The organism is Methylobacterium indicum (genome assembly GCF_001043895.1).
GTDB classification, from domain to species: Bacteria; Pseudomonadota; Alphaproteobacteria; order Rhizobiales; family Beijerinckiaceae; genus Methylobacterium; species Methylobacterium indicum.
Genome location: NZ_JTHF01000056.1, coordinates 1 through 49,691 on the forward strand (window position 1 = coordinate 1; position 49,691 = coordinate 49,691).

The 49,691-nt window shown below is 70.2% G+C and carries 38 protein-coding genes, 3 tRNA genes and 2 pseudogenes; 22 read left to right on the forward strand and 21 right to left on the reverse strand.

Annotated elements, in window-relative coordinates; genetic code table 11:
- Nucleotides 1-308: 308 nt before the first annotated feature.
- The 3 genes from QR78_RS07110 to QR78_RS07120 all read left to right on the forward strand — a co-directional run bounded on the left by QR78_RS07110 (nucleotide 309) and on the right by QR78_RS07120 (nucleotide 6,107).
- Nucleotides 309-1,283, forward strand: a complete 975-nt coding sequence (locus QR78_RS07110; RefSeq protein WP_048426805.1) for an HpcH/HpaI aldolase/citrate lyase family protein — start codon at nucleotides 309-311, stop codon at nucleotides 1,281-1,283.
- Between the two features lie 437 nt (nucleotides 1,284-1,720).
- The gene (locus QR78_RS07115; RefSeq protein ID WP_048426806.1) at nucleotides 1,721-2,923 is read left to right on the forward strand and encodes an efflux RND transporter periplasmic adaptor subunit; all 1,203 of its coding nucleotides are present in this window, start codon (nucleotides 1,721-1,723) and stop codon (nucleotides 2,921-2,923) included.
- Nucleotide 2,924: 1 nt separating this feature from the next.
- Nucleotides 2,925-6,107, forward strand: a complete 3,183-nt coding sequence (locus tag QR78_RS07120) for a multidrug efflux RND transporter permease subunit (protein ID WP_048426807.1) — start codon at nucleotides 2,925-2,927, stop codon at nucleotides 6,105-6,107.
- Between the two features lie 334 nt (nucleotides 6,108-6,441).
- On the opposite strand, the gene QR78_RS07125 is transcribed toward QR78_RS07120, so the two are convergent.
- The 6 genes from QR78_RS07125 to QR78_RS07150 form a co-directional block, all read right to left on the reverse strand.
- The gene (locus QR78_RS07125) at nucleotides 6,442-7,293 is read right to left on the reverse strand and encodes an alpha/beta fold hydrolase (RefSeq protein WP_048426808.1); all 852 of its coding nucleotides are present in this window, start codon (nucleotides 7,291-7,293) and stop codon (nucleotides 6,442-6,444) included.
- Between the two features lie 53 nt (nucleotides 7,294-7,346).
- On the reverse strand, nucleotides 7,347-7,748 hold the full coding sequence (locus QR78_RS07130; protein WP_158004015.1) for a transposase: 402 nt from the start codon (nucleotides 7,746-7,748) through the stop codon (nucleotides 7,347-7,349).
- A gap of 693 nt (nucleotides 7,749-8,441) precedes the next feature.
- A tRNA-Ala gene (locus tag QR78_RS07135) sits at nucleotides 8,442-8,517 on the reverse strand.
- An 88-nt stretch (nucleotides 8,518-8,605) separates the two neighbouring features.
- A tRNA-Ala gene (locus QR78_RS07140) sits at nucleotides 8,606-8,681 on the reverse strand.
- Between the two features lie 88 nt (nucleotides 8,682-8,769).
- Nucleotides 8,770-8,845: transfer RNA gene (locus tag QR78_RS07145), tRNA-Ala, on the reverse strand.
- A 207-nt stretch (nucleotides 8,846-9,052) separates the two neighbouring features.
- Complete coding sequence (locus QR78_RS07150; RefSeq protein ID WP_048426836.1) at nucleotides 9,053-9,439, reverse strand: TIGR02300 family protein; 387 nt, start codon at nucleotides 9,437-9,439, stop codon at nucleotides 9,053-9,055.
- A gap of 170 nt (nucleotides 9,440-9,609) precedes the next feature.
- Between QR78_RS07150 and aroA the strand changes: the two genes are divergently transcribed.
- The 3 genes from aroA to QR78_RS07165 all read left to right on the forward strand — a co-directional run bounded on the left by aroA (nucleotide 9,610) and on the right by QR78_RS07165 (nucleotide 13,524).
- The gene (aroA, locus tag QR78_RS07155) at nucleotides 9,610-10,959 is read left to right on the forward strand and encodes a 3-phosphoshikimate 1-carboxyvinyltransferase (RefSeq protein WP_048426810.1); all 1,350 of its coding nucleotides are present in this window, start codon (nucleotides 9,610-9,612) and stop codon (nucleotides 10,957-10,959) included.
- A gap of 8 nt (nucleotides 10,960-10,967) precedes the next feature.
- A complete protein-coding gene (cmk, locus tag QR78_RS07160; protein ID WP_048426811.1) occupies nucleotides 10,968-11,594 on the forward strand; it encodes a (d)CMP kinase in 627 nt (208 codons plus the stop codon).
- 307 nt (nucleotides 11,595-11,901) lie between these two features.
- Nucleotides 11,902-13,524 carry an ABC-F family ATP-binding cassette domain-containing protein gene (locus QR78_RS07165; RefSeq protein ID WP_048426812.1) on the forward strand — a complete coding sequence of 541 codons (1,623 nt, stop codon included), beginning with the start codon at nucleotides 11,902-11,904 and terminating at the stop codon, nucleotides 13,522-13,524.
- Between the two features lie 221 nt (nucleotides 13,525-13,745).
- Here the strand turns inward: QR78_RS07165 and QR78_RS35710 are convergent, their stop codons facing one another.
- From QR78_RS35710 to hrpB, 4 genes are all read right to left on the reverse strand, one after another.
- A complete protein-coding gene (locus QR78_RS35710; protein WP_202972677.1) occupies nucleotides 13,746-14,027 on the reverse strand; it encodes a hypothetical protein in 282 nt (93 codons plus the stop codon).
- 24 nt (nucleotides 14,028-14,051) lie between these two features.
- Nucleotides 14,052-14,279 carry a hypothetical protein gene (locus QR78_RS35715; protein ID WP_202972678.1) on the reverse strand — a complete coding sequence of 76 codons (228 nt, stop codon included), beginning with the start codon at nucleotides 14,277-14,279 and terminating at the stop codon, nucleotides 14,052-14,054.
- Nucleotides 14,280-14,841: 562 nt separating this feature from the next.
- Entirely contained in the window at nucleotides 14,842-17,268 is a 2,427-nt protein-coding gene (locus QR78_RS07175) for a putative bifunctional diguanylate cyclase/phosphodiesterase (protein WP_053220833.1), read from the reverse strand.
- Between the two features lie 119 nt (nucleotides 17,269-17,387).
- Nucleotides 17,388-19,880 (reverse strand): ATP-dependent helicase HrpB, encoded by a 2,493-nt coding sequence (gene hrpB / locus QR78_RS07180; protein ID WP_048426813.1) that lies wholly within the window; start codon nucleotides 19,878-19,880, stop codon nucleotides 17,388-17,390.
- Nucleotides 19,881-20,128: 248 nt separating this feature from the next.
- On the opposite strand from hrpB, the gene QR78_RS07185 reads away from it, so the two are divergent.
- From QR78_RS07185 to QR78_RS07200, 4 genes are all read left to right on the forward strand, one after another.
- Nucleotides 20,129-20,425: a hypothetical protein gene (locus QR78_RS07185; RefSeq protein WP_048426814.1), complete on the forward strand. Its 297-nt coding sequence runs from the start codon at nucleotides 20,129-20,131 to the stop codon at nucleotides 20,423-20,425.
- 313 nt (nucleotides 20,426-20,738) lie between these two features.
- Nucleotides 20,739-21,227, forward strand: coding sequence for a YbaK/EbsC family protein (locus QR78_RS07190; protein ID WP_048426838.1), 489 nt, complete (start codon nucleotides 20,739-20,741; stop codon nucleotides 21,225-21,227).
- A gap of 239 nt (nucleotides 21,228-21,466) precedes the next feature.
- Nucleotides 21,467-22,462: a magnesium transporter CorA family protein gene (locus tag QR78_RS07195; RefSeq protein WP_048426815.1), complete on the forward strand. Its 996-nt coding sequence runs from the start codon at nucleotides 21,467-21,469 to the stop codon at nucleotides 22,460-22,462.
- 13 nt (nucleotides 22,463-22,475) lie between these two features.
- Nucleotides 22,476-23,201 carry an SOS response-associated peptidase gene (locus QR78_RS07200; protein ID WP_048426816.1) on the forward strand — a complete coding sequence of 242 codons (726 nt, stop codon included), beginning with the start codon at nucleotides 22,476-22,478 and terminating at the stop codon, nucleotides 23,199-23,201.
- A gap of 22 nt (nucleotides 23,202-23,223) precedes the next feature.
- Here the strand turns inward: QR78_RS07200 and QR78_RS34840 are convergent, their stop codons facing one another.
- From QR78_RS34840 to QR78_RS07215, 3 genes are all read right to left on the reverse strand, one after another.
- Nucleotides 23,224-25,113, reverse strand: a complete 1,890-nt coding sequence (locus QR78_RS34840; protein WP_244276330.1) for a methyl-accepting chemotaxis protein — start codon at nucleotides 25,111-25,113, stop codon at nucleotides 23,224-23,226.
- A 1,127-nt stretch (nucleotides 25,114-26,240) separates the two neighbouring features.
- Nucleotides 26,241-27,095, reverse strand: coding sequence for a prephenate dehydratase (locus QR78_RS07210; protein WP_048426817.1), 855 nt, complete (start codon nucleotides 27,093-27,095; stop codon nucleotides 26,241-26,243).
- A 20-nt stretch (nucleotides 27,096-27,115) separates the two neighbouring features.
- Nucleotides 27,116-27,859, reverse strand: a complete 744-nt coding sequence (locus tag QR78_RS07215; RefSeq protein WP_048426818.1) for a 3-deoxy-manno-octulosonate cytidylyltransferase — start codon at nucleotides 27,857-27,859, stop codon at nucleotides 27,116-27,118.
- Nucleotides 27,860-28,155: 296 nt separating this feature from the next.
- Here QR78_RS07215 and QR78_RS07220 point away from each other — a divergent pair, with 296 nt between their 5' ends.
- The 4 genes from QR78_RS07220 to QR78_RS07235 all read left to right on the forward strand — a co-directional run bounded on the left by QR78_RS07220 (nucleotide 28,156) and on the right by QR78_RS07235 (nucleotide 33,713).
- A complete protein-coding gene (locus QR78_RS07220) occupies nucleotides 28,156-28,692 on the forward strand; it encodes a c-type cytochrome (protein ID WP_048426819.1) in 537 nt (178 codons plus the stop codon).
- 155 nt (nucleotides 28,693-28,847) lie between these two features.
- Nucleotides 28,848-30,761 carry an extracellular solute-binding protein gene (locus QR78_RS07225; protein ID WP_048426820.1) on the forward strand — a complete coding sequence of 638 codons (1,914 nt, stop codon included), beginning with the start codon at nucleotides 28,848-28,850 and terminating at the stop codon, nucleotides 30,759-30,761.
- Nucleotides 30,761-32,602 carry an extracellular solute-binding protein gene (locus QR78_RS07230; RefSeq protein WP_048426821.1) on the forward strand — a complete coding sequence of 614 codons (1,842 nt, stop codon included), beginning with the start codon at nucleotides 30,761-30,763 and terminating at the stop codon, nucleotides 32,600-32,602. Before QR78_RS07225 ends, QR78_RS07230 begins: the two co-directional genes overlap by 1 nt.
- Nucleotides 32,603-32,606: 4 nt before the next feature.
- Nucleotides 32,607-33,713 (forward strand): microcin C ABC transporter permease YejB, encoded by a 1,107-nt coding sequence (locus QR78_RS07235; protein WP_048426822.1) that lies wholly within the window; start codon nucleotides 32,607-32,609, stop codon nucleotides 33,711-33,713.
- A 91-nt stretch (nucleotides 33,714-33,804) separates the two neighbouring features.
- Here QR78_RS07235 and QR78_RS07240 read toward each other — a convergent pair whose 3' ends face one another.
- Nucleotides 33,805-34,443, reverse strand: a complete 639-nt coding sequence (locus tag QR78_RS07240) for a TetR/AcrR family transcriptional regulator (RefSeq protein ID WP_048426823.1) — start codon at nucleotides 34,441-34,443, stop codon at nucleotides 33,805-33,807.
- Between the two features lie 95 nt (nucleotides 34,444-34,538).
- Nucleotides 34,539-34,736 carry a hypothetical protein gene (locus QR78_RS07245; RefSeq protein WP_048426824.1) on the reverse strand — a complete coding sequence of 66 codons (198 nt, stop codon included), beginning with the start codon at nucleotides 34,734-34,736 and terminating at the stop codon, nucleotides 34,539-34,541.
- Between the two features lie 166 nt (nucleotides 34,737-34,902).
- Here QR78_RS07245 and QR78_RS07250 point away from each other — a divergent pair, with 166 nt between their 5' ends.
- Entirely contained in the window at nucleotides 34,903-35,469 is a 567-nt protein-coding gene (locus QR78_RS07250) for a glutathione peroxidase (RefSeq protein WP_048426825.1), read from the forward strand.
- 250 nt (nucleotides 35,470-35,719) lie between these two features.
- Here QR78_RS07250 and QR78_RS07255 read toward each other — a convergent pair whose 3' ends face one another.
- The 3 genes from QR78_RS07255 to QR78_RS07265 form a co-directional block, all read right to left on the reverse strand.
- On the reverse strand, nucleotides 35,720-37,534 hold the full coding sequence (locus QR78_RS07255; protein ID WP_048426826.1) for an NADPH-dependent assimilatory sulfite reductase hemoprotein subunit: 1,815 nt from the start codon (nucleotides 37,532-37,534) through the stop codon (nucleotides 35,720-35,722).
- A gap of 371 nt (nucleotides 37,535-37,905) precedes the next feature.
- A complete protein-coding gene (locus QR78_RS07260) occupies nucleotides 37,906-39,684 on the reverse strand; it encodes a diflavin oxidoreductase (RefSeq protein WP_048426827.1) in 1,779 nt (592 codons plus the stop codon).
- A 108-nt stretch (nucleotides 39,685-39,792) separates the two neighbouring features.
- Complete coding sequence (locus QR78_RS07265) at nucleotides 39,793-40,284, reverse strand: Lrp/AsnC family transcriptional regulator (protein WP_048426828.1); 492 nt, start codon at nucleotides 40,282-40,284, stop codon at nucleotides 39,793-39,795.
- Between the two features lie 213 nt (nucleotides 40,285-40,497).
- Between QR78_RS07265 and QR78_RS07270 the strand changes: the two genes are divergently transcribed.
- From QR78_RS07270 to QR78_RS07295, 7 genes and pseudogenes are all read left to right on the forward strand, one after another.
- Complete coding sequence (locus QR78_RS07270) at nucleotides 40,498-41,346, forward strand: phosphoadenylyl-sulfate reductase (protein ID WP_048426829.1); 849 nt, start codon at nucleotides 40,498-40,500, stop codon at nucleotides 41,344-41,346.
- A complete protein-coding gene (gene cysD, locus QR78_RS07275; RefSeq protein WP_048426830.1) occupies nucleotides 41,343-42,278 on the forward strand; it encodes a sulfate adenylyltransferase subunit CysD in 936 nt (311 codons plus the stop codon). Before QR78_RS07270 ends, cysD begins: the two co-directional genes overlap by 4 nt.
- Nucleotides 42,278-43,586, forward strand: a pseudogene (gene cysN, locus QR78_RS35895) (sulfate adenylyltransferase subunit CysN); the annotation flags it as partial. The gene cysD and the pseudogene cysN, both read left to right, overlap by 1 nt.
- Before the next feature lie 134 nt (nucleotides 43,587-43,720).
- Complete coding sequence (locus QR78_RS35900) at nucleotides 43,721-44,695, forward strand: sulfate ABC transporter substrate-binding protein (protein WP_244276331.1); 975 nt, start codon at nucleotides 43,721-43,723, stop codon at nucleotides 44,693-44,695.
- Entirely contained in the window at nucleotides 44,692-45,567 is an 876-nt protein-coding gene (gene cysT, locus QR78_RS07285) for a sulfate ABC transporter permease subunit CysT (RefSeq protein WP_048426832.1), read from the forward strand. The genes QR78_RS35900 and cysT overlap by 4 nt, the downstream gene beginning before the upstream one ends.
- Nucleotides 45,560-46,456 (forward strand): sulfate ABC transporter permease subunit CysW, encoded by an 897-nt coding sequence (cysW, locus tag QR78_RS07290; RefSeq protein ID WP_179945802.1) that lies wholly within the window; start codon nucleotides 45,560-45,562, stop codon nucleotides 46,454-46,456. The genes cysT and cysW overlap by 8 nt, the downstream gene beginning before the upstream one ends.
- A gap of 1 nt (nucleotide 46,457) precedes the next feature.
- The gene (locus tag QR78_RS07295) at nucleotides 46,458-47,594 is read left to right on the forward strand and encodes a sulfate/molybdate ABC transporter ATP-binding protein (protein WP_048426841.1); all 1,137 of its coding nucleotides are present in this window, start codon (nucleotides 46,458-46,460) and stop codon (nucleotides 47,592-47,594) included.
- 58 nt (nucleotides 47,595-47,652) lie between these two features.
- Here QR78_RS07295 and QR78_RS07300 read toward each other — a convergent pair whose 3' ends face one another.
- The 3 genes and pseudogenes from QR78_RS07300 to QR78_RS36660 all read right to left on the reverse strand — a co-directional run.
- On the reverse strand, nucleotides 47,653-48,747 hold the full coding sequence (locus QR78_RS07300; protein WP_048426833.1) for a protein-glutamate methylesterase/protein-glutamine glutaminase: 1,095 nt from the start codon (nucleotides 48,745-48,747) through the stop codon (nucleotides 47,653-47,655).
- Entirely contained in the window at nucleotides 48,744-49,607 is an 864-nt protein-coding gene (locus QR78_RS07305) for a CheR family methyltransferase (RefSeq protein ID WP_048426834.1), read from the reverse strand. Before QR78_RS07305 ends, QR78_RS07300 begins: the two co-directional genes overlap by 4 nt.
- Nucleotides 49,597-49,691: pseudogene (locus QR78_RS36660) on the reverse strand (chemotaxis protein CheW); the annotation flags it as partial. The gene QR78_RS07305 and the pseudogene QR78_RS36660, both read right to left, overlap by 11 nt.

Sequence of the window (49,691 nt, forward strand, 5' to 3'; positions counted from 1 at the left end):
TCCCCTCTCCCCGCGGGCGGGGAGAGGGCTGTGTCCCCCTTGTCGGGGACACAGCAAGCCCGAAGGGCGAGGGTGAGGGGGTGTTTCCGGAGGAGTTTCACTCGTCGAGACCCCCTCACCCTCGCTCCGGCTTTCGCCTCCGCTTGCCGTGTCTCTTGGACAGAGACACGGCCCTCTCCCCGCCCGCGGGGAGAGGGGGAGAGCCCGCGCCTCTCCTTCATCCCGCACAGCCCCGCGCCCCCCACCTTCCGCCACGTTGCATCCGTCCCCGACGGAACGCCAAACTCTTTCCACGGAGGAAACCCAAAATGAGCTTCACCCTCGTCCAGCAAGCCACGCCCCGCCTGCACCGCTCCGAGCTGGCGGTCCCGGGCTCGAACCCGACCTTCATGGAGAAGTCGGCCAAGTCCTCGGCCGACGTGATCTTCCTCGACCTCGAGGACGCCGTCGCCCCCGACGACAAGGAGCAGGCGCGCAAGAACATCGTCCAGGCCCTCAACGAGATCGATTGGGGCACGAAGACGATGATGATCCGCATCAACGGCCTCGACACCCATTACATGTACCGGGACGTGGTCGACATCGTCGAGGCCTGCCCGCGCCTCGACATGATCCTGATCCCGAAGGTCGGCGTGCCGCAGGACGTCTACGCGATCGACGTGCTGGTGACGCAGATCGAGCAGGCGAAGCGCCGCGAGAAGAAGCTCGGCTTCGAGGTGCTGATCGAGACGGCGCTCGGCATGGCCAATGTCGAGGCGATCGCCCAGTCCTCGAAGCGCCTCGAGGCGATGTCCTTCGGCGTCGCCGACTACGCCGCCTCGCTGCGCGCCCGCTCGACCGTGATCGGCGGCGTCAACCCGGATTACTCGGTGCTCACCGACAAGGACGAGACCGGCGGCCGCCAGACCCACTGGCAGGATCCGTGGCTGTTCGCCCAGAACCGGATGCTGGTGGCCTGCCGCGCCTATGGGCTCCGCCCGATCGACGGCCCGTTCGGCGACTTCTCGGACCCGGACGGCTACACCTCGGCGGCGCGGCGCTGCGCGGCTCTGGGCTTCGAGGGCAAGTGGGCGATCCACCCCTCGCAGATCGAGCTGGCCAACGAGGTCTTCACCCCGAGCGAGGCCGAGGTGACCAAGGCGCGCCGCATCCTCTCGGCGATGGAGGAGGCCGCCAAGGCCGGCCGCGGCGCCGTCTCCCTCGACGGGCGCCTCATCGACATCGCGTCGATCCGCATGGCCGAGGCGCTGATCGGCAAGGCCGACGCCATGGCGCGTGCCTGACGGCACGGGCGTGCCTGACGGCACGGGCGTGCCTGACGGCACGGGCGTGCCTGACTGCCGAGGGCGCCGACGACTCGAGGGCGTCTGACGGCCCGAAGCCGAGGACGGGAGGCCGGCCGCCGTGCCGGCCCCCGTCACCCCGACACCGTTTTCCCTCCCGCACAGGTTCCGGCGAGCCCCGCGCCGACGATCGGTCAGCCTTGTCCGCCGCGCGGAGACGACGCACGGCTCTCGCACACGCGAGAAACAGTCGAGTGGCATACGCTCGAAGGATGCCGGCCCGCGCAGCCGCCCCGGCGGCCCTGTGACAGGCGTCGCGACCGGCATAGACTGGAGTCTCGCACACCGTGCGCCATGTCCGGTCTTCGACGTTGCCGCGTCGTCCGGCGGGACACTCTCGCGTTGCCGGACGACGCCCGAGTGGAAGCGTGCGGCCGATGAGATCAGAACAGGGTGCTGACGCACGGAAACGCCGGCGCGGCGGGTGGCTCGTCGCCCTGGCGATCCTGGCCGGCGCCGGTGGCGCCTATGCGTGGCACAACCGGGAGCAGGCGGCCGCGGCGAAGCCGGCCGCCCGCGCCCCCGCCCCGGTGCCGGTGACCCTCGCCCGGGTCGAGCGGGGGCCCCTCGCTGTGGTGCTGTCCGGCCTCGGCACGGTGCAGGCCTACAACACCGTGCAGGTGCGCAGCCGGGTCGACGGCGAGATCCTGAAGATCGGCTTTCGCGAAGGCCAGGTGGTGAAGAAGGGCGACCTCCTCGCCCAGGTCGATCCGCGCCCCTACCAGGCCGCCCTCGATCAGGCCAGGGCGAAGAAGGCCCAGGACGAGGCCAACGTGAAGAACGCGAAGGCCGACCTGGAGCGCTACACCAAGCTCGGCGACTACGCCTCGCGCCAGCAGACCGAGACGCAGGGCGCCACGGTCAACCAGCTCACCGCCCAGATCGCCGGCGACCAGGCGGCGATCGACAACGCGGCGACGCAACTCTCCTACGCGACGATCCAGGCGCCGATCGACGGCGTCACCGGCTTCCGGCTGATCGACGTCGGCAACATCGTCAACGCCGCGCAGCAGACCGCGATCGTCACCATCACCCAGGTCGAGCCGATCTTCGTGGTCTATACCGCGCCCGAGGAGCAGCTCGGCGAGGTGATGCGGGCGCTCGCCGCCGGCACGGTCCCGGTCGAGGCCTGGAGCACGGACGGGATGGCCCGGTTGTCCGAGGGGCGGCTCGACCTCGTCAACAACCAGGTCGACACGGCGACCGGGACGATCCGGCTCAAGGCCTCCTTCGCCAACAAGGACCACGCCCTGTGGCCGGGGGTCTCGGTCTCGACCAAGATGCGCACCGGCACGATTCCGGACGCCGTCACGGTGCCGGACGACGCGGTGCAGCACGGGCCGAACGGGCTCTACGCCTTCGTGGTCGACGACCAGATGAAGGCCCACATGCAGCCGATCAGCGTCGGCCGCTCCAACGACGGCCGCAGCCAGGTGCTCAAGGGCCTGTCGCCGGGCCAGACCGTGGTCTGGCGCGGCCAGTCGCGGGTGCAGGAGGGCGCGCTCGTCGCCGAGGCGACGCCCGCGGCGCCCGCACGCCAGGCGGACAACGCCGCCCTGACCCAGAGCGAGGCGCGCTGACATGCAGCTCGGCACCGGGCAGGGGGAGACCGCGCGCGGCGGCATCTCCGGCTACTTCATCCGCTTTCCGATCGCGACCTCGCTGATCATGGCCGGGATCCTGTTCATCGGGATCGTGGCCTATCCGCTGCTCGGCGTCGCGCCCCTGCCGCAGGTCGATTTCCCGACGATCCAGGTCACCGCGCAGCTGCCCGGGGGCAGCCCCGAGACCATGGCCTCGACGGTGGCCCAGCCGCTGGAGCGACAGTTCGCGCAGGTTCCCGGCGTCAGCCAGATGACCTCGACGAGCGCTCTAGGCATCTCGTCGATCACCGTGCAGTTCGACCTCGGCCGCAACATCGACGGGGCGGCGAACGACATCCAGGCGGCGATCAACGCCGCCGGCGGGCAGCTGCCGAAGACCCTGCCGAGCCCGCCGACCTACCGCAAGGTGAACCCGGCCGATTCGCCGATCCTGCTGCTCTCGGCCACCTCCGACACCCTGCCGCTGACCGAGGTCGACGACGCCGCCGACGTGCAACTGGCGCAGCGCATCAGCCAGGTCACGGGCGTCGGCCAAGTGCTGATCGGCGGCCAGCAGAAGCCGGCGGTGCGGGTGCAGATCGACCCGGCGAAGCTCGTCGCCAAGGACCTGTCGCTCGAGGACGTGCGGACCCAGCTGTCGATCACCACGGTCAACAGCCCGAAGGGCAGCTTCGACGGCCAGACCCGCAGCTACACGGTCTACGCCAACGACCAGCTCACCCGCGCCAAGGACTGGAACGACGTCATCATCGCCTACCGCAACGGCGCCCCGTTGCGGGTGCGCGACATCGGCCAGGCGGTGGCGGGGCCGGAGGACGTGAAGCAGGCGGCCTGGGCCAACGGCCAGCGCGGCGTGTTCCTGGTCATCTTCAAGCAGCCCGGCGCCAACGTCATCGACACGGTCGACCGGATCAAGGCGGAGTTGCCGCGCATCACCGCCTCGCTGCCGGCGGGCGTGAAGGTCCAGACGCTGAGCGACCGGACCCAGACCATCCGCGCCGCCGTCGAGGACGTGCAGTTCACGCTGCTCCTCACCATCGCGCTCGTGGTGATGGTGATCTTCGTCTTCCTGCGCTCGGTCTGGGCCACCATCATCCCGAGCGTGACGGTGCCGCTGGCGCTGCTCGGCGCCTGCGCGCTGATGTGGATGGCGGGCTACACCCTCGACAACCTGTCGCTGATGGCGCTCACCATCGCGGTCGGCTTCGTGGTCGACGACGCGATCGTGGTCCTGGAGAACATCGCCCGCTACGTCGAGGAGGGGATGAAGCCGATGCAGGCCGCGCTCAAGGGCGCGGGCGAGATCGGCTTCACCATCGTGTCGATCTCGGTCTCGCTGATCGCGGTGCTGATCCCGCTCCTGCTGATGGGCGGCATCATCGGCCGGCTGTTCCGCGAATTCGCCGTGGTGCTGTCGATGACGATCGGCGTCTCGGCCTTCGTGTCGCTGTCGCTGACCCCGATGATGGCCTCGCGCTTCCTGAAGGAGCACACGAACGAGCATCACGGACGCCTCTACCGCTGGAGCGAGCGCGTCTTCGATCGCATGCTGTCGGCTTACGAATCCGCCCTCGACGTGGCGCTCCGCCACCACGTCGTGACGTTCCTGACCTTCCTGGGCACGGTAGCGCTCACCGGCTACCTGTTCGTGGTGATTCCGAAGGGCTTCTTCCCGCAGCAGGATACCGGCCTCATCGTCGGCATCACGGAAGGCGGGCAGGACATCTCGTTTGCCGCGATGGAGGACCGCCAGCACGCGGTCGGCGCGGTGATCCAGGCCGACCCGGATGTCGCGAGCGTCGCGATGTCGATCGGCGGCAGCGGCCAGGCGCTCAATTCCGGCCGGATGTTCATCACCCTCAAAGCCCGGGACGAGCGGGAGGCCGACGCCTTCCAGATCATCGGCCGGCTGCGGCCGAAGCTCGCGAAGATCGAGGGCGTGAAGGTCTTCCTCCAGGCCTCGCAGGACGTGCGCACCGGCGGGCGCGCCTCGCGCACCCAGTTCGAGTACACGCTCCAGGACCCGAACCTCGACGAGCTCAACACCTGGTCGCCGCGCCTCCTGGAGAAGCTGAAGACTCTGCCGGAACTGCGCGACGTCGCCACCGACCAGCAGACCGACGGCACCACCCTGACGCTGACGATCAACCGCGACGCCGCCTCGCGCTACGGCATCACGCCGCAAGCGATCGACGACACGCTCTACGACGCGATCGGACAACGCCAGGTGGCGCAATACTTCACCCAGCTCAACAGCTACCACGTGATCATGGAGATCCTGCCGGCACTGCAGGGCAACCCGGATTCCCTGCGCAACATCTACGTGAAATCGCCGACGACCGGGGGCCAGGTGCCGCTCGCGGCCTTCGCCACCTGGACCACCGTGCCGGTGCGGCCGCTCTCGATCAGCCACCAGGGCCAGTTCCCCGCGGTGACGATCAGCTTCAACCTCGCCCCCAACGTCGCGCTGGGCACCGCGACCGCGGCGATCGACAAGGCGGCCAAGGATCTCGGCATTCCGGCGACGCTGGCGACCGGCTTCCAGGGCACCGCGCAAGCCTTCCAGCAATCGCTCTCGACGGTGCCGCTGCTCATCGTCGCCGCCCTGGTGGTGGTCTACCTGATCCTCGGCATCCTCTACGAGAGCTACATCCACCCGCTGACCATCCTCTCGACCCTGCCCTCGGCCGGCGTCGGCGCGCTCGCGATGCTCTTGTGGTTCGGCTACGATTTCAGCCTGATCGCGCTGATCGGCATCATCCTGCTGATCGGCATCGTGAAGAAGAACGGCATCATGCTGGTCGATTTCGCGATCGTCGCCGAGCGCACCGAGGGGATCGGCCCCGAGGAGGCGATCCGTAAGGCGGCCCTGCTGCGCTTCCGCCCGATCCTGATGACCACGATGGCGGCCTTGCTCGGCGGCATCCCGCTGATGTTCGGCACCGGCACCGGCTCGGAGATCCGCCAGCCGCTCGGCTACGCCATGGTCGGCGGGCTGGCGGTCAGCCAGGTGCTGACGCTGTTCACCACGCCGGTGATCTACATCTACCTCGACACCCTCGCGACCTGGCTGTCCGGGCGCCGGCACGGGCCGGAGACGAAGGACGAGGCGCCGGAGGACAAGGAGGAGCCGGGACGCCTGCGGGAGGCGGCGGAGTAGGGGCGGGCTCCCGCGTGCCCGGATCGTAAGCGGGCGTGAGACGACCGTGCCTTCGATGTCACGCCGGAGCCGCCGCGGAAGACGTCCGCAATGCCACGATCCACGATACTGACGGAGGCGCATGCCGAGAGGCCGACGTTCCGTGATGGGCCAACCCCTTTCCGGGCCCGGTACGGACCTGCACGACGGAAGCGAATGACGCTTCAGTCGTCCGGGAAAGGGGGATGGCTTACGAGTGGCCGAGAACCGAACGTACCGTATCCATCAGTATCGTGGACCGTGCGCTGCAATCGGGCGCCGCTCTCATGCCGGAGAGCCGTCTGCCGGAGAGCCGTCACGCCGTGCCGATGAACTCCCGCAGAACCGCGACGGCGCGCTCGGGCGCGTCGCCGAACACGCCGTGGCCGCACTCTGCGAACCGCTCGAACCGCACCCGATCCGGCGGCAGGGCCGCGACGAGGGCCTCGCTGACGCTCATCGGCATGACGGGGTCGCGGTCGCCCGCCATGACGAGGACGGGGCAGCGCAGACCCGCGAGGGCGGAGCGAAAATCCATGCGGCCCTGCTCGTTGGCCGGGCCGTTGAAGTGCAGGGCGGTGTCGTGGCGGATCCGGACGCGGCGCAGCTCGGCCGGGTCCGCCGGGGTACGGCGGTAGAGCGGCCGGCAGACACGGATGAACGCCTCCCGCCGCTCGGCGGTCGGGTCCGTCCAGTAGGACTCGGCGATGCGGGCGGCCTCCGGACCGCCCAGGCGGCCGAACATCGCGAACACCGCCGGAAAATCGACCTTGGCGGCGGTGCTCACCAGGACGAGCTTGCCCGGATGGTCGGGATGGCGCGTCGCATCGGATTGGGCGACGAACCCGCCCCACGACATCCCGAGCACGATCGGCCGGACGAGACCGAGGGCATCGCACAAGCCCTTCACGTCGTCGCCCCATTGGGCGAGCGTCCAGGCGGAGCGGTCACCGTCCTCGCTCCGGCCGTTGCCGCGCTGATCGACATAGACCACCTGCGCCACGTCGCTCAGGCGGGAGAACAGGGGCTTGAAGCCGCTATGGTCGAAGCCCGGACCGCCATGGAGGAGAAGCAAGGTCGGCTTCTCCCGCATGGCGTCGCCCTCGGGCACCAGCCCGGCATTCTCCACGTCGACGAACAGGCGAACGCCGTTGACGGAGACGAACACGGTGCCCTCCGTAGCCGGAGCGGGGGGAGCGCGCCGGCTCCCCGGGCGGCGGGTCAGGCCACCGCCGCCTGCGGCTGCACGCTGAGCAGCATGTTGGCGATCTGGCGCACCTGCAATTCGCTGTCCTGGAGCTCCTTCTTGCGGGCGCCGCCATAGGCGAACTCGTCGTGGTCGATACCCGGGACCTGCAGGCCCGCCTCCACGAAGGATTGCTCGAGCCGGGTGAGGAGCTGCCCCCACACGCCGAGGCGCGACCAGCGGATGAAGGTCTGCGCCGCCATCCACCAGGGACCGTACTGGGCCGGGACCGCGCGCCAGTTGGTGTCGTGCCAGTGGCGCCACAGGATCGCGTCCACGGTGCGCTTCAGGTCATGGGGCTGGGTCTTGCCACGGGGCCGGCAGCCTTCGAGCAACGGTGCGAGCAAAGCCCACTGCGCCTCCGTCAACATTAACATCCCCTCGTTCACGTTTCCGCTGACGGGCATGTTACCAAGGGTAATCTGCTTCTTCAATCACTGCATCGACCGGATTCTGCAGTTTGTTTGCCCGTCGCAACCGCGAAAAATCCCCGATCGTTTGTGTTCGAACATGAACAGAGCGATGACGTTCATGATGTTACTTAAAAGATTAGATGTTTCGGTCTGTAAATTCTTGTTAGTTTTTGCGATACAAATCGAAGTAAAACCCCGCCCATCCTGCGGCGCACGGGTGCATCCCAGGCTCCAGTATCGGTACCGGCCGGGACCGACACGACCACCGCACCGCCGGGACGTGAATGAATTATTCTTCGAAGCCGAAAACCGAACGTACCAGGACGCGAAATACCGTGATGGGCGATTGCATCATTGTCGCTGCGTCGCGGGGTGCGCGGGCCGTCCCGCCATCTGGGGCAGCCGGGATCGGCACCGAGGGCAGGCCCGCCGGGATCCGCGATGCGCGGCAAACCGGGAAAGCACCGGGAACCGAGCGCCACGGGCTCCGGGCCCGGATCGAAGAGGCGGGTTGCCGGCGGCAGGGCGCCACGCGGGAGGCACACCGGTCCGGCCGGACCGATTCCGAGGACGAGGATTTTCGCGACATCCCGGACGGCAAAGAGGCCGCCGGGGCAGCCTTGCATCACGCTGCGATCGATTCCGAGAGGGAGGGGATGGTGGAGCTTAGCGGGATCGAACCGCTGACCTCCTGCATGCCATGCAGGCGCTCTCCCAGCTGAGCTAAAGCCCCATCCACATCCGCGGCACTGGGTGGGCCGCGGGTCGTCTCGATGATCGCGGAGCGATCGTCATCACGTCAGGCTTCGCCCGAAATGATGTGGTGGAGCTTAGCGGGATCGAACCGCTGACCTCCTGCATGCCATGCAGGCGCTCTCCCAGCTGAGCTAAAGCCCCATCCTCATCCGCGGCACTGGGTGGGCCGCGGGTCGTCTCGATGATCGCGGAGCGATCGCCATCACGTCAGGCTGCGCCCGAAATGATTTGGTGGAGCTTAGCGGGATCGAACCGCTGACCTCCTGCATGCCATGCAGGCGCTCTCCCAGCTGAGCTAAAGCCCCACTCCAAGGACGTTTGGGATCCGTCCGAGAACCGGCCCGCCACCCTCCGGGAGGGCGCCGTCGCCGGTGAGCGGCTGTATATGAGGGTGCGGCGTTCGACACAAGCCCTCGGGGCGGGTCTTCGCGAAGTTTTCGTGACTGCCGCGAATTCCCGAGATCAATCAACGAGTTGGGGCGACAACCGGGCACTTGTCGCCCCCGCGGCGATCAGGATTCCTCGTCGCTCTCGATATCGCTGTCGATGAAGTCGGAGACGTCGTCGCCGCCCTCCTCGTCCTCTTCCAGGAAGGTGTCGTCGTCGCCGCCGGCATCGGCCACGTCGGCATCGTCGTCGCCCGCCACGTCGTCGCCGCCCTCGGCAGCCTCGACCTCGTCGAGGGAGACCATCTCGGGGGCGCCGGCCTCCTCCTCGGTCTCCTCTTCACGCGGGGCGCGGTTGGCGATCGCCGGGGCGGGGACGCGGGTGGAGGTGAGGGCGGCGACCTGATAGACGGTGCCGCATTTCGGGCACACGGCAGGATCCCTGCTGAGGTCGTAGAATTTGGCGCCGCAGCTCATGCACTGGCGCTTCAAGCCGAGTTCCGGTCTGGCCACGGTGGTCACGTTCCTGTCGATGTCGCTAAGAGTGGGTTCGGTTAGTCGCGCCCGCCAGCGCTGTCAAATAGCCGTGTGTCCAGCGGATGACGGGGCGGCGTGCCCGTGGTAACGACCCCGCCGTTTTCCCGCGCGTCCCTCGCGATTCTCGAGAACCAGGCCGTCTGCCCGTGTCGCACGATTCCACTCCGTCCCCGATCACCGCCCAGGCCGGGACGGCCCTCAAGGGCCGGCTGCGGCCGCCCGGCGACAAGTCGATCTCGCACCGCGCGATCATCCTCGGCCTGCTCAGCCTCGGCGAGACCCGGATCGAGGGCCTGCTCGAGGGCGACGACGTGCTGCGCACCGCCGCCGCCGCCAAGGCGCTCGGCGCGGGCATCGACCGGGACGGGGAGGGGCGCTGGCGGGTGCGCGGCGTCGGCGTCGGCGGCCTGTCGGATCCGGCCGGCGTGCTCGATTTCGGCAATGCCGGCACCGGCTCGCGGCTGATGATGGGCGTGGTCGGCGGCCATCCGGTCACCGCGACCTTCGACGGCGACGCCTCGCTGCGCAAGCGGCCGATGCGGCGGATCCTCGATCCCCTGGTGCAGATGGGCGTGAGCGTGGTGGAGCAGGCCGAGGGCGGCCGGGTGCCGCTGACCCTGCGCGGCCCCCGCGAGGCGGTGCCGGTCACCTACGAGAGCCCGGTCGCCTCCGCGCAGGTGAAGTCGGCGGTGCTGCTCGCCGGCCTCAACGCGCCTGGCGTCACCACGGTGATCGAGGCCGCCGCGACCCGCGACCACACCGAGCGGATGCTGCGCCTGTTCGGCGCGCATGTCGAGGTCGAGGCGATCGGCCCCGGCGGGCACGGCCGGCGCATCGCGCTCACCGGCCAGCCGACCCTCACCGCCACCGACGTGGTGGTGCCCGCCGATCCGTCCTCGGCGGCCTTCGCGATGGTGGCGGCGCTCGTCGTGCCGGGCTCCGAGGTGGTGATCGAGGGGGTGATGATGAACCCGCTCCGCACCGGCCTCATGACCACGCTGATCGAGATGGGCGGCGACATCGAGCGCCTCAACGAGCGCGAGGAGGGCGGCGAGACCGTGGCCGACCTGCGGGTGCGCCACAGCCGCCTGACGGGCGTCGCGGTGCCGCCCGAGCGGGCTCCGGCGATGATCGACGAGTACCCGGTGCTCGCCGTGGCGGCTTCCTGCGCGCAAGGCACCACCCGGATGCAGGGCCTGCACGAGCTCCGGGTCAAGGAATCCGACCGCCTCGCCGCGGTGGCGGCCGGCCTGAAGGCCAACGGCGTCTCCCACATCGTCGAGGGCGACGACCTGATCGTGCACGGCGACGGGTCGGCGCCGCAGGGCGGCGGCACGGTCGAGACCCATCTCGACCACCGCATCGCCATGGCGTTCCTGGTGCTCGGCATGGTCGCAGGCAAGCCGGTGACGGTCGACGACGGCGCCATGATCGCCACGAGCTACCCGGCCTTCCTCGCCGACATGCGGGCGCTCGGCGCCGCGCTCAGCGTGTGAGCGGCCCGATGGTGATCGCGATCGACGGCCCGGCGGCCTCCGGCAAGGGGACGCTGGCCAAGCGCCTGGCGGAGCATTACCGCCTGCCGCACCTCGATACCGGGCTGCTCTACCGGGCGGTGGCGCTGACGCTCCTCGATGCCGGCCAGGACCTGGCCGACGCCGACGCCGCGGCGGCCGCGGCGCGGGGGCTCGAGGCCGGCTTCCTCGCCGATCCGCGCCTGCGCGGCAGCGCCATGGGCGAGGCGGCCTCGATCGTCTCGGCGCAAGGAGCGGTGCGCGCCGCGCTCCTCGACTGGCAGCGGCGCTTCGCCGGGGCGGCCGAAGGTGCGGTGCTCGACGGGCGCGACATCGGCACCGTGGTCTGCCCGGACGCCGCCGTGAAGCTTTTTGTCACCGCCTCGGCGGAGGAGCGCGCGCGGCGCCGTCACCGCGAGCTCGACGGGCGCGGCGAGGCGGTGGCCTACGAGGCGGTCCTGTCCGACATCCTGCGCCGCGACGCCCGCGACGCCGACCGCGCCGCCGCCCCCCTGCGGGTGGCCGAGGACGCGGTGGTGATCGACACCACGACGCTGGACGCCGACGCCGCCTTCCGGGCCGCCACCGACGTGGTCGACGGGCGGGACAGGGCCTAGGGGCCGAGCGCTCCGACGCGCCCATCCCACCTGCGACCTCATCCTGAGGTGTCGGTCCATCACCGATGGACTGGCCTCGAAGGAGACCTCCAGAAAGCACCGCGATCCCTGGAGCCCTCCTTCGAGGTCGGCCGATCTTCGATCGGTCAACGCCTCAGGATGAGGTCGGGGATGGGATGAAGTGCGACGACGGCATCAGCCGGTCGAGAATCCCGCCCGACACCACGCCGCCACGAATCCGTGGCATGCATCTCCAACGACACCGCGCGCGATCCGCTGCGCCCTCCACTTCGGACCCCCGCCTCCCATGATCCGCCTCGACAAGATCGCCAAGCAGAACGGCAACCAGCTCCTCTTCATCGAGGCGTCCGCCGCGCTTCAGCGCGGCGAGAAGGTCGGGCTCGTCGGTCCCAACGGCGCCGGCAAGACGACGCTGTTTCGCATGATCACCGGCGAGGAGCAGCCCGACGAGGGCCAGGTCTCGTCCGATCGCGGCATCACCATCGGCTATTTCAGCCAGGATGTCGGCGAGATGGCGGGCCGCTCCGTCCTGTCCGAGGTGATGGACGGCGCGGGTCCCGTGAGCGCGATCGCCGCCGAGCTGCGCGAGATCGAGACGGCGCTCGCCGATCCCGACCGGGCCGACGAGATGGAGGCGCTCGTCGAGCGCTACGGCGAGGTGCAGGGCCGGTTCGAGGAGCTCGGCGGCTACGCGCTGGAGGGCCGGGCCCACGAGGTGCTGGCGGGCCTGAGCTTTTCCCCCGAGATGGTCGAGGGCGATGTCGGCGCCCTGTCGGGCGGCTGGAAGATGCGCGTCGCGCTCGCCCGCATCCTGCTCATGAACCCCGACGTGATGCTGCTCGACGAGCCGAGCAACCACCTCGACATCGAGAGCCTGATCTGGCTCGAGGACTTCCTCCGGGGCTTCGACGGCGCGCTGCTGATGACCTCGCACGACCGGGCCTTCATGAACCGGATCGTCGGCAAGATCATCGAGATCGATGCCGGTTCGCTCACCACCTATTCGGGCGACTACGCCTTCTATGAGCAGCAGCGGGCCCAGAACGAGGCGCAGCAGCAGGCGCAGTTCGAGCGCCAGCAGGCGATGCTGGCCAAGGAAATCAAGTTCATCGAGCGCTTCAAGGCGCGCGCCTCGCACGCGGCCCAGGTCCAGAGCCGGGTGAAGAAGCTCGACAAGATCGAGCGCGTCGAGCCGCCCCGGCGCCGCCAGAGCGTGGCCTTCGACTTCCCCGCCGCGCCCCGCTCCGGCGACGACGTGATCAGCCTGAAGGCGGTCTCCAAGAGCTACGGCAGCCGCACGATCTACGACGGGCTCGATTTCGGCATCCGCCGCAAGGAGCGCTGGTGCGTGATGGGCGTCAACGGCGCCGGCAAGTCGACGCTGCTCAAGCTCGCCACCGGCACCACGGAGCCGGATTCGGGCAGCGTGACCATCGGCGCCAGCGTCAAGCTCGGCTACTTCGCCCAGCACGCCATGGACACGCTGGTCGGCGAGCAGACGGTGTTCGAGTTCCTGGAGGAGGCGTTCCCCCAGGCCGGCCAGGGCTCGCTGCGCACGCTCGCCGGCTGCTTCGGCTTCTCGGGCGACGACGTCGAGAAGCGCTGCCGGGTGCTGTCGGGCGGAGAGAAGGCCCGCCTCGCCATGGCGAAGATGCTCTACGACCCGCCGAACTTCCTCGTCCTCGACGAGCCGACCAACCACCTCGACGTCGGCACCAAGGACATGCTGATCGCCGCGCTCGCCCAGTACGAGGGCACGATGCTGTTCGTCTCGCACGACCGGCACTTCCTCGCCGCCCTGTCGAACCGGGTGCTGGAGCTGACGCCCGAGGGCATCCACCTTTATGGCGGCGGATACACGGAATACGTCGAGAAGACCGGGCAGGAGGCGCCGGGTCTGCGGCACTAGAGTGCTTTCCGACGACGTGGGATCGGTTCGCCGCGGAGAATGCGGCAGGATCGGGCGTCTAGATCAGTGTCCGGTCGTAGCCCGATCGGACACTGATCTAGATATGCAGTCCTGGACTGTAATGGTGCATCCTCGGACCGATACGGTGGTCGGACGATGCAAGATAGCAGGCATTCTCCAGAGCCTGTTTGATCGACAGGACAAGTCGATCAAACAGACCCTCACGGTGCAACACCGGCGACGACGATGGTGACGGGAAAATATGCGTCGGGGCGCTGGGACACGTCGGGCTCACCGATTGTCAGCGCTTGCGCACCGTAGCGTGCGGTGGCGGGATCGCCGTACGAGGTCTTCTTGAAGTAGCTCGTCTGCACGCCATCGCGCAAAAGCGTCCTCAGCGTGTGGCTCCAGTTGAACCTGGCCCCCGCGGCGACCGCGGAGATTCCCGCGCTGGTCACGTCCCAGCGGCACAGGCCGAGCTTGTAGTAATCCTCGTCCCGCAAGGCATCACGGTAGAAATACCCTCTCTACGTGTGGTCGTCCACACGGGTCATCGCAACGACGACACCCGTGTTTGGCACATCCTGCTGACCGAGAAACGAGTTCATCGGCAGGCAATCTTTGTTGATGACCTCGTACCCTACGTTGCCCTCGATCACATCCCACGGTCCCGGTGTGTGCGATGTGGCGGTGATCTCGTAACGCTTGACCGGATGCGGATTCTTCGCGGGTTCTTTCGGATTGCCGTGCGTCATCGAACATCCCACTGTCGGGATCGAGGACAAGGCGAGGGCAGCCAGGACGAGCCGGGTTTGCATGGCGCCAGACTACTCCATCGGCGCCGGAGGCGTCCCTCGGAACGGTCGCTGACCGAAAACGGCGGAGCCCGCCTGCGCGCGCCTCACGGGGCTGTAGCAGGCGGGATCTGCCGCCTTCACCCAGCGACAGCACGCCAAGGGACACGCCCGCTCCTACTCTCGCAACGGCAAAGAAAAGAGGCCGGTGGTATCAGTTCTTCACCGGCTTCGCGGTCCCTGGCGGATGAAACGAGGCGGTGATCGTCTACCCCGTTGCGAGCGTCGAAGCGATTTTCGTTCTTGCGCGGGTCTCCCTCTCCCGTGTGGGAAAGGGGTGAGGGTGATACGGTTCTGAGTCTGGCTCTAACCGTAGCGCTGCCAGCACCACGCTCAGCGGTTTACACTGAAGCGTGTCACCCTCGCGCGATCTCCGATCGCCCCTACCCCTCTCCCACACGGGAGAGGGGATCCCGCGCTCAAAAAACGACTGTAATGTCAATATTTTAGGGCATATTTCTATTTAGCCGCATCGGCGCGCCATCTCCACGCCGTCGCCCGCCAGCATCGGCGCCACCGCCTCCGCCGCCACCGGGCGGCTGACGAGGTAGCCCTGCACCTCGGTGCAGCCGGCGCCCCGCAGATGGGCAAGCTGCTCCTGCGTCTCGACGCCCTCGGCGGTGGTCGTCATGCCGAGGCTGTCGGCCAGCGTCGTCACCGCCCGCACGATGGCGAGCGCGTCGGGGCGCACCGCGAGGTCGGCCACGAAGGCGCGGTCGATCTTGATCTTGTCGAACGGGAACGAGCGCAGGTAGCCGAGCGACGAGTAGCCGGTGCCGAAATCGTCCATGGCGATGCGCACCCCGAGCCCCTTGAGCCGGTGCAGGATCGCCAGCGTCGAGGCGTTGTCCTGCAGGAGCACGCCCTCGGTGATCTCGAGCTCGAGCCGGTGCGGGTCGAGGCCGGTATCGCGCAGGGCCGCGATCACGGTGGCGTCGAGGTCGCCGCCGCGGAACTGCACCGGCGACAGGTTGACCGAGACCCGCACGGAACGCGGCCAGCGCGCCGCCTCGCGGCAGGCCTGGCGCAGGACCCACTCGCCGAGGGGCACGATCATGCCGGTCTCCTCGGCGATCGGCACGAAGGCGGCCGGGCTCACCACGCCGCGCACCGGGTGGTGCCAGCGCACCAGCGCCTCGAAGCCGGCGATCCGGTCGGCGGAGAGGTCGAGGAAGGGCTGGAACGCCAGGGCGAATTGCTGCTCGGCCAAGGCCGTGCGCAGGTCGAGCTCGACGGTGCGGCGGGCCTGGACCTCGACGTCCATGGCGGGCTCGAAGAAGCGGTGCGTGCCCCGCCCCTCGCCCTTGGCGCGGTAGAGCGCCATGTCGGCGGCGCGCAGCAACCCTTCCGGGTCCTGTCCGTCCGCCGGCGCCAGGGCAATGCCGATGCTGAGCCCGACGCTGACCCGCGCGCCGTCGATGTCGTAGTCGCGCTCGACCGCCGCGATCAGCCGTCCGGCGAGGCGGCCGGCCCGGAAGCGCGAGGCCGGCCGCAGGACGAGGGCGAACTCGTCGCCGCCGAGGCGGGCCAGGATCGCGAGCCCGTCGCCCGCCTCGTCCCGGACCTCGGCGGCGAGCCGGGCGGTGACGAGGCGCAGGAGCTTGTCGCCGACGGCGTGGCCGAGGGTGTCGTTCACCGTCTTGAAGCGGTCGAGGTCGAGGCACAGGACCGCCAAGCCTCTGCCCTCGGCGACCCCGCCGCCGGCCGCCAGCGCCTCCGCCAGGCCCTCGTGGAGCAGGGCGCGGTTGGGCAGGCCGGTCAGCGCATCGTGGCGCGCCATGTGGACGATCTGCGCCTCGGCGCGCTTGGCCGCCGTGACGTCCTCGTGCACCGTGACGAAGCCGCCCTCCGGGGTCGGCGCGTAGGTCACCGCGAGCACCCGACCGTCGACGAGGGTCTGGTCGAGGCGATAGCGGGTGCGGGTCGCCAGCCGCTCTCGCACCTGCTGCCAGGCCTCCTCCGGCTGGAGGCCCGGGAAGTTGCCGGCCTCGGTACGGCGGTGGATCAGCTCCTCGGCGGTGATGCCCGGATGCACCGTCTCGGGCGACAGGCCGTACAGGTCGAGGAACTGCCGGTTGACGACGGTGATGCGGTGGTCGGCGTCGAACAGCACGAGCCCGTGCGACATGTGGGTCAGGGCATGGTCGAGCCAGCGGTTCTGCTCGGCGAGCCGCCGATCGGCTCGCGCCCGGTCGGTCGCGTCCTCGTGGATCACCATCGTGCCGCCGTCCGGCAGCGGGGTGATGGTGGTCTTCAGGAGGACTCCGTTCGGCAGATGCCGCTCGCGCTGCAGCCGGACCCGCTGAGCGATGCGCTCGGAGACGAAGGCCCAGGCCTCGTCGGGGTCCAGGCCCGGATAGTTGCCGGCGGCGGCACTCGTGCGGATCATGCGTTCGAGGGGGGTGCCGAGGCGCAGCAGCTCCTCGGGCAGCCCGAAGATGTCCCGCAGCCGGTCGTTGACGAGGATCAGCCGCAATTCGGGGTCGAACACGCTGATCCCGATGGGCAGGCCGTCCAGCACCGTCTCGCAGCGGCGCGCCCGCTCCGCGAAGCCGGGCTCGGCGCCTGCCGGCTCCGGCACCTCGGCGCAGATCCCGCGCCACCCCGAAAAGGTCCCGTCCGGCCCGACGACCGGCGCGCCGCCGAAGCGGAACCAGCGGGTCCGTCCATCGGGATGCCGGTGCGGCAGGACCACATCCCGGAACGGCCGCCGGCACGCGAGCATCCCGTCACCCGGTCCATCCCCGTCGAGACCGGGCCACGATCTCCCGATCGGATCGGCCAAGCCGGTCAGGGTCGCGTACCGGCCGTGCAAAACGGTCAGCCGCGACGCCGCATCGGTCTCCCACGTCCAGTCGGCGGCGATGATGTCGAGATCGTCAGGCAGCATGAAGCGATCTTGTTCGTGTCATCATCGAATCTCACAAATTTGCTGCGATTTCCTTTCTCAAAATGTAGAATCGACAAACGGTGCGCGACATTTCTCGGCGCTGTCGGCCTCGGCGTGCATCACGTCCCCCGGGGCTTGGCCCGCCGGGTCGGCGGGGCGGTGGTCGGGTCCTCGGGCCAGGGGTGGCGGGGATACTGGCCGCGCATGTCGGCGCGCACCGCCGCCCAGGAGCCGCGCCAGAAGCCCGGCAGGTCGCGGGTGATCTGGATCGGCCGCTGGGCCGGCGAGAGCAGGTGGAGGACGAGCGGCACCCGGCCGCCGCCGATGGTCGGATGGCGGGCGAGGCCGAACAGCTCCTGGACCCGCACGGCGAGCGCCGGACCGCCCTCGGCGGCGTAGTCGACCGGGATGCGCGAGCCCGTCGGCACCTCGAGATGGGTCGGCGCCTCGGCATCGAGACGGGCGCGCAGGGACCAGGGCACGAGGTCGTGCAGGGCCTCCGAGAGCCGGTCGGCGCCGATCTCGTCGAGGCGGGTGAGGCCGGTCAGATGCGGCCCGAGCCAGTCGGGCAGGGTCTCGGCGAGGGCGGCGTCCGAGAGGTCGGGCCAGGGCTCGCCCTCGGCACTGCGGAGAAACATCACCCGCTCGCGCCATTGCTGCGCCGCCTTGGACCAGGGCAGGGCGGCGACGCCGAGGGCGGCGAGGCCGCGGGCCAGGATCGCGGCGCTGTCGGGATCCGCCGGGACCGGCAGGATGCGCTCGGCGAGCGAGACCGCGCCGAGGCGGCGCTGCGCCCGGGCCCGCAGGGCGCGGGCTTCGGGGTCGAACTCGACCCGGGTGCGGGCCTCGATCCGGTCGGCAAACAGCGCCTCGATGGCGGGGAGCGTGATCGGCGCCGCGGCCAGGATGCGGGCGGCCGAGGCCTTGCCGACGATCTCCGCCACCGCCAGGAACGGCTCGCGGGCGAGCGCGGCGGCGGGATCGAGGGCGGCGCCGCGGCCGTTGGCCAGCACGTACTCGCCGGCCTTGCCCCGGGCCCGGGCGATCCGGTCGGGATAGGCCAGCGCCAGGAGGGTTCCGGGATCGGGCCTGTCGGCGGCGGCCGGGGGCGAGGCGTGGGCCAGCGCGATCCTCGCCCAGCCGGCGGCGAGGCGGCGCATGTCCTCGGCCCGGGCCGAGCGGTCGCGGCGGAAGCGCTCGGCCCGCTCGGCGAGATCCACGGCATCGCCGCCGAGGCCGCGCTCCACCAGAACCGCCGCGAGGTCGGCGGCGTCCCGGGCCGCGTCCCGCCCCCGGGCGGCGGCGCTCACCACCATGCGGGCGAGGCGCGGCGGCAGGGGGAGGGCGCGCAGCGCCCGGCCCGCAGCGGTCAGGCGGCCGTCGCCATCGAGGGCGTCGAGGCTGGCCAGCATCGCCCGGGCCTCGGCCAGCGCCGGGGCCGGGGGCGGGTCGAGGAAGGGGAGCGTCGTCGGGTCGGACACGCCCCAGGCGGCGCAGTCGAGCACCAGCCCGGCGAGATCGGCGGCCAGGATCTCGGGCCGGGTGAACGGTTCGAGCGCGCCGGTGGCGGCCTCCGACCAGAGGCGGTAGCAGATGCCGGGCTGGGTGCGCCCGGCGCGGCCCCGGCGCTGGTCGACCGAGGCCCGGGAGGCGCGCTGGGTGACGAGGCGGGTGAGCCCGAGATCCGGCTCGTAGACCGGCACCCGGGCGAGGCCCGAATCGACCACCACCCGCACCCCCTCGATGGTGAGCGAGGTCTCGGCGATCGCGGTGGCGAGCACCACCTTACGGCGCCCCGTCGGGCTCGGCCGCACCGCCCGGTCCTGCTCGGCCCGGTCGAGGGCGCCGTAGAGCGGGGCGAGGTCGACCTCGGGGACATCGGAGAGACGCTCGGCGAGGCGTTCGGCGGTGCGACGGATCTCGGCCTGGCCCGGCAGGAAGGCGAGGACCGAGCCGGGCTCGGCCCGCACCGCCCGCATCACCGCATCCGTCACCGCGTCCTCGATGCGCTCTCGCGGATCGCGGTCGAGGTGGCGGGTCTCGACCGGGAAGGCCCGGCCCTCCGAGACGATCACCGGGGCCTCGCCCATCAGCGCGGCGACCCGGGCGCCGTCGATCGTCGCCGACATCGCCAGGAGGCGCAGGTCCTCGCGCAGGGCCCCTTGCGCGTCGAGCGCCAGGGCCAGGCCGAGATCGGCGTCGAGCGAGCGCTCGTGGAACTCGTCGAACAGCACGGCGGCGATGCCGTCGAGCTCGGGATCGTCCAGGATCATCCGGGCGAAGACGCCCTCGGTGACGACCTCGATCCGGGTGCGGGCCGAGACCTTGGAGCCGAGGCGGACCCTGAGGCCGACCGTCTCGCCGACCGGCTCGCCCAGGGTCGCGGCCATGCGCTCGGCGGCCGCCCGGGCGGCGAGGCGGCGCGGCTCCAGCAGGATGACCCGGCGGTCGCCACGCCAGGGCGCCTCCAGGAGGGCGAGCGGCACCCGGGTGGTCTTGCCGGCGCCGGGCGGGGCCACCAGCACCGCGTTGGGCCGGCCGGCGGGCTGCGCCAGGGCGGTCGCGAGGTCGCCGAGGACGGCATCGATCGGCAGGGAGGGGACGGCGCGCATGGGCGCCGGGATGGCGGAGCCGGTCCGTCCGCGCAAGTCCGCAACGCAAGTCCGCAAGCCGAGTCCGGGCCCTCGCGCCTGCACCGCTCGCGCGGGCCGGGCGCGAGGGCCCGGGGAGGATCGGTTTCGTCCGGCCGGCCCCCCTGGGAAGTTTTCCCGATGATTTCCGATGCCGCTGCGGAACCGGTTGCGCGCCAGAGAATTGACGCACGGGTTGGCCGAGGGGCCACCGGCTGGAGTACACCGCGATGAAGTCCCTGTCCCTGGCCCTGGCGGCGAGCGTTCTGCTGGGCGGTCTCGCTCTCACCCCGGCCTCGGCCGCCGTGACCGCCCCGGCCCCGGCCGTGGCCGGCGCGGAATCGACGGTCGAGCACGTCGCCATGCGCCGCCACTACCACTACCATCACATGAAGCGGCACGACCGCCACATGCGCCGTCACATGCGCCGCCACCACATGCGCTCCGGCAACCCGAACGCCCGCAACCCGTCGCGCCCGGGCTACCAGCAGCAGCTCGGCAACACCACGGGCGGCCCGCGCTACTGATCGGCCGCGCCGCAAGGCGACAGGCGCGTGTTCTCTCGGCCATCGGGGCGAGGGACACGCGCTTTTTGCGTTGGAGCAGACCGCGCCGCCGGGATGGAGAGGATCGTCGTCGCGAACGAGCCCCGGCCAAGGGGCTTGCGCTGGCCAAGGGGCTTGCGCTGGCCAAGGGGCTTGCGCTGGCCAAGGGGCTTGCGCTGGCCAAGGGGCTTGCGCCGGCCGGCCTGTCGGGCGAGGGGAGCCGGATCGGCATCCATCGCAACCCCGAGGGCCCGCCCGTGTTCGCTTCTCTCTCCCCGTGCGGGTCGGTCCGCCGATGAGCCTCGCTTCCGTCAAGGCCGACCTCGCCGCCCGCGCGCCCGACCTCACGGTGCTGGAGACCGAGGCGAGTTCCGCCACCGTGGCGCTGGCGGCCGCCGCTCACGGGGTCGAGCCGGCCCGCATCGCCAAGACCCTGTCGCTGCGCCTCGGCGAGCGGGTGGTGCTGCTGGTGGCGCGCGGCGACGCGCGCCTCGACAACCGCAAGGCCAAGGCGGCCTTCGGGGTCAAGCCCCGGATGCTCGGCGCGGAGGAGGTCGAGGCGATCACCGGTCATCCCGTCGGCGGCGTCTGCCCGTTCGGCCTCGCGACGCCGCTGCCGGTCTATTGCGACGTCAGCCTGCGGGCCTTCGACGAGGTGGTGCCGGCGGCAGGCTCGCCCCACAGCGCCGTGCGGATCACGCCCGAGCGCATGGCGGCACTGACCGGGGCCGAGTGGATCGACGTCTGCCAGCCACCGTCGGAGGCCGGGGCGGCGGAAGCCTGACCCGGCGCAAAAACACCGGGCTTCTGTGGACCGGGCGGCATCGACAAGCGGGGTACCGGTGACCTAAGCAGACTTGCGTTGGCAGGCCAACGCTTCGCCCGCTTAGGTTCTTGTCCTGTCGCAGATTTTTGCCGCCGAACCGGTGTCCACTTCGGCGAAATCTGCTTAGCTGTCACGGAGCCTTCAAGCGGCCGGGCCACAAGGCCCCTCCGTCGCGTCACCGTCGTCCGAGACCGCCCTTGATCTTCGTCCATCAGCCCAATGCCTGCGCCAGCACCGGTCAGCCGCTCCTCGAGCGGCGCCTGCTCGAGATGTCGGAGCCGATCCCGCCGGACGCGCTCTGGATCGACCTGATCGAGCCGACCCGCCAGGAGGACCACAAGGTCGAGGCCTTCCTCGGCATCTCGATCCCGACCCGGGAGGAGATGCAGGACATCGAGCCCTCGGAGCTCCTCTACGTCGAGAACGGCGCCCGCTACATGACCGGGCGGCTGCTCTGCCGGGTCGACACCGACGATGCGCGGCTCACCGGCGTCACCTTCATCCTGCGCGACAACAAGCTCGCCACGGTGCGCTACGACGATCCGCAGGCGTTCCGGATGTTCGTCCACCGCGCCGCGCGGCCGGCCGGCGTGATGCTGACCGGCGAGGCGATCCTCGCCGGCCTGATCGAGACCGTGATCGACCGGGCCGCCGACGTGCTCCAGCTCCAGGGCGAGCGGATCGACCGGCTGTCGCGCCAGATCTTCGCCGAGCATACCGACCCGAGCGCCCGCAACGCCGAATTGCAGGACACCCTGCGGGCGCTGGGGCGCCACAACGAGCTGCTGTCGCAGCAGCGCGAGAGCCTGGTCTCCGTCGAGCGCATCCTGCTCTCGCTCTCGGCGAGCTACCGGGCCAGCAAGGCACCGCGCGAGATCCGCGAGGAGGTCCGCTCGACCCTGCGCGACCTGCAGTCGCTCGAGGAGCATGCGAGCTTCCTCTCCGGAAAGATCCAGTTCCTGCTCGACGCGACGCTCGGTCTCGTCAACCTCGAGCAGAACAACATCATCAAGCTGTTCTCGGTCATGGCGGTGGTGTTCATGCCGCCGACCCTGATCGCCTCGATGTACGGCATGAACTTCAAGACGATGCCGGAACTCGACTGGGGCTTCGGCTACCCGATGGCGGTGGTGATGATGGTGGTGGCGGCGATCCTGCCCTATGCCTTCTTCCGCTGGAAGCGCTGGCTGTAGGAGGCGAACAGGGATGTGCGGCCGCTTCTTCGTCACCTCCTCGCCCGAGACCTTTCGCGAGGCCTACGGCTACGACGACCGGCCGAACTTCCCGGCCCGCCACAACGTGGCGCCGACCCAGCCGGTCGCGGTGGTGACGTCCGAGCACGGAAGGCGGCGCTTCGTGCTGATGCGCTGGGGTTTCCTGCCGGCCTGGGTCAAGGACCCGGACGACTTCCCCCTCGTCATCAACGCCCGGATCGAGACCGCGGCCGAGAAGCCGAGCTTTCGCAACGCGCTGCGCTACCGGCGCTGCATCTTTCTGGCGGACGGCTTCTACGAGTGGCGCCGCGGCGGTCCCCGCGGCCAGGCCCCTTACGCGATCCGCCGGGCCGACGGCCGGCCGATGGCGCTCGCCGGCCTGTGGGAGACCTGGAGCAGCCGCGACGGCTCGGAGATCGACACCGCGGCGATCGTCACCTGCGGCGCCAACGGGCTGTTATCCGCGATCCACGAGCGCATGCCGGCGATCCTCTCGCCGGAGGGCGTCGACCAGTGGCTCGACATGCGGGACGTCGAGGCCGGCCGCGCGGCTGCCCTGTGCCGGCCGGCCCCGGAGGAGTGGCTGGACCTCGCCCCGGCGAGCCGGCGGGTGAACGACGTGCGCCACGACGCGGCGGACCTGCTGCACCCGGACGAAGATACCCCGGCGCGCCCGGCGCCGGAACGGCCGAGCGAGGCGCAGGGTTCACTGTTCTGAGCCCCGCGGGGGAAAAACACCGTCAGGCCGCCCGCACCGTCGCGAGGAACCGGCCGACCTCGGCCGCGAGATGGGCGGATTGACGCGAGAGGTCCTGGGCAGCGCCGAGGACGTGATCGGCGGCCTCCCCGGTCTCCTCGGCCACCGCTGCCACGCCCGCGATGGTGCCCGTCACCTCCACGGTGCCCTGCGCGGCCTGGCTCACGTTGCGGACGATCTCCTGCATGGCCGCGCCCTGCTCATCGACGGCTGCGGCGATCGAGGTCGAGACGCCGCTGATCTCCTGGATGCGCGCGCCGATCGCACCGATCGCCGAGACGGCCTGGCCGGTCACCGCCTGGATGCGGGCGATCTGCCCGGCGATCTCCCCGGTCGCCTGCGCGGTCTGCCCAGCCAGCGCCTTGACCTCGGCGGCCACCACCGCGAAGCCCCGGCCGGCCGGACCCGCCCGCGCCGCCTCGATGGCGGCGTTGAGGGCGAGCAGGTTGGTCTGGCCGGCGATCGACGCAATCATCGTCGCCACGTCGCCGATATGCGCCACCGCCTGGCTCAGCTCATGCACCAGGGCGCCGGTCTGACCGGCCTCCGCCACGGCCTGGCGGGCGAGATCGGCCGAGCCGTCGACCTGCCGCCCGATCTCCTGGACGGACAAGCCCATCTCCTCGGCCGCCGCCGCCGTGGTGTTGACGTTCGCGGCCGCCTCCTCGGCCGCCGCCGCAACCGTCACCGACCGCCCGGCCGTGTCGGAGGCCGCGGCACTCATCCGCTGGGCGGTGGCCTGGAGCTGCGTCGCCGAGGTGGAGACCAGCCGGACGATCCCGCCGACCGCGTGCTCGAAGCCGTCGGCCATCTGCCGCATGCCGGCCTTGCGCTGCTCCTCGGCCGAAGCCCGTGCCCGCGCGGCCTCCGCCTCGAGGGCCCGCGACCGGATCAGAGCCTCCTTGAAGGTCTGCACCGCCTCGGCGATGATCCCGATCTCGTCACGCCGTCCGCGGCTCGGAACCACCACCTCGACGTCGCCGCTCGCCAGCGCCCGCACCGCCTGCGTCATCCGGCGAGTCGGCCGGCTGATGCTGCCACTCAGGATCCAGGCCAGGGTGAGGCTGAAGACGATCGCCACCCCGGCGCTGACGACGGCGACCTCGGTGGCGCTCCGCGCCGTCCCGAAGGCCTCGGCCCGGATGGTCGCCATGGCCTCGGTCTGCTGCTGGACGATCGCCCCCAGGGCGGCTTTCATCGCGGCGTCGACCTCGATCTGCTCGGCGCGCGCCTTGTTCAGCGCCTCGATCGTCGTCTGGAGGTGGCCGAGTTGGGCCGAATAGGCACCAATGGCCGTCCGGATCGTCCCGATCTCCGGCAGGGCCGTGACCGGGGCCCCGGGAATCGGCAGCGATTGCAACGCGTGGGTGATCGAGGCGATCTGCTGCGTGGCCAGAAAGAGCTCGTCCTCGTCGCCCGTGCGCAGGGCCTGCTCGACGATCGGCCGGCCGCGGGTGAACGAGGCGTTGATGGTCATGACGATCGATCGGCCGACATCGCCGGTATCCGCCTGCGTGACGAGGTCCAGCATCGTCGACGAGATCTTCGCTCCGAGCGGGACCAGCTCCTCGGCGATCTCGTCGCGCCGGGCGATCAGGGCGGGCACGGCCGAGGACCCGTCGACGAGGCCCGAGAACCGCGACCAGAGCGCGACGACCGGCTGCATCGCCGCCTCGTTCTGCGTCGCCGGGCGGTCGCCCAGCATCTCGGCCATGCGCGTGCGGGTTCTCGCCAGTTCCTGCTTGTTGTCCTCGGAATTGGACAACAGGAGACCGCTCAGCGCGGCACTCAGGCTCGCGTAGCGCTCCTGCAGGCCGACGACGTAGAACGACCGCTCGTCGGATCTGCCGAGCTGATCGATCTTGTCCGACAAGGACGATATGGTTCTCGTTTCGTATACGACGATGGATGAGAGGATGACGATCGAAACGAGTGAAGAGCCAACGATCTTCGCCCGGATACCGAGCGGAAATCCGCCGAAGCGACGCGACATAATCATTGTCGTGACCACCTGCAAAGGATTGCCTCAGACCCCTGCGTAAGATGTCCAAGCAAAGCGACGCAGGTCACGCGTTCAAGCTGAACGCTCAACTATATTTTTTGCGTGTGATAATTTTGCAACTATGCTGGATGTCGCTAATCGAATATCGTTAATTTAGACTTAATCATGCGATTTGCTGGTCGATCTGCGGCGCGCCGCATGAGATCTGACAGCTGACGGTCGTTCAATCGGCATCCAATGCGTTGGCGGGCAGCAACGCGCGCGGCGAATGCACTCGGCCGCGTGGGAGTAGCGCTCGAAAATCCAAAGTGGCCCCGATCGTCGTCATCCATGACGACGGCGAGCGCGCTTGCTTCGGAGCGACGGCAAAGCCTCCGTCACCCGGAGGCGGTCCCGCGCCTGCGGCAGTCTCGGTCCCGATACGCGACACTGGCAGGCGCGACGCCGGCAGGCCCACGTTCGGCCTCGAGCCGTCCCGTTCCCGGATCTCCTTCCGCCATCGCTTCAGTCGTGCGGGACGGGAGGCGGCTCACGAGGACCTGCATTCGCCAGCACTCGCATCCGCCGCTGTCGTGGACTGCGAGAGCCTGTTTGCCCGATCGATCCCTTCTATTCCACCGGCAACATCATCGGGAGGTGGAGGGCAGGATAGCCCCCTCGCGATCGGGTCGCCGCAAGTCGGATTTGCTGCAAGTCAAAGTCATCACGAGCCAAACAGGCCCTGCGTCTCTGCGCGGACGCCTTCCCGGGGCCGCCGCCGACCGGGAAGGCTCCCGGTCGGACCCAAGCAGATGTCGCCGAAGCGGACACCGGTTCGGCGGTGAAAACCTGCGACGCGACAAGAACCTGAGCGGGCGAAGCGTCGGCCTGCCAACGCAAGTCTGCTTAGGGTCGGGAGCCCTGTGAGCCGTGTCGACGACCGGATGCCGAACCGGCGGCTCGGCGACACGTGGCGACCGGTATCGGCGACCGGCATCGACGATCGGCGACCGGCAGGATCACTCCGCCGGCGGACGGGCGCTCTCCCGGAACGGGTGGGCCGGATAGGTTCCGATGATCCGGATCGCACTCGAGAAATAGGCGAGCTCGTCGAGCGCCCGGCGCAGGGACGGCTCCTCCGGGTGGCCGTCGACCTCGGCGTAGAACTGGGTCGCGGTGAACTGGCCCTCGACCATGTAGCTCTCGAGCTTGGTCATGTTGACGCCGTTCGTCGCGAAACCGCCGAGCGCCTTGTAGAGCGCCGCCGGGATGTTGCGGACCCGGAACATGAAGCTCGTCACCGTCGGGCCCGTCCCCACCGGCGGCAGCGCCGGCTCGCGGGAGAGCACCACGAAGCGGGTGGTGTTGTGCTCCTCGTCCTCGACGTTCTCGGCCAGGATGTCGAGGCCGTAGATCTCGGCGGCCAGCCGCGGCGAGAGCGAGGCGCGGGTGCGGTCGCCGGCCTCGGCGACCTGGCGGGCGGCTCCGGCGGTGTCGGGGGCGACCACGGCCTTGAGGCCGAGCCGCCGGATGATCTTGCGGCACTGGCCGAGCGCGTGGACGTGGCTGTGCACGGTGCGGATCTCGTCGAGCGCCACGCCCGGCAGGGCCATGAGCTGGAAGCGGATCGGCAGGAACTGCTCGCCGATGATGTGGAGGCCCGAGGCCGGCAGCATGTGGTGGATGTCGGCGACGCGACCCGCGATCGAGTTCTCGATCGGGATCATGCCCAGCGCCGCCGAGCCGTCCTGCACCGCCGTCAGCGCGTCCTCGAAGGTGGCGCAGGGCAGCGGCGTCCAGTCCGGATAGGCCTCGTTGATGATGATGTGCGAGTTGGCGCCGGGCTCGCCCTGGTAGGAGATCGTCTGGTTCATCGCGACAGCTTTCGGGGAAATCAGTTCAGGCGCCGGGCGGAGAGGACGGCGCGGGCGCGCTCGAGGTCGTGGGGCGTGTCGACGCCGAGGGGCACGTCGTCCACCACCACGGCGTCGATCCGCATCCCGGCCTCGAGCGCCCGCAGCTGCTCCAGCTTCTCGCGCAGCTCGAGCGGGCTCGGCGGCAGGGACACGAAGCGGGCGAGCGCCCGGCGGCGATAGGCGTAGAGCCCGATATGGTGGAGGAGGGGGCCGTCGCCGTAGGGCGCGGTCGCACGGGTGAAGTAGAGCGCCCGCAGCCGCCCCGGGGCGATCTCGGACCCGACGAGCTTGACGACGCTCGGCTCCGTCCGCTCCTCGGGCCGGGTGATGACGGCGCACAGCGTCGCGATGTCGACGGCCCGGTCGGCGAGCGGCACCACGGCGGCCGCGATGGCGGCGGGATCGATGGTCGGCAGGTCGCCCTGGACGTTCACCACCACGTCGTGGCGCCCCTCCGGGTCGATCACCTCCAGGGCCTCGGCGAGGCGGTCGGACCCCGACGGGTGGTCGGGCCGGGTCATCACCGCGAGCCCCCCCACCGCCTCGACCGCCTGCACGATGGCGGGCGTGTCGGTGCAGACCACCACCGGCCCGAGGCCGGCCTCGACCGCCCGGCGCCAGACATGCACGATCATCGGCTCGCCCGCGATGTCGGCCAGCGGCTTCTCGGGCAGGCGGGTCGCGGCGAGGCGGGCGGGGATCAGGACGAGCGGATCGGACATGCGGAGGTTTCGCATCCTGCGGGGCGTCGGTTGCCCGGCGAGCCGCGGCTCTTAGCAGTGCGGGCGGGGCTTGTCATGACGGGCGGCCCCGGCGGGCAGTCCATCCCGGCGGGCGACCATGCAGCCGCAACCGTGGCGCCGTCCACACGCCGGGGCTCTGCGACGAACCGACGATGTTTAGAGCCATTGTCAACGGTGTCGCAGAACGGCTAAGCACCGGCGGACTACCAGTGCGGCGTGGCGCCGGGCCGCGCCTCGAATCGCCCCTGCTCACCGGAGCATCGGAGCTGCCGAGAATGGATTCCTTCGAGCTTAACAAGGTCGCCGGCGCAGTGCTCGGCGCCCTTCTCCTCGCGATGGGGACGGGCTTCCTGGCCGAGCTGATCTACAAGCCGAAGCCGGCGGGTGATCGCGGCTACGCCCTCCCGGCCGCCGAGGAGAATGCCGCCGCCGCGCCCGCCGCCGCCAAGGAGGAGCCGCTCCCCGTGCGCCTCGCCAGCGCCGACGCCACCAAGGGCCAGGCGGCCGCCAAGAAGTGCATGGCCTGCCACAGCTTCGAGAAGGGCGGCCCCAACAAGGTCGGTCCCGACCTCTACGGCGTCGTCGAGCGGCCGAAGGGCAGCCACGAGGGTTTCGGCTACTCCGCCGCCATGAAGGCCAAGGGCGGCAACTGGACCTACGAGGATCTGGACCACTTCCTGCACGGCCCCAAGCAGTACGTGCAGGGCACCATCATGGCCTTCGCGGGCGTGCCCTCGGGCGCCGAGCGGGCCGACATCCTGGCCTATCTGCGCACCCTGTCCGACAAGCCGGTCGATTTCCCGAAGCCCTGACGGGCGGAACGGACCACCGCGGGACGACCGACGAGGCCGGGCGAGAGCCCGGCCTTTCTCGTCCGGGGCCCCTGCGCGGACGCGCCCGGGTTGGCGGAGCGGCACCCCGCGACCTAGAACGGGGGGAGACCTTTTCCACCGGAGGATCGCCCCGCGTGATCGCACGCCCCCTCACTCGCCGCGCCGCCCTCGCCCTCGCGCCCGCTCTCCTCGGCCTCGCCGCCCTCCCGGCCCGGCTTCATGCGCAGGGAGCGCCCGCAGGCGGCGGCGTCGCGTCCGCCGCGGACGGCTGGCGCCACGGCCTGTCGCTCCTCGGCGAGCCGAAATACCCGGCGGGCTTCACGCATTTCGACTACGCGAACCCCGATGCCCCGAAGGGGGGGCTGGTGCGGTTCGGCTCGCAGGGCTCGTTCGACAACTTCAACATGATCGTCGCCGGGGTGAAGGGCGACCTCGAAAGCCAGATCCCGCTGATCTACGACACCCTGCTGGCCCAGGCGCAGGACGAGGCCTCGACCTATTACGGGTTGCTCGCCGACGGCGTGAAGCCGGCCGCGGATCTCGGCAGCGTGATCTACCGCCTGCGGCCGGAGGCGCGCTGGCACGACGGGAAGCCGGTGACGGCGGACGACGTGGTCTTCTCCTTCGAGGTGCTGAAGGAGAACAGCCCGCAATACGCCGCCTACTACCACAACGTGACGAAGGCCGAGGCGACGGGCCCGCACGAGGTCACCTTCACCTTCTCGGAGAAGGGCAACCGCGAATTGCCGCAGATCGTCGGCCAGCTACCGGTGCTGCCCAAGCACTGGTGGCAGGGCAAGGACGCCAGCGGCAAGACCCGCAACCCGACCGAGACGACGCTCGAGATTCCGCTCGGCTCCGGCCCCTACCGCCTCGCCCGGTTCGATGCCGGCCGCTCGGCCACCTACGAGCGGGTGCCGGATTACTGGGGCCGCGACCTTCCCGTGAACCGCGGCTCCAACAACTTCGACACCCAGCGCGCCGAGTATTTTCGCGATGCGACGGTGATGATCGAGGCGTTCAAGGCCGACCAGTTCGACTGGCGCACCGAGAACATCGCCCGCAACTGGGCCACCGCCTATGACGGCTTCCCGGCCGTGCGCGAGGGCCGGATCGTCAAGGAGGAATTCCCGCAGGCCGGCATGGGCATCATGCAGGCCTTCACCCTCAACCTGCGCCGGAAGAAATTCACGGATGCGCGGGTGCGCCGGGCCTTCAACCTCGCCTTCGACTTCGAGGAGATGAACCGCACCCTGTTCTACGGGCTCTACAGCCGTGTCGATTCGTTCTTCTTCGGCACCGAGCTGGCCTCGTCGGGCCTGCCGGAGGGCCGCGAGCGGGCGATCCTGGAGAGCCTCAAGGACAAGGTCCCGGCCTCCGTCTTCACCACGCCCTACAGGAACCCGGTCAACGGCAGCGCGGAAGCGGTGCGGGCGAACCTGCGCGAGGCGGTGCGCCTGTTCCAGGAGGCCGGGTACGAGATCCGCGGCAACCAGATGGTCGAGAAGGCGAGCGGCCAGCCCTTCACGGTCGAGTTCCTCGGCTACGACAACTCGGCCGAGCGGGTGGTGCTGCCCTACCGCGCGGCGCTCGAGCGCATCGGCCTCAAGGTGAGCCTGCGGGTGGTCGATCCGGCCCAGTACCAGAACCTGGTGCGCAGCTTCGACTTCGACGCGCTGGCGCTGAGCAACTGGGCCGAGTCGCTCTCGCCCGGCAACGAGCAGCGCGACTTCTGGGGCTCGGCCGCCGCCGACCGGCCGGGCTCGCGCAACCTCGCGGGCATCAAGGATCCGGGCGTCGACGCCTTGATCGACAAGGTGATCTATGCCGGCGACCGCGAGGAGCTGGTCGCGGCGACCCGGGCGCTCGACCGGGTGCTCCTCGCCCACGACTACGTGGTCCCGCAATGGTCCTCGCCGGTGTCGCGGACCCTGCGCTGGAACCGCTTCGCCCATCCGGCGGTGCTGCCGAAATACGGTGCCTCGGGCTTCCCGACGACCTGGTGGTACGACCAGGCGCTCGCCGCCAAGACCGGGGTGGCGCGCTGATGCGCCGGCGCACCTTCCTCACCGGGAGCGGGGCGGCTCTGCTCGCCGCCCGCCTCCCGGCCCGCGCACAGGGTGCCGAGCGCCACGGCCTGTCGAGCTTCGGCGACCTGAAATATCCGGCCGACTTCAAGAACTTCGACTATGTCGAGCCGCTCGCTCCGAAGGGCGGCACCTTCTCGGCCACACTCTCGACCACCACCGGCAACCAGGCCTTCGAGACCTTCAACACCCTCAACATCTACGTGCTGAAGGGCGACGGCGCCGCCGGCATGGACCTGACCTTCGACAGCCTGATGGTCCGGGCCCTCGACGAGCCCGACGCCCTCTACGGCCTCGTCGCCCGCAGCGTGTCGGTGAGCGCGGACGGGCTGGCCTACCGCTTCGCGTTGCGCCCGCAGGCGCGCTTCCACGACGGCGCGCGGCTCACCGCCCGCGACGTCGCCTTCTCGATCCTGACGCTCAAGGAGAAGGGGCACCCGCAGATCGCCGCGCTCCTGCGCGACGTCGCCGGCGTCACCCCGGACGGGGACGACGCGGTTCTGGTGCGATTCGCGCCGGGCCGCAGCCGCGACTTGCCTCTGATCGTCGCCGAGCTGCCGATCTTCTCGGAGGCCTATTACCGGGCCCGAGACTTCGAGGCCTCGACGCTCGAGCCGCCGCTCGGCTCCGGCGCCTACCGGGTCGCCCGGTTCGAAGTCGGGCGCTTCATCGCCTTCGAGCGCGTCGCCGATTACTGGGGCGCCGACCTGCCGGTGACCGTCGGCCAGAACAACTTTTCCGAGATCCGCTACGAATATTTCCGCGACCGCGACGTGGCGTTCGAGGCGTTCAAGGCCGGCACCTTCACCTGGCGCGAGGAGTTCACCTCCCGGGTCTGGGCCACCGGCTACGATTTCCCGGCCGTCCAGGAGGGCCGGGTCAAGCGCGAGACGGTGCCGGACCACACGCCCTCGGCCACGCAAGGCTGGTTCCTGAACACCCGCCGGCCGGTCTTCCGCGATCCCCGCATCCGCGAGGCGATCGGGCTCGCCTTCGACTTCGAATGGTCGAACCAGAACCTGATGTACGGCGCCTATACGCGCACCGCCTCGTTCTTCGAGAAATCCGACCTGAAGGCGGAAGGGATGCCGGCGCCCGAGGAACTGGCGCTCCTCGAACCGTTTCGCGGCAGGGTGCCCGACGAGGTGTTCGGCGAGCCGTGGTCGCCGCCGCGCTCGGACGGGTCGGGCCAGGACCGGGCGCTCCTGCGCCGGGCCGACACCCTGCTGCGGCAGGCCGGCTGCACCCGCGACGGCGGGGTGATGAAGCTGCCGGACGGCCAGCCGCTGGCCTTCGAGTTCCTGGATTCCACGCCGCTTTTCCAGCCGCTGCTGCAATCCTACATCAAGAACCTGAGCCTGCTCGGCATCCGCGCGAGCTCGCGCCTCGTCGATGCGGCACAGTACCAGGCGCGGCTCAAGGAGTTCGACTTCGACGTGGTCTCGACGCGGTTCGGCGGTTCGCCGACGCCGGGCGCCGGCTTGCGCGAGGTCTATGGCAGCCGCGCCGCCAAGGTGCCGGGCTCGCAGAACCTCGCCGGCATCGAGAGCCCGGCCGCCGACGCGATGCTCGACCGCATCGCCGACGCCGCCTCGCGGGCGGACCTCACCACCGCCTGCCGGGCCCTCGACCGGGTGCTGCGGGCCGGCCGCTACTGGGTGCCGATGTGGTACTCGGGCACCCACCGCCTCGCGCTCTGGGACCTGTACGGCCGCCCGCGCGAGCTGCCCCGATACGGCCTCGGCGTGCCCACCCTGTGGTGGCACGACGCCGACAAGGCCAGGAAGATCGGAAGGACCTGATTCGATGGCCGCCTACATCCTGCGCCGGCTCCTCCTGATGATCCCGACGATCCTCGGGATCATGCTGATCTCCTTCGTAATCGTGCAGTTCGCCCCGGGCGGGCCGGTGGAGCGGGTGCTGGCCCAGCTCCAGGGCCAGAACACCGCCATGTCCCGGGTGACCGGCGGCGGCGGCGACCTCGCCGGCCGCGGCGGGACCTCCCAGGCCGGGGGAGGGGAATCCAATTCCCGCTATCGCGGCGCGCAAGGCCTCGATCCGGCCTTCATCAAGCGCCTCGAGCAGCAATACGGCTTCGACAAGCCGGCACCCGAGCGCTTCGTGAAGATGCTGTGGGACTATGCCCGCTTCGACTTCGGAAAGAGCTACTTTCGCGACGTCTCGGTGCTCCAGCTGATCCGCGAGAAGCTGCCGGTCTCGATCAGCCTCGGCCTCTGGATGACGCTGATCTCCTACGCGATCTCGATCCCGCTCGGCATCCGCAAGGCGGTGCGGGACGGCTCGCCCTTCGACGTCTGGACGTCGGGCGTCGTCATCGTCGGCTACGCCATTCCCGGCTTCCTGTTCGCGATCCTGCTGATCGTGCTGTTCGCCGGCGGGTCGTTCTTCCAGATCTTCCCGTTGCGGGGATTGACCAGCGAGGGCTGGTCGCACTTCCCGCTCTGGCAGAAGGTGACGGACTACCTCTGGCACATCACGCTGCCGATCGTCGCCATGGCGATCGGGGCCTTCGCCACCTCGACCCTGCTCACCAAGAACTCGTTCCTCGACGAGATCCGCAAGCAATACGTGCTGACAGCCCGGATGAAGGGCCTGTCCGAGCGCCAGGTGCTGTACGGCCACGTCTTCCGCAACGCGATGCTGATCGTGGTGGCGGGATTCCCGGGTGCCTTCATCTCGGCGTTCTTCGCCGGATCGCTCCTGATCGAGACCATCTTCAGCCTCGACGGGCTCGGCCTGCTCTCGTTCGAGTCGATCGTGAACCGCGACTACCCGGTGGTGTTCGCCAACCTCTACATCTTCTCGCTGCTGGGCCTGGTGGTGAACCTGATCTCCGACCTGACCTACAGCTGGATCGACCCGCGAATCGACTTCGAGGCCAGGGCGGCGTGAGCTTCCTCGTCGCGACCACCAGGAGGGCGTGAGCCGCCCCCTCCCGAACCGTCACGGTTGGGAGGACGGCTCACGCGGGATCGGCCAGGCGTCAGGTCGCGGTGGGCGCGGCCCATCCGGCTTTCAGCGCGCCGATCAGGAAGGCGATCATCACGTCCAGGTCCGGCACGAAATCGTCCGGACATTGCACCACCAGCACGGGGTGGCAGAAGCGCACGATCGCCGTGTGGACGCAGCGCGCCGCGACCGCCGGGTCCTCGACCGAGAACTCGCCCCCGGCGGCACCGTCGGCGATGACGCGCTCCAGCACCGCGGTGATCCGGTCGACGTGGTGCCGGCAGACATCCCAGCTCTCGGACATCGCCGCCTCGATCATCTCGTGCATCCGCGGGTGGCCGGTGAAGCGGCCGACGGCGTCGCGGTGCAGGAAGACGATGACCTCGCGCAGGCGCGCCTCGGCGGTGAGCCCGGGCCGGCCGGCCACGGCGGCGATGCGGGCCTCGACCTCGCCGATGATGCGCGCCACCACCGCCTCGTTGATCGCCTTCTTCGAGTCGAAGAAGCGATAGACGTTGGCCGGGCTCATCCGCAGGGTCTTGGCGATGTCGGCCACCGTGGTCTTCTGGTAGCCGATCTCGCGAAAGAACCGCTCCGCCGTCGCGAGGATGCGGCAGCGGGTATCGGGCGGTGATTCCTCGACCGGTGAGGGGGCGGACAGGGCAGGGATCATCCGCGAAGCCTATCGTGCCGATCGGGCCGGGGTCAAAAGGCGCCGACGACCTTCGGGCCGGGTGTGGCATCTGCGTCACCCGGCCGGAGCCGTCATCAGGACCCGAACTGGGAGCCCAGCCGCTCCAGGTACTCGGCGAGGTCGATCCCGCCGACCTTCTTGCCGTAATCGAACCGCGCGCCGGGCTGGATCACCACGCTCGCCCGGGTGGTGGTCAGGGTGACGGGCCGGGTGCAGACCCAGGCGCCGTCGCGGCGATGCTCGAAGTAATTCAGGATCTCGTGCCGGTCCACGTCTGACCTCCCGACCAATCTCGTCGGACAACGTGACAGTCGGCCGGAAGTTCATCGGGAGACGAGACGACCACACGACCTTGTGCAAGCGTGGCCTTGCGCCGCCGCTTGCGCGGCCTGGCCCGCCGCGACACAGTCGGGCGAGTTCATCGAGGAGACGTTCCCCATGCCGCTCGCCCGCCGCGAGGCCCTGGCCCTGATCGGAAGCGCCCTGGCTCTGCCCGCCCGGGCCGCGGCCCCCCAGAGCGCCGTCACCGCCTCGGCCTTCAGCTTCGCCAAACCCGAGGGCGGCCGCCTCGCGCTGGCGGACCTCTCGGCCAAGCCGATCCTGATCGTCAACACCGCGACGGCCTGCGGCTACGCCCCGCAATTCGCCGGCTTGCAGCAGCTCTGGACCCGGTTCGGCCCGCGCGGGCTGACGGTGATCGCGGTGCCCTCCGCCGATTTCGGCCGCCAGGAACCCCTCGACGGGATGGCGATCGCCGAGGCTGCGCGCAAGAACCACGGCGTCACCTTCCCGGTGGTGGGCAAGACCGGCGTGACGGGGCCGCAGGCCCACCCGTTCTACCGCTGGGCCGCGGCCGAGAAGCCGGCCGAGACGCCGCGCTGGAACTTCCACAAGTACCTCGTCGGCCGCGACGGGCATCTCGCCGCCGCCTTCGCCACGCCGGTCGAGCCGACGGACACGCGGGTGATCGCGGCGATCGTCAAGGAACTGGATGCGGCGGGGTGAGGGATTCCGGTTCGCGAGAGCGAAAGCCGGAATTGTCGTCCATCCATCCCAACCACACCCTCGTCCTGAGGTGTCAGCCGATTGAACATCGGCTGACCTCGAAGGAGGGCTCCCGAAAGCCTCAGGGCTGACTGGAGTCCTCCTTCGAGGTCGGTCCATCATCGATGGGCTGACACCTCAGGATGAGGTGGGCGGGTGGGAATGGCAGTGGGCTCGGTTGCCTGACGCGCGCGAGCCCACTCCGAACCGATCAGGCCACCGCCTTCTGCGCGCCGGTCTGGACGTGGAAGTCCGGCCCGTTGCCGGTCTTCGCCACGTAGCCGGCCCGGATCACGAAGTCGCCGAAGCGCTCGCCCTTCGTCCGGTCCTTGGCGTAGGCCGCGAAGAGCGGGTCGAGCTTCGGGCGGATGTCGGAGGCGGTGACGTCCTCGGCGTAGAGCTTGCTCAGCCGCGAGCCGTCGAAGGCGGCGCCGAGATAGAGGTTGTAGCGCTCCGGGCCGCGGCCGACGAGGCCGATCTCGGCAATGAACGGCCGGGCGCAGCCGTTCGGGCAGCCGGTCATCCGGATGGTGATGTCGTCGTCAGACAGGCCGTGGGAGGCCAGGCTCTCCTCCAGCTCGTCGATCAGGCTCGGCAGGTAGCGCTCGCTCTCGGCGAGAGCCAGGCCGCAGGTCGGCAGCGCCACGCAGGCGAGGCTGTTGCGGCGCAACGCCCCCGCGCCGGTGGTGAGGCCGTATTCCTGCACCAGCGCGTCGATCTCCGCCTTCTTATCCGCCGGGACGTTGGCGATGATGACGTTCTGGTTGCCGGTGAGGCGGAAATCGCCCTGGTGCACCTCGGCGATGCGGCGCAGGCCGGCCAGGAACTGCGGCCCGCCCTCGACGTCCTTGATCCGGCCCGACGGCACGTAGAGCGTCAGGTGGTGCTTGCCGTCGTCGCCCGCGACCCAGCCGTAACGGTCGCCGTTGCCCGTGAAGGTGAACGGCTTCGGGTCCTGGAAGGCGCGGCCGACCCGCTTCTCGACCTCGGCCCGGAAGGCCTTCAGGCCGTAGCGCTCGATCGTGTACTTCAGGCGGGCGTTCTTGCGGACATTGCGGTTGCCCCAGTCGCGCTGGACGGTCATCACCGCCTCGGCGACCTTGAGGGCGTATTCCGGCTCGGAAAACAGCATCACGTCGGCGGTGCGCGGGAAGGTGTCGGTCTCGCCGTGGGTCATGCCCATGCCGCCGCCGACGGTGACGTTCCAGCCCGTCACCTTGCCCTTCTTGTCGAGGATCGCGATGAAGCCGAGGTCGTGGGCGTAGACGTCGACCTCGTTGGAGGGCGGCACCGCCACGATCGTCTTGAACTTCCGCGGCAGGTAGGTCTTGCCGTAGACCGGCTCGACCTCGGACGCGTCCTCGCCGCCGACCACGCGCTCTCCGTCGAGCCAGATCTCGCGCCAGGCATTGGTCTTCGGCAGGAGGCTGTCGGAGATGTCCTTGGCCAGCTTGTAGGCGGCCTCGTGGGCGCCCTTCTGGGCCGGATTCGTCGCCGCCATCACGTTGCGGTTGACGTCGCCGCAGGCCGCGATCGTGTCGAGCAACGCCGCGTCGATCGCCGCCATCGTGCGCTTGAGGTTCGACTTGATGACGCCGTGATACTGGAAGGTCTGGCGCGTCGTCGCCCGGAGCGTCCCGTTGGCGTAGGTGCGGGCGATCTCGTCGAGGATCAGCCATTGCTTCGGCGTCACGACGCCGCCGGCGATGCGCAGGCGGATCATGAAGGAATAGGCCTTGTCGAGCTTCTTCCTGGTCCGCTCGGCGCGCAGGTCACGGTCGTCCTGAAGGTACATCCCGTGGAACTTCACGAGCTGCCCGTCATCGTCCGAGATCGCCCCCGTGGCGTTCTTCAGGAGCCCCTCGGCGAGGGTGCCGCGCAGGTAGCCGCTGGCGATCTTGATGTGCTCGTTCGCCGAGAGCTTGGCGGCTCGGGCCGCTTCAGCTTCGGTGATCGGACGCTCGGTCGGCGGCGTCTCGTAGACGCGCTCGGCGGTGGGGGTGTCGGCGGTCTTATGGTCGGCCATGGGGTGTGTCCGTTCGGGCGCCGGGTACGGCGCATGATCTACCAGCGTCCCGGGCGCCTGACAGCACCGAAGGAGACGCGGGATCCCCTCATCGGGTGGGAGGAGGGGCGGGGGTGAGGGTTTGACGCCTCGGAACTGGTTGCCGGACTTGGCTCTCTTCTCCTCTCCCCGCGGGCGGGGAGAGGGCTGCATCTCCGTTCAGGAGATGCAGCAAGCCCGAAGGGCGAGGGTGAGGGGGTGTTTCCGGAAGAGCCACATCCGGCACCTCCCCCTCACCTTCGGCTGCCGCCTCGCTGTCGACCCGACAAGGGGTCGACAGCCCTCTCCCCGCCCGCGGGGAGAGGGGAGATGCGCACCCGGCGATGCGGACCCTAGTACACGTCCTGCTGATAGCGGTGGCTGCGCTCCAGGCCGGCCACCGCCGCTTCCGCGGCCGCGGCATCCAGGCCCTTCACGTCGGCGAAGGCACGCACCAACGCCGCCCGCACGTCCTTGGCCATCGCCTTGGCGTCGCCGCAGACATAGAAGTGGGCGCCGCCGTCGAGCCAGGAGACGAGTTCGCGCCGCTGCTCCCAGATCCGGTCCTGGACGTAGATTTTTTCCGGCTGGTCGCGGGAGAAGGCGACGTCTATGCGGGCGAGCGACCCGTCCTCCAGGGCCTCCTGCCATTCGAGCTGGTACAGGAAGTCGTGGGTGAAGTGACGGTCGCCGAAAAAGAGCCAGTTGCGGCCCGGGGCCTCGGTGGCGCGGCGCTCCTGCACGAAGGCGCGGAACGGCGCCACGCCGGTGCCGGGACCGACCATGATGATGTCGGTGGCGGGGTTCGCGGGCAGGCGGAAATGCTTGTTCGGCTTCACCCGCACCTTCAGCTTGGCGCCGGTGCGGATCCGGTCCGCGACGTGGACCGAGGCGACGCCCGTCCGCGCCCGGTCGTGGGTGGTGTAGCGCACCGCCGCGATGGTCAGGTGAGCCTCGTCGCCGACCTCGGCCCGCGAGGAGGCGATCGAGTAGGCCCGGGGCGGCAGCGGCCGGGTGATGTCGCTGAGGTGCTGCGCCGTCAGCTTGGCCGGATAGGTCTCGATCAGGTCGACGAGGTGGCGGCCCTCGATCCAGGCCCGGACCTCGTTCGACTCGATCAGGCGGCGCGCCTCCTCGTGGCCCGTGGCCTTGACGAAGCGCTCGACCGTCGCGGCCGACAGGGTGGTGATGTCGCGCTCGGCGAGCAGGGCTTGGCGCAGCACCGAATCGCCCTCGAGACCGGCGGCCTTGAGGATCTGGTCGACCAGCGCCGGGTCGTTCTCGGGGTAGAGCTCGAGGGAGTCGCCGGGCTCGTAGGCGGGAGCGGCGTCCTCGAAGGCGAGCGCGAGGTGGATCGTCTCCTTGTCGGAGCGCGACGAGTTGAGGTTGACGTGCTCGATCACCTCGACGACGACCGGCTCGCGGCTGAGCTCGACCTCCTCGTCGCCGCCCGCCGTGCGGGCGAAATCCACCGCCACGACGTTGCCCGCGGCGGCCTCGGCCGGCGCCAGCGCCTTGAGGGCGTCCTTGATCCAGGCGGCGGCCGGCTTGTCGAAGTCGAGGTCGCAATCGACCCGCGGCAGCACGCGCTTGGCGCCCAAGGCCTCGAAGCGATCGTCGAGGCGCTTTCCGATGGCGCAGAACTCGGCATAGGACGTGTCGCCCAGCGCCAGCACGCCGAACTCGACCCCGTCGAGGCGGGGCGCGCCCTCGCCCATGATCTCGCCATAGGCGCGCACGGCCCGGGCCGGCGGCTCGCCCTCGCCCCAGGTGGCGGCGATGACGATCAGGCGCTTCTCCTTCCCCAAGGCCGCCACGTCGAGGTCGGCGAAGTCGACGACCTTCGGCTTGAAGCCGGTCTTGCGGGCGAGCTTCGACACGTCGCCGGCGAGCTTTTCGGAATTGCCCGATTCGCTGGCGAAGACGATCGTCAGCGGCTCGGCGGCCCGCGGCGGCGCGGCCGGGGCGGGCGCCTCGGCGGTGGCGGCGCCTCCCGCGGCGTCGAGCCCGGCGAGGAAGCCGGCGAGCCACGCCCGTTGCAGGGCGGTGGTGGAGCCGAGGGCGGCATCGAGATGGGCCCGCTCGGCGTCGCCGAAGGGAGCCGTGCGGGGGAGAAGCGCGGGGCGAGACATGCCCGCACAGATGTGCCCGCGCCGGCCCGGAGTCAACCGAAATGTTCTTTTTGAAGAACGCGTCCGCGGGAGATCGTCGTTATCGTCCGCGGGCGCGTAGAGAGAATATTATTTTCCGTTCGCCGCGACGGCCTGGACGAACGGCGCCGTCGGCAGCGGCAGGGCGGTGGTGCTCTTCACCTTCTCCATGGCGAACCGGGAGGTGACGTTCTTCAGCGGCAGCCCCGCGATGAGGCGCTTGTAGAAGGCGTCGTAGGCCTGCATGTCCGCCACCACGACGCGCAGCATGTAATCCACGTCGCCGGCCATGCGGTAGAATTCCAGCACCTCGGGCATCCCCGCCACGGTGGCGGCGAAGCGCTCCAGCCACTCGCGGGAATGGTCGCTGGTCTCGATCGAGACGAAAACCGTTAACCCCAATCCCAACTTCACCGGGTCGAGCACCGCCACCCGGCGGTCGATCACCCCGTCGGCCTCGAGGCGCTGGATGCGCTTCCAGCACGGGGTCTGCGACAGGCCGACGCGCTCCCCGATCTGGGCGATCGACAGGGTCGCGTCGTTCTGGAGCAGGGCGAGGATCTTCAAATCGATGGCATCCACTGCGCGGCTCCGATTCTGGAGAAGATTCTTTCAAGGCTGACCCTCGGGAAGGGAACGGATTTTCTACCCGGGGGTTGACCGGATCCCCAATATCCCGAGGCGCGGGGGCGAGGAGAACGAAAAACTCCGGGATCGCGGACCAGCCATGCCTTGACAGTGTTCGGTATAGCGAACAGTTACCCCTTCACACAAGCAGCCAATCCCGGGCTCTCCATGACCCTCCCCCTCGACCGCGCGGCGCAGGACGCCCTTGCGGAAGATCTGGCGACGCGTCTGCGTCCCCTCGCCCTACAGGCGCGCCTCGCGCTGATCGACGCGACGGTGGACGGCCGCCTGGTCTTCACCACGAGCTTCGGCCTGGAGGACCAGGCCCTCACCCACGCGTTGCGCATGGCGAAGTCGCGGGCCGAGATCGTGACCCTCGATACCGGCCGGCTCTTTCCCGAGACCTACGACACCTGGGCCGAGACGGAAGCGGCCTACGGCTTCCGCATCCGCGCCTACGCGCCGGAGCGCGAGGCCGAGGAGCGGTTCGTCGAAGAGTCCGGCATCAACGGCTTTCGTCATTCCGTGGCGGCGCGCCAGGCCTGCTGCGGCTTCCGCAAGGTCGAGCCGCTGGGCCGGGCCCTTACCGGCGCCGCCGGCTGGCTCACCGGCCTGCGCGCCGGCCAGTCGGCCAACCGGGCGGAGACGCCGCTCGCCGAGGCCGACCACGCCCGCGGGCTGATCAAGCTCAACCCGCTCGCCGACTGGACCCGCGAGGCTTTGGCCGAGCTGATCCACCAGAACTACGTGCCCTACAACGTCCTGCACGACCGCGGCTTCCCGTCGATCGGCTGCGCGCCCTGTACCCGCGCCGTGAAGGTCGGCGAGCCCGAGCGCGCCGGCCGCTGGTGGTGGGAGCAGGCGGGCAAGCAGGAATGCGGCCTCCATGTCGCCGGCGCGCCCGGCAGCGGGATCAAGCCCGGACAGGAACCCGGCGCCTTCGAGCCGGCACAGTCCACCACGAGACCCTCGTCCGAATCATCCTCGACCAAGACTAACCCGGAGCTGGCCGCATGAGCGCCGCCCTCAAGGTCCGTACCGACGGCCTCGACCGCCTGACCCACCTCCAGCGCCTGGAGGCCGAGAGCATCCACATCATGCGGGAGACGGTCGCCGAGACCGAGAACCCGGTGATGCTGTACTCGATCGGCAAGGATTCCTCGGTCCTGCTGCATCTGGCGCTCAAGGCCTTCGCGCCGGGCCGGCTGCCGTTCCCGCTGCTCCACGTCGACACGACCTGGAAGTTCCGCGAGATGATCGCCTTCCGCGATCGGCGCGCCAAGGAACTCGGCCTCGACCTCCTGGTCCACACCAACCCGGACGGACTCGCCCGCGGGATCGGGCCGGTGAGCCACGGCTCCGAGGTCCATACCGACGTGATGAAGACCCAGGCCCTGCGCCAGGCCCTCGACAAGCACAAGTTCGACGCGGCCTTCGGCGGCGCCCGGCGCGACGAGGAGGCCTCGCGGGCCAAGGAGCGCATCGTGAGCTTGCGCACCGCGCAGCACCGCTGGGATCCGAAGCGCCAGCGCGCCGAGCCCTGGCACCTCTACAACATGAAGAAGCAGCGCGGCGAGTCGTTGCGCGTCTTCCCGCTGTCGAACTGGACCGAGCTCGATATCTGGCTCTACATCGAGCAGGAGAACATCCCGATCGTCCCGCTCTACTACGCGGCCGAGCGCCCGGTGGTGCAGCGCGACGGGCAGCTGATCATGGTGGACGACGAGCGGCTGCCGCTGAATCCCGGCGAGACGCCGGAGATGCGTCTCGTGCGGTTCCGGACGCTCGGCTGCTATCCGCTGACCGGGGCGGTGGAGAGCGACGCCGCGACCCTGCCGGAGATCATCGGCGAGACGCTGGCCGCCCGCACCTCCGAACGGCAGGGCCGGGTGATCGACAAGGACGGCGCCGGCGCCATGGAGCGCAAGAAGCAGGAAGGCTACTTCTGATGACCGTGCACCAATCCACCCGCGCCTTCGGCTACGAGGCGTTCCTCGCCGCCCACCAGCGCAAGGAAGTGCTGCGGTTCATCACCTGCGGCTCGGTCGATGACGGCAAGTCGACCCTGATCGGGCGCCTGCTGCACGACACCAAGCAGATCTTCGACGATCAGGTCAGCGCGCTGGAGCGCGATTCGCGCCGCCACGGCACGCGGGGCGGCGAGATCGACCTCGCGCTCCTCGTCGACGGCCTCCAGGCCGAGCGCGAGCAGGGCATCACCATCGACGTCGCCTACCGGTTCTTCTCGACCGAGCGGCGCTCCTTCATCGTCGCCGACACCCCCGGCCACGTCCAGTACACCCGCAACATGGCGACCGGCGCCTCGACCGCCGAGGTCGCGGTGCTGCTGGTCGATGCCCGCAAGGGGCTGAGCCCGCAGACGAGGCGCCACGCGCTCCTGGTCTCGATGCTCGGCATCCGCCGCGTCGTGCTGGCGGTCAACAAGATGGACCTGATCGGCTGGTCGCAGGACCGGTTCGACGCGATCCTCGCCGAGTTCCAGGCCTTCGCCCGGGACCTGCGCTTTGCCGACGTCACCGGCATCCCGCTCTCGGCGGCGAATGGCGACAACGTCGTGCTGCCCGGCACCGCCGCGCCCTGGTATACCGGCGCGCCGCTGCTCCAGTACCTCGAAGAGGTGCCGGCCCATGTCGAGGAGGAGGCCGCTCCCTTCCGCATGGCGGTGCAGTGGGTCAACCGGCCGAATTCCGACTTCCGCGGCTTCTCGGGGCTGATCGCCTCGGGGAGCGTCGCGGTCGGCGACGCGGTGGTGGTGGCGCCGTCCGGCACCCCGTCCACGGTCGCCCGGATCTACACCTATGACGGCGACCTGCCGCGCGCCATCGCCGGCCAGTCGGTGACCCTGGTGCTGGCCGACGAGGTCGATGCGTCGCGCGGCAGCGTCATCACGGCGGCCGCACAGCCGCCGAACGTCAGCGACCGTCTCGAGGTCCGGCTGTTCTGGGCCAACGAGGCCGAGCTGACGCCCGGCGCGACCTACCTCGCCAAGGTCGGCACGGTGACGGCGAACGCCGTGGTCGAGGCCGTGCGGGCGCGCATCGACACCGAGACCGGGCAGGGCGTGCCGGCCGGGTCCTTGAGCGCCAACGACATCGGCGACGTGACGCTCAGCCTCGACCGCAAGGTCGCGGTCGACGCCTACCGCCAGAACCGCGACACCGGCAGCCTGATCCTGATCGACCGGGCCACCACCGACACGGCGGCCCTCGGCCTCGTCCAGGCCCTGCCGGCGGCTCCTCAGGGCGGTGCGAAGACCGAAGCCAAAGCGGAACCGAAGACCGAGGCGGCGCCCGCCGGCGGCGGCCTGCTCGGCTCCCTGAAGCGGCTGTTCCGGGGCTCGTCGCTCGCGCTCGCCGCCGGGGCCTCGCTCCTGGCGCTCGCCGGGGCGCCGGCCCCGGTCAAGGCGCAGACGCTGCTGAACGTCTCGTACGACCCGACCCGGGAGCTGTACCGGGCGATCGACGCCGCCTTCGCCAAGGAGTGGAAGGCCAAGACCGGCGAGACCGTGACGGTGCGCGCCTCCCATGGCGGCTCCGGCGCCCAGGCCCGCTCGGTCATCGACGGGCTGCCGGCCGACGTGGTGACGCTGGCGCTCGCCAGCGACATCGACGCCATCGCCGCCCGCTCGAAGAAGCTGCCGGCGGACTGGCAGAAGCGGCTGCCGTTCAACTCGACGCCCTATACCTCGACCATCGTGTTCCTGGTCCGGAAGGGCAACCCGAAGGGCATCAAGGACTGGGACGACCTGGTGAAGCCGGGGATCCAGGTCATCACCCCGAACCCGAAGACCTCGGGCGGGGCGCGCTGGAACTACCTCGCGGCCTACGCCTACGCGCTGTCGAAGAACAACAACGACGACGCCAAGGCGAAGGACTTCGTCACGGCCCTGTTCAAGAACGTGCCGGTGCTCGATACCGGCGCGCGCGGCGCCACCACCACCTTCGTGCAGCGGGGCCTCGGCGACGTGCTGATCGCCTGGGAGAACGAGGCGTTCCTGGCCGACGAGGAATTCGGCAAGGGCAAGTTCGACATCGTCGTGCCGTCGATCTCGATCCTGGCCGAGCCGCCGGTGGCCTTGATCGACGCCAATGTCGACCAGAAGGGCACCCGCAAGCAGGCCGAGGCCTACCTGCAATTCCTCTACACGCCGGAAGCCCAGCGGATCATCGCCAAGAACTTCTACCGCCCGCGCGACGAGGCGGCGGCGGACAAGGCGGACCTCGCCCGCTTCCCCAAGCTGAAGCTCGTCACCATCGACGACACCTTCGGCGGCTGGGCCAAGGCCCAAAAGACCCATTTCGACGATGGCGGCGTGTTCGACGCCATCCTGAAGTCCCGCCAATGAGCGACGCCGCGGCCCTGCCCGCGGGCCGGGCGGCGGCCCGGCCCCGCTTCCGGCGCCCGACGGCGATCCCGGGTTTTCGCCTGACCTTCGGGATCACGCTCACCTACCTGACCCTCATCGTCCTCCTGCCGCTGGCGGTGCTGCTTCTGCGCGCCGCCAGCGTCGGCCCGGCCGGCCTGTGGGCCCTGATCACCGATCCCCGCAACCTCGCGGCGCTCAAGACCTCGTTCGGCCTGTCGCTCGCGGCGGCCGCGATCGACGCGGTGTTCGGGCTCCTGATCGCCTGGGTGCTGACCCGCTACCGGTTTCCCGGCCGGCGGATCATCGACGCGCTCGTCGACCTGCCCTTCGCCCTGCCGACGGCGGTGGCCGGCATCGCGCTCGCCAGCCTCTACGCGCCGAACGGCTGGCTCGGCGAGCCCCTGATGGCGCTCGGCATCAAGGTCGCCTACACGCCGCTCGGCATCCTGGTGGCGCTCGTCTTCGTCGGCCTGCCGTTCTGCGTCCGCACGGTGCAGCCGCTGGTGGCCGAGATCGACAAGTCGAGCGAGGAGGCCGCGGCGATCCTCGGCGCCTCGCGGTTCCGGGCGCTGGTCACCGTGATCCTGCCGCCCCTGATCCCCGCGATGCTGACGGGCTTCGCGCTGGCCTTCGCCCGCGCCGTCGGGGAATACGGCTCGGTGATCTTCGTCGCCGGCAACCTGCCCTACGTCTCGGAGATCGCGCCGCTCCTGATCGTGATCAAGCTCGAAGAGTTCAACTATGCCGGCGCCACGGCGATCGCCGCCGTGATGCTGCTGATGTCCTTCACCGCGCTTCTCGCCATCAACCTCTTGCAGGATTTCAGCCGCCGCAGGTTCGGGCATGTCTGAGACCACCGTCCCCTCCATCCGCCCTCCGGCCCGCCCGGCCGCCGCCAGCGCGCATGCGGCGCTGACCGAGCCGCGCCCGGTCCGCATCGCGCTGACGGTTCTCGCCGTCGCCTTCCTGGGATTGTTCCTGCTGCTGCCGCTGGCGGTGGTGTTCGTCGAGGCGCTGAGCAAGGGCCTGGGGCCCTACTTCGCGAGCTTCGCCGAGCCCGATGCGCTCGCGGCGGTCCGCCTGACCCTCCTCGTCGCGGTGATCGCGGTGCCGCTCAACGTCGTGTTCGGCCTGTGCGCCTCCTGGGCCATCGCCAAGTTCGACTTCCGCGGCCGTAACCTTCTCATCACGCTCATCGATCTGCCGTTCTCGGTCTCGCCGGTGGTCGCCGGCCTGATCTACGTGCTGATCTTCGGGGCGCAGGGCCTGCTCGGCCCGTTCCTGCAACGCCACGGGATCGAGATCATCTTCGCGGTGCCGGGCATCGTGCTCGCCACGGTGTTCGTCACCTTCCCGTTCGTGGCCCGCGAGCTGATCCCGTTGATGCAGGACCAGGGCACCACCGACGAGGAAGCCGCGTTGACCCTCGGGGCCAGCCCGTGGCGGGTCTTTCGCACCGTGACCCTGCCCAACGTGCGCTGGGCGCTGCTCTACGGGGTCTTGCTCTGCAACGCCCGGGCGATGGGCGAGTTCGGGGCGGTCTCGGTCGTGTCTGGCCGCATCCGGGGTCTCACCAACACCATGCCGCTCCATGTCGAGATCCTGTACAACGAGTACAATTACGTGGCGGCGTTCGGAATCGCCTCGCTGCTGGCGCTCCTCGCGCTCGTCACCCTGGCGGGTAAGTCTTTCCTGGAATGGCGCCATGCCGATGCGCTGGCCGGACGCGGAGCCCATTGAGATGACGGCAGGATTCGCTCCCACCGCCCTGTCCCTGCGCCGCGAGGCGTCGGCCCGCCCGGTCGAGGCCTCGTCCGCCGAGCGCCTGCGCCAGGCCGGCACCTCGGTCCGGGTCGATCGCATCGTCAAAAGCTATGGCGGCGCGGGTCCGGCGGCGCTCGAAGGCGTCAGCCTGGCGATCGAGCCGGGCGAGCTCCTGGCGCTTCTCGGCCCTTCGGGCTCGGGCAAGACCACGCTGCTGCGCGTCATCGCCGGGCTGGAGATCCCCGACGGGGGACGGGTGTTCTTCGGCTCGCAGGACACCACCGACATCCCGGTGCAAAGCCGCGGCGTCGGCTTCGTGTTCCAGCACTACGCCCTGTTCCGCCACCTGACGGTGTTCGAGAACATCGCCTACGGGTTGCGCTCGCGCCCCCGGGCCCAGCGTCCGCGGGAGGACGAGATCCGCCGCCGGGTCGAGCGCCTGCTCGAACTCGTGCAGCTGCCCGACCTCGCCAAGCGGTTCCCGGGCCAGCTCTCGGGCGGCCAGCGCCAGCGGGTGGCGCTCGCCCGGGCGCTGGCGGTCGAGCCGTCGGTGCTGCTCCTCGACGAGCCGTTCGGGGCGCTGGACGCCCAGGTGCGCAAGGACCTGCGGCGCTGGCTGCGGGAGATCCACCGCGAGACCGGCCAGACCACGATCTTCGTCACCCACGACCAGGACGAGGCCCTGGAACTCGCCGACCGGATCGCGATCCTCAACAAGGGCCGGATCGAGCAGGTCGGCGCGCCGCACGAGGTCCAGGACCACCCGGCCTCGCGCTTCGTGATGTCCTTCGTCGGCGAGACCGCGCGCCTGTCCGCGGAGGTCGCGGGCGGGGAGGTCCGGGTCGCCGGCCGCACCGTGATCGCGGCGGAGCCGGGCTGGCCGCAGGGCCCCGTCGATCTCTGCCTGCGGCCCTGGGACCTCACGGTCGGGCAGGGGGCCGGCACGCTGCCCGGCACCGTGCGCGAATGGCGCCGCACCGGGCGGGGCACCGTGGCGGAGATCCTGCTGGACGGCGCCGAGGCCCCGGTCGAGGTCAAGGTCACGGACGTCTACGAGCCGGGCGACCGGGTGGCGCTCGCGGTCGGCGCGGCGCGGGTGTTTCCCCGCGGGTGAGACACCGGCTCCGCCCGGCCTTCGGGCGGCGCGGAGCCGAGGTTCGGGCGGGGCGTTCTCACCCCGCCTCGCCACCCCGCGCGGCGATCCCGAAGCGCAGGATCTCGCCGGAGATGTGGTCGAGGCCCACGACCTTCTCGGCCGCGCCGCGCTCGATCGCTTCTTTCGGCATCCCGAACACGACCGAGCTCGCCTCGTCCTGCGCGATCGTCCGGGCGCCGGCCCGGCGCATCTCCAGGAGGCCGGCGGCGCCGTCGTCGCCCATGCCGGTCATGATGATCCCGAGGGCGTTGCCGCCCGCGGCCTGCGCGGCGGAGCGAAACAGCACGTCGACGGAGGGGCGGTGGCGCGAGACCGGCGGGCCGTCCTTGATCGCGACCTGATAGCGCCCGCCGGTGCGCTGGAGCAGCATGTGGCGCGCACCCGGCGCGATCAGCGCGAGGCCCGGCCGCACCACGTCGCCGTCCTCGGCCTCCTTGACGGCAATGGCGCAGAGCCCGTCGAGCCGGCGCGCGAAGGCGGCGGTGAAGTGCTCGGGCATGTGCTGCACGATCAGGATGCCGGGGCAGTCCGGCGGCAGCGGCTCGAGCACGTTGCGCAGGGATTCCGTGCCCCCGGTCGAGACGCCGATGCAGATGACGGGCTCGGTCGCGACCACCGGCCGGCGGCTCGCCACCGGGGGCAGCATCGCGTCGGCCGTGAGCTTGGCCTCGACCGGGCGGGCCCGCCCCGCACCCCGGGGCTTCGCCCGGGCGGCGGCCCGGACGGCATCGCAGACCCGCCGGCCGGAATCGATGAGCGCCTGGCGGGTGTCGACCCGGGGCTTGGGCAGGACCGCGACGGCGCCGGCCTCCATCACCTCGGCGACGAGCTGCGAGCCCGGCTCGGCGAGCCCCGAGCAGACGATCACCGGGATCGGCTTCTGCGCCATGATCTTGCGCAGGAAGGTGAGGCCGTCCATCCGCGGCATCTCAAGGTCGAGCAGGATCACGTCGGGGAGGTCGTCGCGGATGCGCCGTGCGGCCACGAACGGGTCGGAGGCGGTGGCGAGCACCACGATGTCCGGCGCCTCGCCCAGGATGCCGGCGAGCGTCTGGCGCACCGAGGCCGAATCGTCGACGATCAGGACGCGGATCGGGTCGCGGCCGCTCACCGGCCGCCCCCCTCGGGACGGCGAAAGATCGACGAGGTCTCCTGGACGAGCCCGGCGGCCCCGATGCCCGCCATCGACTCGGAATGGCCGACCACCAGGAAGCCCCCCGGGACGAGGTGCTGGGCCAGGTGCTCGACGACCTTCTTCTGTGTCGGCTTGTCGAAGTAGATCAGCACGTTGCGGCAGAAGATGACGTGCACGCCGGACTCGACCGGGTAGGTGTCGTCCATCAGGTTGAGGTGGCGGAACCGGACCTGGCGGCGCAGCTCGGGGACGATGCGGCCCTCGCGGCGGGCCGGGTCGCGGGCCTCCATGACGTAGCGGCGGCGATACTCGGGCGGCACCGGCGCCAGCATGTCGGTGGCGTAGATCCCGCGGGCCGCGACGGCGAGCACCTGGGTCGAGATGTCGGTGCCGAGGATGCCGTAGGACATCTCGTGGCCGGCCCGCACCATGTCGTCGAGGACCATCGCCAGGGTGTAGGCCTCGGCCCCGATCGAGGCCGCGGCGCTCCAGACCTTCAGTCGCAGCGGCCGGCCGCGCCCCTGCGCGGCGAGCCGCGGCACCGCCTCCTCGCGCAGGAAGTCGAAGTGGCTCGGCTCGCGGAAGAAGTCGGTCTTGTTCGTCGTCACGCAGTCGATCAGGTGCGTGAGCTCCTGGGCGAGGAAGCCCTCCTCGAACAGGAGACGCCCGTAGGCGTCGAGCCCGTCGAGGTCGAGCGCGCGCACGCGCTTGCGCAGGCGGCCCTCGACCATCGTGCGCTTGACCGCCGGGAGCTGGATGCCGACCCGCTCCTCGATCAGCGCGGCGATCGAGCGGTAATGGCCGTCCTGCAGGACGGAGCCGATCTCAAGCTGCATCGCGGAGCGCCGGGGCGTCGCCCGCCATCAGGCGCGCGAGGTCGAACACCACCACGAAGGCCTCGCCCTTGCGGCCGATCCCGG

Bases quoted from the DNA above. Each gene is read 5' to 3' on its own strand.
- QR78_RS07190 (WP_048426838.1), top strand. From the start codon at position 20,739: ATGAGCCTCGCTTCCGTCAAGGCCGACCTCGCCGCCCGCGCGCCCGAC.
- QR78_RS07210 (WP_048426817.1), bottom strand. From the start codon at position 27,095: ATGAACCAGACGATCTCCTACCAGGGCGAGCCCGGCGCCAACTCGCAC.
- QR78_RS07260 (WP_048426827.1), bottom strand. From the start codon at position 39,684: ATGTCTCGCCCCGCGCTTCTCCCCCGCACGGCTCCCTTCGGCGACGCC.
- QR78_RS07270 (WP_048426829.1), top strand. From the start codon at position 40,498: ATGACCCTCCCCCTCGACCGCGCGGCGCAGGACGCCCTTGCGGAAGAT.
- QR78_RS07250 (WP_048426825.1), top strand. From the start codon at position 34,903: ATGCCGCTCGCCCGCCGCGAGGCCCTGGCCCTGATCGGAAGCGCCCTG.
- QR78_RS07230 (WP_048426821.1), top strand. From the start codon at position 30,761: ATGCGCCGGCGCACCTTCCTCACCGGGAGCGGGGCGGCTCTGCTCGCC.
- QR78_RS07220 (WP_048426819.1), top strand. From the start codon at position 28,156: ATGGATTCCTTCGAGCTTAACAAGGTCGCCGGCGCAGTGCTCGGCGCC.
- hrpB (WP_048426813.1), bottom strand. From the start codon at position 19,880: ATGCGCGCCGTCCCCTCCCTGCCGATCGATGCCGTCCTCGGCGACCTC.
- QR78_RS07175 (WP_053220833.1), bottom strand. From the start codon at position 17,268: ATGCTGCCTGACGATCTCGACATCATCGCCGCCGACTGGACGTGGGAG.
- cysW (WP_179945802.1), top strand. From the start codon at position 45,560: ATGTCTGAGACCACCGTCCCCTCCATCCGCCCTCCGGCCCGCCCGGCC.
- QR78_RS07120 (WP_048426807.1), top strand. From the start codon at position 2,925: ATGCAGCTCGGCACCGGGCAGGGGGAGACCGCGCGCGGCGGCATCTCC.
- QR78_RS07305 (WP_048426834.1), bottom strand. From the start codon at position 49,607: ATGCAGCTTGAGATCGGCTCCGTCCTGCAGGACGGCCATTACCGCTCG.
- cysT (WP_048426832.1), top strand. From the start codon at position 44,692: ATGAGCGACGCCGCGGCCCTGCCCGCGGGCCGGGCGGCGGCCCGGCCC.
- QR78_RS07115 (WP_048426806.1), top strand. From the start codon at position 1,721: ATGAGATCAGAACAGGGTGCTGACGCACGGAAACGCCGGCGCGGCGGG.
- QR78_RS07295 (WP_048426841.1), top strand. From the start codon at position 46,458: ATGACGGCAGGATTCGCTCCCACCGCCCTGTCCCTGCGCCGCGAGGCG.
- QR78_RS07200 (WP_048426816.1), top strand. From the start codon at position 22,476: ATGTGCGGCCGCTTCTTCGTCACCTCCTCGCCCGAGACCTTTCGCGAG.
- QR78_RS07130 (WP_158004015.1), bottom strand. From the start codon at position 7,748: ATGTTAATGTTGACGGAGGCGCAGTGGGCTTTGCTCGCACCGTTGCTC.
- QR78_RS35715 (WP_202972678.1), bottom strand. From the start codon at position 14,279: ATGACGCACGGCAATCCGAAAGAACCCGCGAAGAATCCGCATCCGGTC.
- QR78_RS07235 (WP_048426822.1), top strand. From the start codon at position 32,607: ATGGCCGCCTACATCCTGCGCCGGCTCCTCCTGATGATCCCGACGATC.
- QR78_RS07255 (WP_048426826.1), bottom strand. From the start codon at position 37,534: ATGGCCGACCATAAGACCGCCGACACCCCCACCGCCGAGCGCGTCTAC.
- QR78_RS07165 (WP_048426812.1), top strand. From the start codon at position 11,902: ATGATCCGCCTCGACAAGATCGCCAAGCAGAACGGCAACCAGCTCCTC.
- cysD (WP_048426830.1), top strand. From the start codon at position 41,343: ATGAGCGCCGCCCTCAAGGTCCGTACCGACGGCCTCGACCGCCTGACC.
- QR78_RS07110 (WP_048426805.1), top strand. From the start codon at position 309: ATGAGCTTCACCCTCGTCCAGCAAGCCACGCCCCGCCTGCACCGCTCC.
- QR78_RS07215 (WP_048426818.1), bottom strand. From the start codon at position 27,859: ATGTCCGATCCGCTCGTCCTGATCCCCGCCCGCCTCGCCGCGACCCGC.
- cmk (WP_048426811.1), top strand. From the start codon at position 10,968: ATGGTGATCGCGATCGACGGCCCGGCGGCCTCCGGCAAGGGGACGCTG.
- QR78_RS07240 (WP_048426823.1), bottom strand. From the start codon at position 34,443: ATGATCCCTGCCCTGTCCGCCCCCTCACCGGTCGAGGAATCACCGCCC.
- QR78_RS07185 (WP_048426814.1), top strand. From the start codon at position 20,129: ATGAAGTCCCTGTCCCTGGCCCTGGCGGCGAGCGTTCTGCTGGGCGGT.